The sequence below is a fragment of the Flavobacterium flavipallidum genome (genome assembly GCF_038289905.1).
Classification (GTDB): domain Bacteria; phylum Bacteroidota; class Bacteroidia; order Flavobacteriales; family Flavobacteriaceae; genus Flavobacterium; species Flavobacterium flavipallidum.
The window spans coordinates 57,672-115,342 of record NZ_JBBYHU010000007.1 but is presented as its reverse complement, the minus strand read 5'-3'; the positions used below and the strand labels follow the sequence as shown (position 1 = coordinate 115,342).

General features: G+C 34.4%; 49 protein-coding genes (2 of these 49 cut by a window edge). 24 read left to right on the top strand and 25 right to left on the bottom strand.

Going from position 1 to position 57,671, the window contains the following annotated elements:
• Together AAEO59_RS05690 and AAEO59_RS05685 are read left to right on the top strand one after the other, a co-directional pair.
• A protein-coding gene (locus AAEO59_RS05690; protein ID WP_341699771.1) for a hypothetical protein crosses the window boundary here: on the top strand, positions 1-3,466 show its 3' portion. Its footprint begins 2,888 nt before the window's first position; 3,466 of the gene's 6,354 nt are visible here — the last part of the coding sequence; the start codon falls outside the window, past its left edge; the stop codon is at positions 3,464-3,466.
• Between the two features lie 163 nt (positions 3,467-3,629).
• Positions 3,630-4,151 (top strand): hypothetical protein, encoded by a 522-nt coding sequence (locus tag AAEO59_RS05685; protein WP_341699770.1) that lies wholly within the window; start codon positions 3,630-3,632, stop codon positions 4,149-4,151.
• Positions 4,152-4,206: 55 nt separating this feature from the next.
• On the opposite strand, the gene AAEO59_RS05680 is transcribed toward AAEO59_RS05685, so the two are convergent.
• Entirely contained in the window at positions 4,207-5,154 is a 948-nt protein-coding gene (locus AAEO59_RS05680) for a TerC family protein (protein ID WP_341699769.1), read from the bottom strand.
• 114 nt (positions 5,155-5,268) lie between these two features.
• Positions 5,269-6,288 carry a glutamine synthetase beta-grasp domain-containing protein gene (locus AAEO59_RS05675; RefSeq protein WP_341699768.1) on the bottom strand — a complete coding sequence of 340 codons (1,020 nt, stop codon included), beginning with the start codon at positions 6,286-6,288 and terminating at the stop codon, positions 5,269-5,271.
• 274 nt (positions 6,289-6,562) lie between these two features.
• Between AAEO59_RS05675 and AAEO59_RS05670 the strand changes: the two genes are divergently transcribed.
• From AAEO59_RS05670 to AAEO59_RS05660, 3 genes are all read left to right on the top strand, one after another.
• Positions 6,563-8,752: a glutamine synthetase III family protein gene (locus AAEO59_RS05670; RefSeq protein WP_341699767.1), complete on the top strand. Its 2,190-nt coding sequence runs from the start codon at positions 6,563-6,565 to the stop codon at positions 8,750-8,752.
• 195 nt (positions 8,753-8,947) lie between these two features.
• Positions 8,948-10,126: an AIR synthase related protein gene (locus AAEO59_RS05665; protein ID WP_341699766.1), complete on the top strand. Its 1,179-nt coding sequence runs from the start codon at positions 8,948-8,950 to the stop codon at positions 10,124-10,126.
• Between the two features lie 61 nt (positions 10,127-10,187).
• The gene (locus tag AAEO59_RS05660; RefSeq protein ID WP_341699765.1) at positions 10,188-10,550 is read left to right on the top strand and encodes a hypothetical protein; all 363 of its coding nucleotides are present in this window, start codon (positions 10,188-10,190) and stop codon (positions 10,548-10,550) included.
• A 43-nt stretch (positions 10,551-10,593) separates the two neighbouring features.
• Here AAEO59_RS05660 and AAEO59_RS05655 read toward each other — a convergent pair whose 3' ends face one another.
• On the bottom strand, positions 10,594-12,072 hold the full coding sequence (locus AAEO59_RS05655) for a PAS domain-containing protein (protein ID WP_341699764.1): 1,479 nt from the start codon (positions 12,070-12,072) through the stop codon (positions 10,594-10,596).
• A gap of 81 nt (positions 12,073-12,153) precedes the next feature.
• Positions 12,154-14,052, bottom strand: a complete 1,899-nt coding sequence (locus tag AAEO59_RS05650; protein ID WP_341699763.1) for a heavy metal translocating P-type ATPase — start codon at positions 14,050-14,052, stop codon at positions 12,154-12,156.
• Between the two features lie 308 nt (positions 14,053-14,360).
• Between AAEO59_RS05650 and AAEO59_RS05645 the strand changes: the two genes are divergently transcribed.
• The gene (locus tag AAEO59_RS05645) at positions 14,361-14,801 is read left to right on the top strand and encodes a hypothetical protein (protein WP_341699762.1); all 441 of its coding nucleotides are present in this window, start codon (positions 14,361-14,363) and stop codon (positions 14,799-14,801) included.
• Positions 14,802-14,872: 71 nt separating this feature from the next.
• On the opposite strand, the gene AAEO59_RS05640 is transcribed toward AAEO59_RS05645, so the two are convergent.
• From AAEO59_RS05640 to AAEO59_RS05600, 9 genes are all read right to left on the bottom strand, one after another.
• A complete protein-coding gene (locus tag AAEO59_RS05640) occupies positions 14,873-15,163 on the bottom strand; it encodes a hypothetical protein (protein WP_341699761.1) in 291 nt (96 codons plus the stop codon).
• Positions 15,160-15,492, bottom strand: a complete 333-nt coding sequence (locus AAEO59_RS05635; protein ID WP_341699760.1) for a hypothetical protein — start codon at positions 15,490-15,492, stop codon at positions 15,160-15,162. The genes AAEO59_RS05640 and AAEO59_RS05635 overlap by 4 nt, the downstream gene beginning before the upstream one ends.
• A gap of 288 nt (positions 15,493-15,780) precedes the next feature.
• Entirely contained in the window at positions 15,781-16,944 is a 1,164-nt protein-coding gene (locus tag AAEO59_RS05630; protein ID WP_341699759.1) for a peptidylprolyl isomerase, read from the bottom strand.
• Positions 16,945-16,973: 29 nt separating this feature from the next.
• The gene (locus tag AAEO59_RS05625) at positions 16,974-18,089 is read right to left on the bottom strand and encodes a peptidylprolyl isomerase (RefSeq protein WP_341699758.1); all 1,116 of its coding nucleotides are present in this window, start codon (positions 18,087-18,089) and stop codon (positions 16,974-16,976) included.
• An 11-nt stretch (positions 18,090-18,100) separates the two neighbouring features.
• Positions 18,101-18,775 (bottom strand): gliding motility-associated peptidyl-prolyl isomerase GldI, encoded by a 675-nt coding sequence (gldI, locus tag AAEO59_RS05620; protein WP_341699757.1) that lies wholly within the window; start codon positions 18,773-18,775, stop codon positions 18,101-18,103.
• 4 nt (positions 18,776-18,779) lie between these two features.
• Entirely contained in the window at positions 18,780-19,784 is a 1,005-nt protein-coding gene (locus tag AAEO59_RS05615) for a DHH family phosphoesterase (protein ID WP_341699756.1), read from the bottom strand.
• Between the two features lie 53 nt (positions 19,785-19,837).
• Positions 19,838-21,319 (bottom strand): rhomboid family intramembrane serine protease, encoded by a 1,482-nt coding sequence (locus tag AAEO59_RS05610; RefSeq protein ID WP_341699755.1) that lies wholly within the window; start codon positions 21,317-21,319, stop codon positions 19,838-19,840.
• 60 nt (positions 21,320-21,379) lie between these two features.
• On the bottom strand, positions 21,380-22,627 hold the full coding sequence (locus AAEO59_RS05605) for a voltage-gated chloride channel family protein (RefSeq protein WP_341699754.1): 1,248 nt from the start codon (positions 22,625-22,627) through the stop codon (positions 21,380-21,382).
• A 101-nt stretch (positions 22,628-22,728) separates the two neighbouring features.
• Positions 22,729-23,115 (bottom strand): RidA family protein, encoded by a 387-nt coding sequence (locus tag AAEO59_RS05600; RefSeq protein WP_066325292.1) that lies wholly within the window; start codon positions 23,113-23,115, stop codon positions 22,729-22,731.
• A gap of 227 nt (positions 23,116-23,342) precedes the next feature.
• Here AAEO59_RS05600 and AAEO59_RS05595 point away from each other — a divergent pair, with 227 nt between their 5' ends.
• From AAEO59_RS05595 to AAEO59_RS05580, 4 genes are all read left to right on the top strand, one after another.
• Positions 23,343-23,945, top strand: coding sequence for a hypothetical protein (locus tag AAEO59_RS05595; RefSeq protein ID WP_341699753.1), 603 nt, complete (start codon positions 23,343-23,345; stop codon positions 23,943-23,945).
• A gap of 125 nt (positions 23,946-24,070) precedes the next feature.
• Positions 24,071-24,766, top strand: coding sequence for a hypothetical protein (locus AAEO59_RS05590; protein ID WP_341699752.1), 696 nt, complete (start codon positions 24,071-24,073; stop codon positions 24,764-24,766).
• Between the two features lie 123 nt (positions 24,767-24,889).
• Positions 24,890-26,419 (top strand): glutamine-hydrolyzing GMP synthase, encoded by a 1,530-nt coding sequence (guaA, locus tag AAEO59_RS05585; protein WP_341699751.1) that lies wholly within the window; start codon positions 24,890-24,892, stop codon positions 26,417-26,419.
• Between the two features lie 114 nt (positions 26,420-26,533).
• The gene (locus AAEO59_RS05580) at positions 26,534-28,447 is read left to right on the top strand and encodes a LysM peptidoglycan-binding domain-containing protein (RefSeq protein WP_341699750.1); all 1,914 of its coding nucleotides are present in this window, start codon (positions 26,534-26,536) and stop codon (positions 28,445-28,447) included.
• Between the two features lie 151 nt (positions 28,448-28,598).
• On the opposite strand, the gene AAEO59_RS05575 is transcribed toward AAEO59_RS05580, so the two are convergent.
• Complete coding sequence (locus tag AAEO59_RS05575; protein ID WP_341699749.1) at positions 28,599-29,549, bottom strand: WG repeat-containing protein; 951 nt, start codon at positions 29,547-29,549, stop codon at positions 28,599-28,601.
• 240 nt (positions 29,550-29,789) lie between these two features.
• Here AAEO59_RS05575 and AAEO59_RS05570 point away from each other — a divergent pair, with 240 nt between their 5' ends.
• The 8 genes from AAEO59_RS05570 (at position 29,790) to AAEO59_RS05535 (ending at position 38,916) form a co-directional block, all read left to right on the top strand.
• A complete protein-coding gene (locus tag AAEO59_RS05570; RefSeq protein ID WP_341699748.1) occupies positions 29,790-30,023 on the top strand; it encodes a DUF3820 family protein in 234 nt (77 codons plus the stop codon).
• A gap of 143 nt (positions 30,024-30,166) precedes the next feature.
• Positions 30,167-31,780, top strand: a complete 1,614-nt coding sequence (locus tag AAEO59_RS05565; RefSeq protein ID WP_341699747.1) for a CTP synthase — start codon at positions 30,167-30,169, stop codon at positions 31,778-31,780.
• A gap of 65 nt (positions 31,781-31,845) precedes the next feature.
• Positions 31,846-33,738: a membrane protein insertase YidC gene (yidC, locus tag AAEO59_RS05560; RefSeq protein WP_341699746.1), complete on the top strand. Its 1,893-nt coding sequence runs from the start codon at positions 31,846-31,848 to the stop codon at positions 33,736-33,738.
• A 108-nt stretch (positions 33,739-33,846) separates the two neighbouring features.
• A complete protein-coding gene (locus AAEO59_RS05555; RefSeq protein WP_341699745.1) occupies positions 33,847-34,560 on the top strand; it encodes a toxin-antitoxin system YwqK family antitoxin in 714 nt (237 codons plus the stop codon).
• A 93-nt stretch (positions 34,561-34,653) separates the two neighbouring features.
• Positions 34,654-35,841: a tRNA 2-thiouridine(34) synthase MnmA gene (gene mnmA / locus AAEO59_RS05550; protein WP_341699744.1), complete on the top strand. Its 1,188-nt coding sequence runs from the start codon at positions 34,654-34,656 to the stop codon at positions 35,839-35,841.
• Between the two features lie 79 nt (positions 35,842-35,920).
• Entirely contained in the window at positions 35,921-37,540 is a 1,620-nt protein-coding gene (locus AAEO59_RS05545) for a S8 family peptidase (protein ID WP_341699743.1), read from the top strand.
• A gap of 6 nt (positions 37,541-37,546) precedes the next feature.
• On the top strand, positions 37,547-38,488 hold the full coding sequence (locus AAEO59_RS05540) for an NAD(P)H-dependent flavin oxidoreductase (protein ID WP_341699742.1): 942 nt from the start codon (positions 37,547-37,549) through the stop codon (positions 38,486-38,488).
• Between the two features lie 14 nt (positions 38,489-38,502).
• Positions 38,503-38,916: a hypothetical protein gene (locus AAEO59_RS05535; RefSeq protein WP_341699741.1), complete on the top strand. Its 414-nt coding sequence runs from the start codon at positions 38,503-38,505 to the stop codon at positions 38,914-38,916.
• Positions 38,917-38,922: 6 nt separating this feature from the next.
• Here the strand turns inward: AAEO59_RS05535 and AAEO59_RS05530 are convergent, their stop codons facing one another.
• Positions 38,923-39,363 (bottom strand): DUF4268 domain-containing protein, encoded by a 441-nt coding sequence (locus tag AAEO59_RS05530; protein ID WP_341699740.1) that lies wholly within the window; start codon positions 39,361-39,363, stop codon positions 38,923-38,925.
• A gap of 86 nt (positions 39,364-39,449) precedes the next feature.
• On the opposite strand from AAEO59_RS05530, the gene AAEO59_RS05525 reads away from it, so the two are divergent.
• Positions 39,450-40,100 carry an NUDIX hydrolase gene (locus tag AAEO59_RS05525; protein ID WP_341699739.1) on the top strand — a complete coding sequence of 217 codons (651 nt, stop codon included), beginning with the start codon at positions 39,450-39,452 and terminating at the stop codon, positions 40,098-40,100.
• Positions 40,101-40,188: 88 nt separating this feature from the next.
• Positions 40,189-41,001, top strand: a complete 813-nt coding sequence (locus AAEO59_RS05520) for a lysophospholipid acyltransferase family protein (RefSeq protein WP_341699738.1) — start codon at positions 40,189-40,191, stop codon at positions 40,999-41,001.
• Between the two features lies 1 nt (position 41,002).
• Here AAEO59_RS05520 and AAEO59_RS05515 read toward each other — a convergent pair whose 3' ends face one another.
• Positions 41,003-42,130: a DUF3810 domain-containing protein gene (locus AAEO59_RS05515; RefSeq protein WP_341699737.1), complete on the bottom strand. Its 1,128-nt coding sequence runs from the start codon at positions 42,128-42,130 to the stop codon at positions 41,003-41,005.
• A gap of 41 nt (positions 42,131-42,171) precedes the next feature.
• Between AAEO59_RS05515 and AAEO59_RS05510 the strand changes: the two genes are divergently transcribed.
• Positions 42,172-43,632 (top strand): aminoacyl-histidine dipeptidase, encoded by a 1,461-nt coding sequence (locus AAEO59_RS05510; RefSeq protein WP_341699736.1) that lies wholly within the window; start codon positions 42,172-42,174, stop codon positions 43,630-43,632.
• 80 nt (positions 43,633-43,712) lie between these two features.
• Here AAEO59_RS05510 and AAEO59_RS05505 read toward each other — a convergent pair whose 3' ends face one another.
• The 3 genes from AAEO59_RS05505 to AAEO59_RS05495 all read right to left on the bottom strand — a co-directional run bounded on the left by AAEO59_RS05505 (position 43,713) and on the right by AAEO59_RS05495 (position 47,216).
• The gene (locus tag AAEO59_RS05505) at positions 43,713-44,480 is read right to left on the bottom strand and encodes a carboxypeptidase-like regulatory domain-containing protein (protein ID WP_341699735.1); all 768 of its coding nucleotides are present in this window, start codon (positions 44,478-44,480) and stop codon (positions 43,713-43,715) included.
• A gap of 89 nt (positions 44,481-44,569) precedes the next feature.
• A complete protein-coding gene (locus AAEO59_RS05500) occupies positions 44,570-46,432 on the bottom strand; it encodes a DEAD/DEAH box helicase (protein ID WP_341699734.1) in 1,863 nt (620 codons plus the stop codon).
• A gap of 205 nt (positions 46,433-46,637) precedes the next feature.
• Complete coding sequence (locus AAEO59_RS05495; protein ID WP_341699733.1) at positions 46,638-47,216, bottom strand: non-canonical purine NTP diphosphatase; 579 nt, start codon at positions 47,214-47,216, stop codon at positions 46,638-46,640.
• A 201-nt stretch (positions 47,217-47,417) separates the two neighbouring features.
• On the opposite strand from AAEO59_RS05495, the gene AAEO59_RS05490 reads away from it, so the two are divergent.
• Both AAEO59_RS05490 and tnpA read left to right on the top strand, forming a co-directional pair.
• A complete protein-coding gene (locus AAEO59_RS05490; protein ID WP_341699732.1) occupies positions 47,418-47,858 on the top strand; it encodes a lipocalin family protein in 441 nt (146 codons plus the stop codon).
• 300 nt (positions 47,859-48,158) lie between these two features.
• On the top strand, positions 48,159-48,596 hold the full coding sequence (gene tnpA / locus AAEO59_RS05485) for an IS200/IS605 family transposase (RefSeq protein WP_341699731.1): 438 nt from the start codon (positions 48,159-48,161) through the stop codon (positions 48,594-48,596).
• Between the two features lie 415 nt (positions 48,597-49,011).
• Here the strand turns inward: tnpA and AAEO59_RS05480 are convergent, their stop codons facing one another.
• Positions 49,012-50,520: an FMN-binding glutamate synthase family protein gene (locus tag AAEO59_RS05480; RefSeq protein ID WP_341699730.1), complete on the bottom strand. Its 1,509-nt coding sequence runs from the start codon at positions 50,518-50,520 to the stop codon at positions 49,012-49,014.
• A 153-nt stretch (positions 50,521-50,673) separates the two neighbouring features.
• Between AAEO59_RS05480 and AAEO59_RS05475 the strand changes: the two genes are divergently transcribed.
• Positions 50,674-53,058, top strand: a complete 2,385-nt coding sequence (locus AAEO59_RS05475; protein WP_341699729.1) for a hybrid sensor histidine kinase/response regulator — start codon at positions 50,674-50,676, stop codon at positions 53,056-53,058.
• Here the strand turns inward: AAEO59_RS05475 and AAEO59_RS05470 are convergent.
• From AAEO59_RS05470 to AAEO59_RS05450, 5 genes are all read right to left on the bottom strand, one after another.
• A complete protein-coding gene (locus tag AAEO59_RS05470) occupies positions 53,055-53,858 on the bottom strand; it encodes an NYN domain-containing protein (protein ID WP_341699728.1) in 804 nt (267 codons plus the stop codon). The two genes, AAEO59_RS05475 and AAEO59_RS05470, sit on opposite strands and share 4 nt — an antisense overlap.
• Before the next feature lie 228 nt (positions 53,859-54,086).
• Positions 54,087-55,079 carry a bile acid:sodium symporter family protein gene (locus AAEO59_RS05465; protein ID WP_341699727.1) on the bottom strand — a complete coding sequence of 331 codons (993 nt, stop codon included), beginning with the start codon at positions 55,077-55,079 and terminating at the stop codon, positions 54,087-54,089.
• 93 nt (positions 55,080-55,172) lie between these two features.
• On the bottom strand, positions 55,173-56,255 hold the full coding sequence (locus tag AAEO59_RS05460; RefSeq protein WP_341699726.1) for an alkene reductase: 1,083 nt from the start codon (positions 56,253-56,255) through the stop codon (positions 55,173-55,175).
• A gap of 106 nt (positions 56,256-56,361) precedes the next feature.
• Positions 56,362-57,393, bottom strand: coding sequence for a methionine synthase (locus AAEO59_RS05455; protein WP_341699725.1), 1,032 nt, complete (start codon positions 57,391-57,393; stop codon positions 56,362-56,364).
• Between the two features lie 29 nt (positions 57,394-57,422).
• Positions 57,423-57,671, bottom strand: partial view of a DUF1852 domain-containing protein gene (locus tag AAEO59_RS05450; protein ID WP_341699724.1) — the 3' portion only. It continues 771 nt past the right edge of the window; the window shows 249 of its 1,020 coding nt (coding positions 772-1,020); its start codon lies beyond the right edge, outside the window; its stop codon occupies positions 57,423-57,425.

Genomic DNA, 57,671 nt, shown 5'->3' with positions numbered 1-57,671 from the left:
TCAACCAACAGCATTAATAGCTTCCGATGCTCATACTAATGTAAGTTGTAATGGAGGAACAAATGGAACTGTAACGGTTACTTTTAGTGGAGGAACAGCACCGTATTCTGTTAATTTCAACGGAGGAGGTTTTGTAGCGCAAACATCACCAAAAGCTTATACCGGTCTTGCGGCAGGAACTTATTCATGGGTTGTTAGAGATGCAAATGGTTGTGAGCAATCCGGTTCAGAAACAGTAACTCAGCCAACAGCATTACTAGCTTCAGATGCTCATGCTGATGCGAGTTGTAATGGAGGAACAGATGGTTCTGTGACAATTACTTTCAGTGGAGGAACTGCACCTTATATGGTTAACTTCAATGGAGGTGGATTTGTTAGTCAAACTTCTCCAAAAGTTTACTCAGGTTTAACAACAGGAACTTATTCATGGGTAGTTAGAGATGCAAATGGCTGTGAGCAATCCGGTTCAGAAACTGTTGGACAGCCTTCTACAATAACAGCCTCTGATGCGCATACCAATGTAAGTTGTAATGGAGGAACAAACGGAACTGTAACAATTACTTTTAGTGGAGGTACTGCACCATATTCTGTTAATTTCAATGGAGGTGGTTTTGTTGCACAAACATCACCAAAAGCTTATACTGGTCTTGCGGCTGGAACTTATTCATGGGTTGTTAGAGATGCAAATGGCTGTGAGCAATCCGGTTCAGAAACAGTGACTCAGCCAACAGCATTAATAGCTTCAGATGCTCATGCCAATGTAAGTTGTAATGGAGGAACTGATGGATCTGTAACGGTTACTTTTAGTGGAGGAACAGCACCGTATTCTGTTAATTTCAACGGAGGTGGTTTTGTAGCACAAACTTCACCAAAAGCTTATACCGGTCTTGCGGCAGGAACCTATTCATGGGTTGTTAGAGATGCAAATGGTTGTGAGCAATCCGGTTCAGAAACAGTGACTCAACCAACAGCATTAATAGCTTCCGATGCTCATGCCAATGTGACTTGTAATGGAGGAACAGATGGTTCTGTAACGGTTACTTTTAGTGGAGGTACAGCGCCATATACTGTTAATTTCAACGGAGGTGGTTTTGTAGCACAAACTTCACCAAAAGCTTATACTGGTCTTGCGGCTGGAACCTATTCATGGGTTGTTAGAGATGCTAATGGATGTGAGCAATCTGGTTCAGAGACAGTGACTCAACCAACAGCATTAATAGCTTCAGATGCTCATACCAATGTAACTTGTAATGGAGGAACAGACGGATCTGTAACAGTTACTTTTAGTGGAGGAACAGCGCCATATACTGTTAATTTCAACGGAGGCGGTTTTGTAGCGCAAACATCACCAAAAGCTTATACCGGTCTTGCGGCAGGAACCTATTCATGGGTTGTTAGAGATGCAAATGGTTGTGAGCAATCCGGTTCAGAAACAGTAACTCAACCAACAGCATTAATAGCTTCCGATGCTCATACTAATGTAAGTTGTAACGGTGGAACAGATGGATCAGTAACAGTTACTTTTAGTGGAGGTACTGCACCATATACTGTTAACTTTAACGGAGGCGGTTTTGTAGCACAAACTTCACCAAAAGCTTATACAGGTCTTGCTGCTGGAACCTATTCATGGGTTGTTAGAGATGCAAATGGCTGTGAACAATCGGGTTCAGAAACTGTAACTCAACCAACAGCTTTAATGGCTTCAGATGCACATACTAATGTAAGTTGTAACGGAGGAACCGATGGATCAGTAACAGTTACTTTTAGTGGAGGTACTGCACCATATACTGTTAACTTCAACGGTGGTGGTTTTGTAGCACAAACTTCACCAAAAGCTTATACTGGTCTTGGTGCTGGAACCTATTCATGGGTTGTTAGAGATGCAAATGGCTGTGAACAATCGGGTTCAGAAACCGTAGCTCAACCAACAGCATTAATCGCTTCAGATGCACATACCAATGTTAGTTGTAATGGAGGAACAGACGGATCTGTAACAGTTACTTTTAGTGGTGGTACCGCGCCATATACTGTTAACTTTAACGGAGGTGGTTTTGTTGCACAAACATCACCAAAAGCTTATACTGGTCTTGCAGCAGGAACCTATTCATGGGTTGTTAGAGATGCAAATGGTTGTGAACAATCCGGTTCAGAAACAGTGACTCAGCCAACAGCGTTAATTGCTTCTGATGCTCATACTGAAGTAACTTGTTTAGGATTCTCGGATGGTTCACTAACAATAACTTTTAGCGGAGGAACAGCGCCTTATATGGTTAACTTTAATGGAAGTGGTTTTATGGCAGAAACATCGCCGAAAGTTTATACTGGTTTGGGAGCAGGAACCTATTCATGGGTTGTTAAAGATGCTAACGGTTGTGAACAATCAGGTTCTGAGACTTTATCGGATGGACCATCTTGTGGTGGTGAATTGTGTACTTATACACAAGGTGCTTATGGGAATTCTGGAGGATTGTATTGTGATGGAACTACCGGAGGTATTTCTACAGCTAATTTGATTACTCAAGCAATTGCTAATGCCGGAGGAACAATTACAGTAGGTAAAGCAGGTGTTAGTTCGGTGTATATGAATTCTGGTGATGCAAGTTGTGTAATTACTCAAATGCCCGGTGGAGGTAAAGCTACAGAAATTGTACCTGCTGGAGATTATCCTATTTGTCCATCTTTGCCTAATAGTTTCTTGAAAAATGGTAAAATTAATAATGTATTACTTTCTCAAACTATAGCATTGTCATTGAATGTTAATATAACTAAACCTTCTCAGTTAGGAAGTTTTATTTTACAAGCTGGAACTTTGGCAACAGCCAAACCTGAAGGAGGATGTGGTTCTTCAGTTGCAAAACAAAGAATTTGTGGACATCTTGAAAATAATATTTGGATTCCTACTGTAAATGAATATACTTATAGAACATTTAGTGCAGCAGTAATTAATGCTATTATTCCAGATGGAAATGGTAACCGAACTGTAGCTGGTTTATTGGATTTGGCAAACCGTGCTTTAGCTAATGTAGATAATATTAAAAATAGCGAGAATGGTGCGTCATTAACTGATATTGCAGGAGCTGCTGCTGCTGTTAATGAAGTGTTTGACGAATGCGCAATTGCAGTAGGCTGGGAAGTTGAAAAATGTCCATCGGCTCCAACCTTGGATTTGGCAATAGTTACAGCTTCTAAAATTAGTAGTACTGAAACAGCAGGCTTTGATGCTTATCCTGTGCCATTTAAAGATCAGTTGACAATTAAATATAATTTTGATTATGTTTCTGATGTGACAATTGAAGTGTTTAATTCTAAAGGCGTTTTGGTTTATTCAATGATTGATATAGCTAGTTATTTGGGTAAAGAAGTGACTATTTTTATTAATACTCCATTAGAACAACAACAAGTATATTATGTTAGATTAACCACTAGTCAAGGAAGTACTGTTAAAAGTGTAATGTCTTCGTATTAAATAGTGTTATTAATTTAGTTAAAAACACCCGTTAATTCGGGTGTTTTTTGTTTTTAGTAAATAGGCAGATTTGTTTTCTTTTAGAAAAAATTATAATTCAAATTAATTTTGGCACAGTTCATGAATAACAGATTATAACCTTAACCTTTTAAAATTTTTTGCCATGAAAAAAATAATGACACTTTTTGCCTTTGTAAGTTTTTTGACTTTTTCCAGTTGTACGACAACCGATGATTTTGAAGAAGATAACGATACTATTAGTTATGTTTTTGAAGTTTCAGGTGTTTCATTTACCGCTAATAATGATTATAGTAAATCCATTAATAATCCGTCTAATTATAGTTCAGACGTTGTGTTAGTCTATAGATGGGCTGGGACTGAATCAAATGGAAATAGAATTTGGAAGTTGCTTCCTGAAACTTACTATGCTGAAGATAGAACTTTGGATTTTACTTATACTTTTCAATTCTCAGCGGATTATATTGATATATTTATGGATGGATATGATTTGGAAGGTGTAAATAGTAGTTATAGACTAAATCAGTTGTTTAGAGTAGTTATAGTACCGGCTTCTTCTTCAGGAACAGCAAAATTAGCTAATAAAGAAAAAGAGGATTATTCAGATTATAATGCTGTAATAGAGAAATATAATATTGATGATAGTAATGTAAAAGTATTGAAATAGTATTTTAGTAGATAGATAAAAAAAGGAAATCTCGCGATTTCCTTTTTTTTATGCTCTATTTTTTTATACGTTTTTCTTTCTGGATGGAGGCAATAATTCCAGATAGCAATGCAAATGCAATAAATCCTAAAGAAACCCATTCCGGTAATTTTATATAGCTATGTAGAATCATTTTTAAACCTACAAAGCATAAGATTGCAATCAGACTGTATTCTAAATAACTGAATTTTTCAAGCATATTGGCTAAGAAAAAATACATAGATCGTAATCCCAGAATGGCAAAAATATTGGAGCTAAATACTAAAAATGGATCTGAAGTAATCGCTAAAATAGCAGGAACACTGTCTAGTGCAAAAACGATGTCCATTAATTCAATAAGAAATAAAGTGACAAATAAAGGAGTGGCAGTGTTGATGTTGTTTATTTTGACAAAAAAATGTTCGCTCTCAATTTTTGTGGTTATAGGGGTGAGTTTTTTTAGGTATCTGTAAAAAACAGAATTATGAGGATCGTATTCGTGATCTTCTTTTTTGAAAAACATTTTAATTGCTGTGTAAATTAAAAAAGCTCCGAAAAGATAAGTTGTCCAGGCGAATTTCTTGATGATTAATACCCCAAAATAAATCATGATTCCTCTGAAAACAATAGCCCCAATAATTCCCCAAAACAAGACGCGGTGCTGGTATTTTTTTGGAATTTTAAAAGAAGAAAAGATAATTGCTATTACAAATATATTGTCGATGCTCAGGGAAAGTTCGATCAAATATCCGGTAATGTATTTCATTGATGCAACCATTGGTTTTAGTTGGTCCGGATTTTCAATGTAATTGTTTTGGTAAAGCCAGTACACAATTATAGAAAACAGAAAGGATAAAGTAATCCAGATTGCAGTCCATTTACCGGCTTCTTTAGAGCTGATTTCATGTGGGGTTTTGTTGAAAATTCCTAAATCTAATGCTAGGAATAAAAAAATCGTAGCTATAAAACAGATCCAAACTATCATAAAAAATGTTTTGCGTTTTTACAAAGATAGTTTTTGTAAATGATGGATTTAAATTTATTGTATAAAAAAATGCCTCCATTTCTGAAGGCATTTTTTAGTTTTACTATTGTGAGATTACAAAGCAGATTTAACTGTTTTGATAATTCTAGCAGCAATTTTGTATGGGTCACCGTTTGAAGCAGGTCTTCTGTCTTCTAACCATCCTTTCCATCCTTTTTGAACAGTGATTAAAGGAATACGGATAGAACATCCTCTGTCAGAGATTCCGTAAGAGAAATCGTTGATAGAAGCAGTTTCGTGCTTACCAGTTAAACGTTGGTCGTTATAAGCTCCGTAAACAGCGATGTGCTCAGCAACAACTGGACGGAAAGCCTCACAGATTTTTTCGTAAGTAGCTCTGTCTCCACATGTTCTCAATACTGAGTTAGAGAAGTTAGCATGCATACCTGAACCATTCCAGTCCATGTCTTTTCCTAGAGGTTTTGGGTGGTACTCAATATAGTAACCATATTTCTCAGTCAAACGATCTAATAAGTATCTTGCAACCCAGATTTCGTCTCCAGCTTTCTTAGCACCTTTAGCGAATAATTGGAATTCCCATTGTCCGCAAGCAACCTCTTGGTTGATTCCTTCAAAGTTGATTCCAGCAGCGATACATAAATCAGCGTGCTCTTCAACTAAGTTTCTTCCGTGAGTGTTTTTTCCACCTACTGAACAGTAGTACATACCTTGTGGAGCTGGGTAACCTCCTACAGGGAATCCTAATGGCAATTGAGTTTTAGTATCCATGATAAAGTACTCTTGCTCAAAACCAAACCAGAAGTCATCATCCTCGTCATCGATAGTAGCTCTTCCGTTAGACTCGTGTGGAGTACCATCAGCATTCATAACTTCGCACATTACTAAGTATCCGTCTTTACGGTCTGGATCTGGGTAAATAGCTACAGGTACTAAAGAACAGTCAGAAGATCCTCCTTCAGCTTGTCTTGTAGACGAACCGTCGAATGACCATTTTCCTAATTCTTCTAAAGTTCCTTGAAAGTTTTCGTGCTCTTCAACTTTAGTTTTGCTTCTAAGATTTTGAGTTGGCTCATATCCATCTAGCCAAATGTACTCTAACTTTATTTTTGCCATAATAATATAAATTAATTTTCTTGATTTAATTTTGAAATGCAAATATAATATATTTTTTTCTAGTCCTAAATATGTTGGGGGGCTTTTGTTTTGAATAGCTGTTATTTTTCACATAACTATATTTTGGTAGGGGGTATATTTAAAAAAAAACAATTTTTAAGGGTAATAAAAAGCAATTTAGCAATCCAAGGTTCGGCTGTTTTTAGCTAAGGATTCTTTATCTTTGTGTTTTTTAATTACCAATTGTTATTAATTATTTAAAATACAGCTAACAATGTCAACAATACGTTTTCAAGCATTAAGAGAAGCTTCTAATCGAAAAGTAATATTTTTTGAAGAGGCTAATAGAAAATCAAATATTTTTGGATCAAATGTGTTTAATGAAAAAGCAATGAAGCAATATTTGACTTCGGATGCTTTTAAAGCGGTCCAGGGGGCTATTGAAAGTGGAACTAAAATTGATAGAAAATTAGCCGATTATATTGCTATGGGTATGAAGGAGTGGGCCTTATCTAAAGGGGTTACTCATTACACTCACTGGTTTCAGCCATTAACCGGGACTACAGCCGAAAAGCATGATGCTTTTTTTGAAACTTCTTTTGACGGAAGTGATCCCGTAGAGAAGTTTGGCGGAGCACAATTAGTGCAGCAGGAACCGGATGCTTCCAGTTTTCCAAACGGAGGTATCAGAAATACTTTTGAAGCGAGAGGATATACGGCCTGGGATCCTACATCACCGGCATTTATTTACGGAACGACACTATGTATACCTACGGTGTTTATTTCCTATACTGGAGAAGCATTAGATAATAAAATTCCTTTATTGAGAGCATTGGCAGCTATGGATGAGGCAGCTACCGAAGTTTGTCGCTATTTTGATAAAAACGTAAAAAAAGTAACGGCTACCTTAGGTTGGGAACAGGAATATTTTTTGATTGATAAAGCATTGGCACATTCCCGTCCTGATTTGATGATGACCGGAAGAACTTTGTTAGGGCATACTTCTGCTAAGGGACAGCAGTTAGATGATCATTATTTTGGTTCGATTCCTACCCGTGCATTGACTTATATGCGTGATTTGGAACAAGAATGTATGTTGCTGGGTATTCCGGTGAAAACCCGTCATAATGAGGTGGCGCCTAATCAATTTGAGTTGGCACCGATTTTTGAAGAGACTAATTTAGCCGTGGATCACAACAGTCTTTTGATGGATATCATGCAAAAGGTGGCCGAGCGTCATGACTTTAAAGTACTTTTACATGAAAAGCCATTTAAAGGCGTGAATGGTTCCGGAAAACATAATAACTGGTCATTGGCAACAGATACGGGTGTGAATTTGTTGAGTCCGAGTAAAACACCAATGAGCAATTTGCAATTCCTGACTTTCTTTATCAATACTATTAAGGCAGTAAATGATTATGAAGAGTTATTGCGAGCATCGATTGCTACTGCTAGTAATGATCACCGTTTAGGAGCTAATGAAGCACCGCCGGCAATTATTTCAGTGTTTATTGGGGAACAATTAACAAAAGTATTGGCGGAGTTAGAAAGTGTGACCCGAGGGAAGTTATCTCCAGAGGAAAAAACCGATTTGAAATTGAATGTTGTCGGGAAGATTCCAGAAGTTATTTTGGATAATACCGATAGAAACCGAACTTCTCCTTTCGCATTTACAGGTAATAAATTTGAGTTCAGAGCGGTAGGTTCTTCAGCGAACTGTTCGAATGCGATGACCACTTTAAATACGATTGTTGCCAAACAATTAAGAGATTTTAAAGTAGAAGTTGATGCTTTGATTGAATCCAAAGCCATGAAAAAAGATGATGCTATTTTTAATGTTTTGAGAGAATATATTAAAGTGTCAAAAAATATTCTTTTTGAAGGGGATGGTTACAGTGAAGCTTGGGAGAAAGAAGCTAAAAAACGAGGTTTAAGTAATTTTAAAACTACTCCGGAAGCTTTAAAAGCTAAGGCTTCCAAACGTGCTTTGGATTTGTTTTCCGAATTAGGGATTATGAATCATAAGGAAATGGAAGCCCGTTACGAAATTGAATTGGAAGAATACACTAAGAAAATTCAAATTGAAAGTAGAGTTTTAGGAGATATTTCTAAAAATCATGTGATTCCTACTGCGATTCGTTATCAAAATACTTTGATTGAAAATGTAAAAGGTTTGAAAGATATTTTTGGAAACGAATTTGAATCAATTGCTAAAGAGCAAATTGGTTTGATTAAAGAAATTTCGTTTCATATTGAAGGGATTAATGCTAAAGTGGAGGAGATGCGAAATGAAAGAAAGAAGGCTAATGCTTTGACCGATGCTCATAAAATGGCCGAAGCTTATTGCAATAAAGTGAAGCCTTATTTTGAAATTATCCGAAATCATTGTGACAAACTGGAGTTGTTAGTAGATAACGAATTGTGGACATTAACGAAGTATAGAGAGTTACTGTTTACGAAATAATTTGAAGTTAGAGGTTAGAGGTTAGAAGTTAGAATATAGAAGTTTAAGTTTTAAAGATTAGGTTCAATGTTTGTAGTGTTGGATTACTGTCTTCCGCTTTTTGCCTTCTAATTTCTGCCTTCTAACCTCTAACTTCTAAAAAATAATTATCTTTGCCGCAAAATCAAGTTGCTTTTGCAATTACACAAATAGAATATGAGTTCAGATACTTCAAAAAGATACGCACAACGTGGTGTTTCGGCATCCAAAGAAGATGTTCACAATGCAATAAAAAATATTGACAAAGGATTGTTTCCTCAGGCATTTTGCAAAATTGTTCCTGATTATCTAACACAAGACGAAGATTATTGTCTTATTATGCATGCTGATGGTGCAGGTACAAAATCCTCATTGGCGTATATGTATTGGAAAGAAACTGGAGATCTTTCGGTTTGGAAAGGAATAGCACAAGATGCTTTAATCATGAATATTGATGATTTATTATGTGTAGGAGCAACTGATAATATTTTACTTTCTTCAACTATTGGAAGAAATAAAAATTTAATTCCTGCAGAAGTGATTTCAGCAATTATCAATGGAACAGAAGAATTAATTCAGGAGTTGGCTTCTTTTGGAGTGAGTATTCATTCAACAGGTGGAGAAACTGCTGATGTGGGAGATATCGTTCGTACGATTATTGTTGATTCTACTGTTACTGCCAGAATGAAACGTTCTAAGGTAATTGATAATGCAAATATCAAAGCAGGAGATGTAATCGTTGGATTAGAGTCTTTCGGTCAGGCTTCTTATGAAAAAAGCTATAACGGAGGAATGGGAAGTAATGGATTGACTTCGGCTCGTCATGATGTTTTTGCTAAATATTTGGCAACCAAATACCCTGAAAGTTATGATGCTGCAGTTCCTGAGGAATTGATTTATTCCGGTCAGGTGCAATTGACCGATGCTGTTGCAAATTCTCCAATTGATGCCGGACAATTAGTGCTTTCACCAACGCGAACTTATGCCCCAATTATCAAACAAATTTTAGATAAATATTCGGCAAATGAGATTCACGGTATGGTTCACTGTAGTGGTGGAGCACAAACTAAGATTTTGCATTTTGTAGATAATTTACATATTATAAAAGACAATTTATTCCCTGTTCCGCCATTGTTCCAGTTAATTCAGGAGCAGTCTAAAACAGATTGGAAAGAAATGTATCAGGTTTTCAACTGTGGTCACCGTATGGAATTGTATGTTCCTGCTGCAATCGCTGAGGATATTATTGCCATTTCAAAATCATTCAATGTAAATGCACAAATTGTGGGTAGAGTCGAAGCTTCAGAAAGCAAAAAACTAACGATCAATAGCGAGTACGGAACTTTTGAATACTAATCTAAATGCAAGTATTGATAGATTTTAATCTTTCAATTTTTTAATCTTTCAATTTTTACAGATGTACGAATTAGTTTTTTGGAAATATTTAGAAGAGGTTTATTTAAACCATCAATTAGTTTATGAAGCTATTGATGAGCAAGAAAATATTGAAGGTTTGGAAGTATTGCCTGTAGAATTAATTTTGAATAGAATTGCTTCTGTATTTTCAAAATGGGAACGCGTAGATGAAAACAGTTGGAAGAATAAAGAGGGTGTTGGAGCTTTTCAGGTAAAAACAACTCCGCAGGTTATTCAGATTGACTGTTACGGTACACAGGGTAAAACCATGGATAAATTGGTAGATATTATGGAAGAGTTCAAATGTCCACTTTTTGACCCACAGATTCCAGCCCGATACGATGAGATGTACGAAGAAGAATAAAATATAAAAGCGTTAAGAACCAACTTAACGCTTTTTTTGTGTTCTATTTTGAGGGTTTTCTGCCGTCTTTTTTATCATCTTCTTTTTCGTCTTTGTTTTTAAAACCAATGAGTTTACGGTATTTGTTTTCGGTTTCTTCGAGTTCTTCTTCCATTTTTTTGTATTGGCTAATGTCTTTGATAGTGACTACCGCTGCTACAATTTTGTTGTCCTGATCAATTAAAGGACGGCCGCTAATTAGTACACGTCTTTTTTCTTGGGAAACCGGATTCCAAAGTACTATGTCTATATCATCTGTTACTTCTCCGTTGAAAGCACGTTCCATCGGTAAGTTTTGAGCCGGAAAAACGGTTTTTTCATCCGGATAATACAATTCGAAATGGGCTGTTAATTCGGTGGAAATTTTATCATCTTCTTCAATGCCAAAAATGTCATTCGCCATATCATTTGCCAGAATTACTTTTTTGTCAGCATTGGCTACAATAACCCCTTCACCAATGTTTTCAACAATAACACGTAGTTTTTCTTCGTTTTCATACAATTCATCAACCGTTTTTTGTTGTTCAATACTCAGTTCAATGGTTTCAGTAATGTCTCGTGCCGCCGAATAAATGATTCCTTCTTTTACATCAATATTACTGTTCCAGTCCAGCCAGCGGTAGGAACCATCTTTGTGACGTACTCGGTTTTTAAAGCTAATCACGGTTTTTCCTTTCAGGATTTCGGCTAATACTTCATCAGAAGTTGCACGGTCATCAGGATGGGTTAAATCCATGAATTTGATTTTATCTAAGTCTTCTTGCGTATATCCTAAAGTGTTGGTAAAAGCGGCATTGATTTTGATAAAATGGTCGTTTTTGGCCACAGTAAAAATGTCAAAAGACATATTGAAAAAAGCATCGGTAGCTTTAAGAGATTCTTCCAGTTTTTTTCTTTCGGTTATATCCGTGGAGATACCGCCAATAGCATAAATTCTTCCGTTGGTGTCATACAATGGGAATTTGACCGCAATGTAGGTATGTGTACCGTCTTTTTGTTCAATGGTTTCCTCAGATTTTAATTCGCTGAGTTTTTTAGCAACTTCCAAATCAGAGTTACGATACATTTCGGCAATATCTCTGGGTAAAAAATCATAGTCAGTTTTGCCGATAATATTTTCGTTTGTTGTGCCAAATAATTCTCCAAAATTTTTGTTAATTAAAAGGTATTCCCCGTTTAGTTTTTTTAGAGAAATAGGATTCGAGGTATTGTCTATAATGGATTGTAGTAATTGTTTGTTTTCTTCTAATTGTTTTTGTGCTTTTTCTTTGGCTCTGAATTGAGTGCGGATAATAAAATACACCACAATTAATAAAATGAGGGAAAGTCCAAATAAAGATATTTCAATTGTATCGAGTTTGTCGTCCATTGCATTATCGCGTGTGCTGTCTAATCGAATTATAAAAATCCAGGCGGCAGCAATAACCACAATAATATTGATTATAAATCCCAGAAATATTTTTTTTTCAAAAGAGATATTCATGGTTATTGGTTTTGGTAATAAATTTTATAAGTTCTTATATTCAATAGGTAAGTAAGTTAAGAAATTATAACTTGACACATCTTATTTGCTTTGTTGTTTTTCAAATCGCATAAGATTCAAGCTAAATATAATTACAATTAATGTCACACCTACATCGGCAGCGATGGCTAGAGCCAAATTACTGTACCCAAATACAGCCAATAAGATGAAAACTATTTTAGTAAGGATGGCGCCATACGTATTGACTTTGATTTGTTTCATGGTTTTTTTACTCAATCGGATGAGGAAAGGGATTAATGAAAGTTGGTCGTTCATTAAAGCAATGTTGGCGGTTTCTATGGCTGTGTCACTTCCGGCTGCGCCCATTGCGATTCCCACAGTGCTTAATGCCAAAGCCGGTGCGTCATTAATTCCATCGCCTACCATGGCTACTTTATCATATTGTTGTAAAAGTGCTTTTAGTTCTTCTGCTTTTTGTTCAGGTAGTAATCCCCCAAAAACTTTAGTTATTCCTACTTGTCGCGCCACAAAGTGTGCAGTTTTTTCGGTGTCACCTGTTAGCATAATTACGTCAATGTTCTGTTCCTGGAGTTGTTGAATTGCTGAACGACTATCAGCTTTTATTTTGTCTGTAAGTCCAATAATACCAGCGACACCTTCTCCAAAACTTACTACAACACTGGTTTTACCTTCGCTGGATAATTGTGCAACGATAGATTCGACTTCATCAGAAATATCATGATATTCACGGATGAATTCCAGTTTGCCTACTAAGACAGTGTCAATTTGACAAACCGTGCATTTTGCTGTAGCACCTTTACCCATAATACTTTTAAAATCTTTAGCAAGATGAGGTTCGAATCCTTCTTTTTTACTGGCGTTAATAATGGCTTGCGCTAAAGGATGTTCTGAAAACATTTCGGCTCCGGCAGTGCAGGAAAGCAATTCTTCACGACTCGTTCCGATTAATGGATATACATCAGAAACAATAGGGGTTCCATGAGTAATGGTACGTGTTTTGTCCAATGCTATAGCTTGAATATCGGCCACGGCTTCAATATATTTTCCGCCTTTTACCAGAGCGCCTTTTGCGGAAGCATTACCAATAGCGGCATAAATAGCCACCGGAGTTGAAATAACTAAGGCGCATGGACAGGCAATAACCAGTAAGGTTACGGCTTGTTTTAGCCAATGGTTAAAGTCTAAATCAAAAATGAAAACCGGAATGGTGAATATCAAAATAGCTATTACTATAATGATAGGGGTGTAGAGTTTTGAAAATCGCTGAATAAATTTTTGAGTTTCACTTTTTTCTGCACTGGCTTCAAAGGTAAGTTGAATAATTTTTGCAAAAGTTGTGTCTGTGGATAGTTTCGTTGTTTTAACTTCGATGTAACCATTTCTGTTGAGTGTTCCTGCAAAAACGGTGTTCCCAACTTGTTTTTCCTTAGCAATAGGTTCTCCGGTAATGGCTGATTCATCAACAAGGCTTTCTCCTAAGGTTATTTTTCCGTCCAAAGGAATGATTTCACCTGGTTTAATTTGAATTATGGTGCCAATTTCGATTTGGTCAATAGGAATTTCACTATTTGATTTTTTTACAAAAGCGGTTTTTGGTGAACTTCTAATTAATTCGTCTAAGGCCGATTTAGAGTTTTCGATTCCAATATCTTCTAATCTTTCACCTAAAACATATAGAACAATAACAACTGCTGCTTCCGGATATTCCCCCAGATACAGTGCTGCAATTACGGCAATAGTCATTAGTAAATTAATGCTGCTAAAATTGAACTTAACTAGTGATTGTAGTCCTTTTAGAATTACTTCATGACCTATTAAAATGATGAAACTACAAAATACAAAAGGGGCATAAGGCATTGGAAGGTGAATACCTAACAGCGAAAGTATTTCTAAAATAATGACAGTACTAACCGAGAGCAGTAAAAAAACAAATTTTCTATCTTTAAATGGTAGGTTCATAAGAATGGGTTTTGTTTGAACTAAAAACAGTTAAATAGTTAAATTATTTCGATTTATGAGATGCAGTGCTTTATGAGTAGGAAATAATTATTACATATTAAATTTACTCAAAAAATACCGTAACTAATTTGGCTTTAATAAAATCTTAAGATTATACCTGATTTAAATCTTCTAGTTCTAAAAAAGTTTTCGACCTTTGTATCCAAATTATTTAAAAATGAAGTATCGTTTAAAAGTCAAGCCCTTATTGATCTAATGGTGTATAAAACGATCTTGATTTACTCTAACAAAAAATAAATTATATAGATATGAAAATTGACCTTAAAAATGGTATTGATAAACTTGTTTTCGGAATGAAACAAAAAGATGTTTCGGCTATTTATGGTAAACCAGACAGAAATTACAAGGATGAAGACGATAATGTGATTTTTACCTACAATAAACTTAAAATGCGTTTGACTTTTTACAAAGACGAAGATTTTAAAATGGGTTATATTGTGGCTTCCAGTCCTGAATTAGAATTGTTTGGTAACAAAGTTATTGGGAAAAATATTCAGGATGTTAAAAATGAGTTGGCTAAGAAAAACATAACTAAGTTCACTCAGGAAGAGTTTGATACTTTTGAAAATTATTTTAATGAAGATAATTGGTTGTTGTTTCAAACAGAATTTGAAGAAGTAGTAAAGTTAGAGGTAGGGGCCATTATCAATACTAAGGATGAATTTGAGTGGAAATTTGGTAAGAAATAAAAAAAATCATTTTTTAAAACACAAAGCCTTTTCGTTTTAGGATGAAAAGGCTTTTGTGTTAAAAGTGGTTGCTATATTTCTATTTCTGATAAGTCTACTAGGTTTAGAAATGATTTAGCGTATTTATTAGCAATGGGTTCTAAAATAGCTTCAATATTAGTGTTTGGATTTTTCTTTATCAGTTTGGTTAGGCTGATGCTAAGCTGTTTCTGGAAACGCTTAAATTCCCTATTGAATTTCGGGTAATCTTCCTGGCTTATGAGTTTTTTTCTCTCATTGAAGGAAGTTTTATTTATTAAGTCGGCTTTATGTAGTAAGAAAAGTTTTTCGCATTCGTTAGAAAAAAAATCTTCAATTGTCATATTTTCTTTTTTTTGATTACCTTTTTTAAATGATGAGTTAATAAAGAAAAGGATTTTTTGGCGATAAATAAAGATTTATTTTTCTTTTTTTTAGATGGCTTAACTTGTTTTGTTAGTTCAGAATTGTTTTTTTTGATGTCTTCTTTTTTTTGCTTTTCTTCTAAATGTTTAAACCAACCACCGTTTTCAACAATTTTTTTCCCAAATTCAGTTAAAATACATTTATTATGGTCTATAATGACGAGTTTTTCCCTTTCCATTAGTTGGAAAAATTCCATAATTCGACCAAGTTTTTTTCCTTCTTTATTTTTAAACTCTGAGAATTTCAAAGTGTGACTTTTTGATAGAAAAAGAAGTTCCAAATTGATGTCGATTATTTCATTAATTTGATAAAACATAAGTTTATGCAATTGTCTCTACGAAATTCTTAAGTGATGTTTTTTAAAATTATGAGTAAACTAGGGTACTGTGATTTTATTTACTCAGAATTTATTTTCAAAAGTAGAAAAAAAATATTTTATACGGTAAGAAAAATTGTGTTTTTTTTTATTGCATTTCGTCGAAAAAAAACCGATTGGTGAAAGCCAATCGGTTTTTAAAATCATAAACTATTGAAGTTATTTGGTTTGAGCTTGTTTGTCGAAAATTTCCAGCTCGAAAATTAAAGTTGCATTTGGAGGAATAACGCCGCCTGCACCACTTTCACCATATGCTAATTTAGCAGGTATAAAAGCAATCATTTTGTCTCCAAAGGATAGTAAGTTGATTGCTTCAATGAATCCTGGAATCATGCCGTCTTTTTTACCTATTTCAAAAGGGAATGGGTTGTAACCGCCTTGAGTAGCTCGCATTTCATTGTATACGTTATAGGTTTTTGCTATTTCTTCACGGCTACTGTCAAATAATTTTCCGTCTTCAAAAAATCCTGAATAATGAAAATAAACCGTAGTTCCCGCAGCAGGTTTAGCACCGTTTCCTTTTTGTGTTATTTTATATGATAATCCAGAAGGCGTAGTTATTGCAGTTGTTTTTTGACTGTTTAAATAAGCTACTTTTTCAGTAGTTAATGCAGCCATTTTTTCTTTTTGAATTTTTTCGGCTGCAGCTTTAGCTTCAGCTTCTTTTTTTTCTTCTTCGGCTTTGTTGTTATAGTAATTAGCAAATACTTTTTCGGCTTTGAATTTTTTTGCTAAAGAACCCTTTTGCGTAATTATTATGTTTTTGATGATATCATCCTGCGCAATTTTATTAACGACATCCATTCCTTGTACGACATGTCCAAAAATGGTATGTTTTCCATTTAACCAAGGTGTTTCTTTATGAGTGATAAAAAATTGACTTCCGTTTGTTTTCAATCCAGCATTGGCCATTGCTAAAATTCCACCTTTTTCAAATTTCAATTCAGGAATAAATTCGTCTTTAAAGGCATAACCTGGTCCGCCAGCACCTGTTCCCTGCGGGTCTCCACCCTGAATCATAAAATCACTTATCACACGGTGGAATTTTAAACCATCAAAAAAAGGTTTTCCCTTAAGTTTGCTATCGGTAACAAATTCGTTTTTACCTTGTGCAAGACTAATGAAATTGGCAACAGTAATTGGCGTTTTTTCGAAATATAATTGTAAAATGATAGCGCCTTTATTTGTGTTGATGGTGGCAAAAATACCATCTGCTGTTACGGATTTTGCTTGCGGTGTATTTTTTACTGCTTTTTTTGATGTTTCCTGCGCTTGTAAGGTGAGCAGAGTGAAGAATGCTAAAAAGAAAATTTTAAATTTCATTTGTATTGTTTTCTAAAGGTTGTATTATTTTATTGTTCAATTAATTCAATTTCAAAAATTAGGTTGGTTTGTGGTGGAATAATATTTCCTGCACCTCCAGGTCCATAGGCTAAATAAGCTGGTATAAATAATACAGCTTTATCTCCAAAAGATAATTTTTCAAGTCCTTCGGTGAATCCGGGAATGATTCCGTCTTTCTTGCCAACTTGAAAAGCTACCGGTACATAACCATTATTGGTGGCACGATTAGGATCAATTCTTCCAAAAGCTACAGCAACGTTTTCTAGAGTAGTGTCGTAAAGTTCTCCATATTCTGAAAATACAGCATAATTAACTTTCACCACAGTTCCAATCGCTGGTTTTTTACCTCCTCCTTTATGAGTAATAATGTATTTTAATCCCGAGACTGTTTTTTTTGACTTTTCTTTTAATGCCCCGAAATAGTTGATTTTAGCAACAATAGTTTTCCCGTATTTTTTATCATACATTCTTTCTTTTTGGGCTTCAAGTGCTTTTTGTATTTTTTGATTTTTAGATTCGATTACAAAATAATCATCAAATGTTTTAACGGCATTGAATTTCTTAGCTGCTTCGCCTTTTCGGATAATGGTAATAGAATTTACGACATCATCCTGATTAATAGAATTGACAACTTCCATTCCAGCATTAATTACATGGCCAAAAATAGTATGTTTTCCGTTTAGCCACGGTGTTGGGTTTCTGGTAATAAAAAATTGGCTGCTATTTGTATTGGGGCCATTATTAGCCATAGCCAGATAGCCTTCTTTATCAAAAATTTCTCCAAAATATTCGTCTTTAAATCTATAACCGGCATTTCCGGTTCCGGTTCCTTCAGGATCACCGGTTTGAATTACAAATCCTTTGATAACACGGTAAAACTTCATGCCGTCATAAAAAGGACGTCCCTTTTTGTACTCCGTGCTAACAAAGCGATTTTTCCCTTCAACAAGTGTGATGAAATTAGCTACAGTTATTGGCGCGTTTTTGTAATCCAATTCTAAATAGATAACCCCTTTATTAGTGTCTATTTTAGCATATATACCATCTGCGAAATAATCACTTTCATTTTTGCAAGAATAGAAACTGCAGATAAGAAATAATACAAATAGAATGCTTTTTTTCATTTGGTAACAGTTTATTGTGCTAAGGTGTCTTTTGTTTTTGGTTTAGTTTTGATAGCAGTTTTTCTAGGTTTTTTTATGCTGTCTTGTGATGAAGATAAACGCTCAGTAATACCTTGTTCCAATTCTTTTTTATAAACGGCCTCTGGTTTAAAATCATTTAAAGTAATGGAACAAATAAGAGGTTGATTATGACCTATTTTTTTATTGTCACCATGATAACCATAGGCTATATGTGATGGAAATAAGAAAATAATTTTTTCATTTTTACGCATTAGTTTGATTCCTTCACGAATTCCAGTCATGATTTCCTGCTTGTCAATTCGATACACCTGAGGTCTTAGTTGTACTTCCGAATAAATTATAGCTCCGTTAAGATCTTTTAATTCGTAATTAAAGAAAGCAACATCTCCTTTTTTTGGAGTTAAAGAGTCTGTTTCATTTTTGGTTTCATAATAATACCAAAATCCTTTAGCTGAAGAAAAATAACTGATTTTAGGATTTTTTTTCATCAACGATTTGATTAAATCCTCTTCAGATGCAACCAGTTTTTTATTTCTTTCAATAGATCTTTTCATAAACACACCGGAAGCTCTGGAAATAGGTCGTCTGGCATCTTGTGGTTGTTTGCATCCGGTGAAAATAATACATAAGATGAAACTTATAGCGATGAATTGTTTTATTTTCATGGAACTATAGGGTTAGATTTTGGACTAATTTTTCAAATTTAGTAATAGTTTCCTCCATAGAAACTGTTGATTTTCCACCAGCAGCGTTGCGATGTCCTCCACCATTAAAATGAGCTCTTGCAAATTCATTAACATCAAATCCACCTTGAGAACGGAATGAAATTTTGATAATGTTTTCATCTTTATTTTCGATAAAAATAGCTGTAAACTGAATTCCTTTGATGCTTAAACCATAATTAACAATTCCTTCTGTATCGCCTTTTACATGATTAAAACTATTTAATTCGTCTTGCGTAAGTGTGATGTAGGAAGTTTTGTGTTCAGGAATAACTTTTAAATTTTGTAAAGCCTGACCTAATAATTGTAAGCGATTGTAAGAGCTGTTGTCAAAAAGTAAATTAGGAATAATAGTGTTCTCAACACCTAAATCAATTAATTCGGCTACAATTCGATGGGTGTTTCCGGTAGTATTTGGAAATCGGAACGAACCAGAATCTGTTAAAATTCCTGTGTAAATACAAGTTCCGATTGTTTTGTCGATTTGATCCTTTTGTTCTAAATAGAAAATGAAGTTGTATAGCATTTCGCAGGTAGAACCGAAGGATGTGTTAGAATACATATAGGTAGCGTATTCATCTGGTTTTTGATGATGGTCAATCATTATGAAAGTCGTATCTAAAACTTCCAGTGTTTTTTCCATTTCACCAGTTCTATGAAAAGCATTAAAGTCAAGTGTAAAAACAATCTCGGCTTCTTTTAAAATTTGAGTGCAGTTTTCTGTGTCTTTTTCAAATATTTGAACGGTTTCTGAGCCGGGAAGCCAGGCTAAGAAATCTGGAAATTCGTTTGGTGAAATTACAGTAGCTTCGTGATTGTTTTTCTTTAAAAAATGATAAAGTCCTAAAGTAGAACCCATAGCGTCTCCGTCAGGATTGCGGTGCGGAATAATTGCGATTTTTTTTGGCGTAGCCAATAAAGTCTGAATTGCTTGTATATCTTGTATTTTCATAGTTTGCGAATTTACATTTTTTTAATGTAAACTATGAATTCGTTAACAGGATTTTATTCTTTTTTATCTTTGTTTAATTTGTCTAAAATTGATGCGATTTTAAGGTTTAAATTATCTAGTTCTTCGTCATATCTGTTCGAATTGAATTTTATTTTTAGATAAGCTGTTCTATATAATTTAATTCTTAATTCGCAATATTTTATAATAGATTTAATTGTTTTGTGATTTTCTTCGGGTAAGTACAGTAAGTCGGCTTCTTTCATGAGTTTAATGTTTTCTTCCCAGTAATAAATACCTCTGGATTCAATCATGTACAACAACTCTTTTTTTGATTCTTCATCAGTTACATGTACGTTGTAAGCTTCCAAAGCCATTTTTTCCATGTCGATGAATTCTTGCATTTTGTTTTCGTATTCAAAAAACTGATAGACATAGATTTTTTTTGATATAATATTGTAGGAAAGTAGTGGAATGGTAATTAATGAAAATGCAAAAATGAATATTAAAGCAGCTTTTCTTTTTGAATTTAAAATGGTAAGAATAATTCCAAATAAAAGTCCGGATATAAGTCCTCCAATATGCGCTGCACTATCGATTCCCTCTTTGAAACTGTTAATGATGTTGAGTATTATAAAAACAATGGTAAGTGTTATCGTGTTTGAAGTTAGTTTTCTATTAATCGACTTAGTTAGAATGATGATTAATAGAATGCCATACATTCCAAAAATGGCTCCTGATGCACCTGCACTTATTATTTTATCATACCAATAAATAGTAGATAAACTGGCTAATAAGCCACAAGCAATGTAGCAAATCAGGAATCCTAGACGGCTTAAGTAAGATTCAATTAAAAGTCCTACGTAGCCTAGAGCGATGGAGTTAATAAGTAAATGAAAGAAACCCAAATGAATGAATAAGCAGCTAAATAATCTCCACCATTGATTTTCCACTGTTAAAAGATTGTAATTGGCTCCCCAATTGATAATATCGGATAGCTGAGGTTTGAAAAAGTTAACCCCTGAAAACACCATCAAAAAGAAAATGATAAAGTTGATATAAATCAATATCGGAGTAATGAAATAGCCTTTTGTAGGTGTGAAAATAGACAGAAAAGAATAAAAATTATTGACCGAACACTCTTTTTCTGTTGCATTCAGAATGCTTTCTTTTGTGCTGTTTATTGTTTCGGTTATGTTATTTTGATCCAGAGTAGTTGTAGGTTGTTCCTTTTTTATGTCGTTAAAAGCATCAAAAAAAGAATCCGTGTTTTTTAAGTTTCTGCCCTTGTCATAAATTTGGTTTCCATTACTGGAACTAAGAATGAAGCCATCTTCGTTTTCATAACTAATTGTTATTTTTTCGTTCCAAGTTTCTTGTTTAGGATTTGTTTCTGCAATCAATTCCTTTTCATTTATTGCTAAAATTTTCCAATTTAGGTTTTGGCAGGATTTAATAGAATAATATAGGAATTCTATTTTTGATAGATGATTGTATGGGATATATTGAATATGTGAAGCAGGAAATCCAAAAGCCATAAGAATAAATTTTACATACGATATGTATTACAATGATATAAAATTTATTTGAGAATTTACTTAAAAATCATCAAGTTTATTCCTTCTGAATTTTTCATACAATTGGTGTTTGATTCCTCCTACTGTTTGCGAGTGATAAATGCCAATAGAACCAGAAGAGATGTAAGCTATAAAACAGGCAAGGGCTATGAAAACAGCACTTTCTAAACCAAAGAGTTCAATTCCCATAACAGTGCAGGCAATAGGGGTGTGGGTGGCACCCGAAAAAACTGCTACAAATCCCATTCCGGCTAAAAGGGCAATTGGTAGCGGAACGTATCCGGATAAAGCACTCCCTAATGTTGCGCCTACAAAAAACAAAGGGGTTACCTCACCTCCTTTAAAACCTGCTCCTAAAGTGAATCCGGTGAACAAGATTTTGAGTAAGAAATCATAATTATCACTGCGAATACTGAATGCTTCTACAATTGCAGGAACTCCTAAGCCTACAAATTTAGTTACGTTAAAATAATAAACCACCACGGCAAAAATAATTCCGCCTACATAAGGACGCATAGGAGGATAAGATATTGTTTTTGAAAATAAGCGACTCCAAAAATGAGTACTTCTTGAAAATAACATAGCTGCTAAACCATAAATTGCACCAACTGGAATTATCCAAAGTAAATTTTCTAAATTTAATTCAGGTGTAAATGGAATGGAATAATGCGTATGATGAACCGGCCAAAGGCTAACCGTGTAGTGAGCAAAATAAGCAGCAACAAAAGATAAAATGCTACTTTTTAAGTTGATTTTACAAAAATAAACTACTTCTAAGGCAAAAATGGCGCCGGCAAGTGGTGTTCCAAAAACAGCGGAAAAACCAGAGCTAATCCCTAAAATGATAAGTGTTTTTCGGTCAGAAGCATCGAGTTTAAAAATTCGGCTAAATTGATCTGCTATTGCGCCTCCCATTTGCACGGCTGTGCCTTCACGACCTGCCGAACCTCCAAAAAGATGTGTGATAATGGTTCCTAAAAGTACAAAAGGAGCCATTTTGAGCGGAATTGTTTTTTGAGGGTTTTCATATTCTTCCAGTAAAAGATTGTTGCCTTTTACTACCTCTTTTCCGTAATAATGATACAGTAAGCCTATTAATAATCCTCCAACGGGTAAAAACCAAATTAACCAAAAGTTTTGATTCCTAGTTTGAGTAGCCCATTCCAGACTCATTAAAAAAAACGCAGAAGCTGAACCTGAAAGCATGCCAATTAAAGCACAGATTAAAATCCATTTAAAAGAAAGGAGGATGTTTTTTTTAAAATTCATTTTTAATAGGCTTCAGATTCTTTGGTATAGATTTCGAGCGCAGCAAAAGCAATTTGAATAGTGGTTGCTTTTGTGCGCTCGAAGTATTTTTAGGATTGAAATTATTCTGCAATAACAGCAGTAAGTTCAATTTCTACAAGATATTCAGGAGCTACTAATTGGTTGATTCCGTAAAAACCAGTTGTAGGCTTGATGTCTTTGAAAAATTTTGCGTGAGCCGTAGCTACAGCTTCAAATGTTGTTACATCAGTAGTGAAAATACGAGTACGAATAACATCTTTCATGCTGGCGTTTAAGTCTTCCAATACTTTTTCAACTCTTTCTAAAATGTTCAAGGTTTGAGCGTGTGCGTCATCAGCTTTTACTTTATCGCCGTCAACAATTGCTACAGTTCCTGAAACTTCAATGATGTTTCCAATACGAACTGCGCGACAATATCCCATTTTGTCTTCCCATGGAGATCCTGTCAAAATGTTTTCTCTTTTCATTTGGTGTAATTGTTTGATTTTTAGAGAGATGATTCTCTGATTAAGAATTAATTATTTTTTGCAATTTATAAAAAATACTAAAATAAAAAACAAGGTTTTTGGGTTTATCAAATAGCATTGTTTTTGTTTGATTTATAATAAAATGAAAAGTTTATGGTTATCTATTTGGAATAACTTCTGAAAAGTCGTTTTTTTGAGTACAGTTTTTTAATTTAATAGGTAAAAAGATGAAACAATATTTTAGTTTTAAGGGTCAATTTTTTGTTTTGGCTTTTGTTTTTGGGATGTTCACAACAGCATTCTCTCAGGAAGAATTTGGAAGTGAGTTTAAGGTTAAAGCTACTCCGGTAAAAAAGAAAAAAGAAGCACCAATTAAGGATGTGAAGTTTAATACTAAGGATTTCGAAAAAATAAAAGCTTACGAAATAACCGGTTTAGAAAAGAATACTTTTGTGGTGCCACAAAAAGAGGAGAAAGATGCTGAGAAATTAGCTAAAAGAGATCAGGATTTTGGTGTTGTTAAAACGGCTTCTGGGACAGCAAAGGTGAGATATCGTGATGCAGCTTATGTTGATGGTGATAAAGTACGTGTTTTTTTAAATTATGTGATTGTTCAGCCAGAAGTGCTTTTGGACGGAGAAGTTCAGGGGTTTGATGTTGAATTAGTAAAAGGAGTGAACCGTATAGATATCGAAGCGTTGAACGAAGGCTATGCAGCGCCTAATACTGCCGAATTTAAAATCTATAATGATAAAGGTGAAGTAATTTCATCTAACCAATGGAATATTGCTCAGGGGTATAAGGCGACCATTATTGTAGAAAAGGAATAAATTTCAAAATTCCTTTTTTGGTTAAAATTTCTTTAATGTTCAGGATGGGTTTTGTTTTATAAAATTAAAGCTTGGTATATTTGTTGATACTTAGGATAGTTAACTAAAACAAAATTTAAATTATTATGAAGCAGTTTCTGTTAGTTGTAATGATGTGTTTTGCAATGAACAGCTTTGCTCAAACTGAGTTTGGTAAGAAGTTCAAGCCTATCGCACCATTAAATAATAAAGTTGCTCCTAAGAAAGTAACGCCATCTGTGAGTGCGCAAGCTCCCGTAATTAAAGCTCCTGATTTATTAAAAAAACCAGAGCAAACATTACCTTCTTTCTCTAAATACGAAATAGGTCAAACCAAATCTTTTTCGATGGAACAAACCAATGAGTTTGCAAATCCCGGAGACAGAGTAATGGAAAAGATGACAAAAGATTTGAATAAAACTTTGGTTCGCGAAGGTTTGAAAGAAGATGATCGTTTTTTGGTTAAGATTGATAAAAATTTTGGAGAAATCCGAACAAAGTCCAAATATTTTGTTGTACAGTATCGGGATTACATAAGTATAGATGGTGATTTAATTAAAGCTACCATTAATAATCAAATGATAGGAGGTATTATGGAGTTGTATTCAAGTTATGGGCAATTTGTTTTTAATTTGAATGAAGGATTTAATGTTTTTGAGATGGAGGCTTTTAGTAAAGGAAGTTCAGGAGGGAATACTTGTGAATTTAAAATTTATGATGATCATGGGGTTTTAGTTCGTTCGGAATATTGGGATAACTGGGATAAAGGTGTTAAAGGGAAATTTGTTATTATAAAAGAGTAGGAAAGAAATGTGTTATTAGCGTGTTATTATAAGATTGTAAGGGAAGGAAATAGAAAAGAAAAAAAATAAAAAATTTCAAAAATCCACTTTTGCAATCCAAATTTAAAAAGTAATTTTGCGCCCATGCAACACAACGTACTTATTTTAGATTTCGGTTCGCAATACACTCAGTTGATTGCGCGTAGAGTTCGCGAATTAAATATATTCTGCGAAATTTTTCCATACAATAATATCCCTTCGGATTTATCAAGTTATAAAGCTGTAATTTTAGGAGGAAGTCCATTTTCTGTTCGTTCAGAAGATGCACCGCATCCTGATTTATCTCAAATCAGAGGGAAAATGCCTTTGCTTGCGGTATGTTACGGAGCGCAATATTTATCACACTTTAGCGGTGGAGAAGTAGCGGCTTCTAATACCAGAGAATACGGAAGAGCTAATTTGTCTTATATTAAGGAAGACGAAGTTTTCTTTGAAGGTGTTTCTGCAAACAGTCAGGTTTGGATGAGTCATAGTGATAGTATTAAGGCTTTGCCAACAAATGGTGTGAAATTAGCAAGTACACATGATGTGGAATTTGCGGCTTACAAAATTGAAGGCGAAACTACTTATGCAATTCAATACCACCCTGAGGTATATCACTCAACGGATGGGAAACAAATGTTAGAGAACTTCTTAGTGAAGATCGCACAAGTTCCACAAAACTTTACGCCAAATGCTTTTGTTGAGGAAATTGTTGCTGAAATGAAAGCAAAAATCGGAAACGATAAAGTAGTTCTTGGACTTTCTGGAGGTGTTGATTCAACGGTAGCTGCGGTTTTATTGAATAAAGCAATTGGTGAAAACCTATATTGTATTTTTGTTAATAATGGTTTACTTCGTAAAAATGAGTTCCAAAATGTATTGAATCAATACAAAGGAATGGGACTTAATGTTAAAGGAGTAGATGCAGGAGAGCGTTTCTTGTCAGAATTGGCAGGAGTAAGTGATCCGGAAACAAAACGTAAAATTATCGGAAGAGTATTTATCGAAGTTTTCGACGATGAATCTCATTTGTTAGAAGATGTTAAATGGTTAGCTCAGGGAACTATTTATCCTGATGTAATTGAGTCAGTTTCTGTAAAAGGACCATCTGCAACAATCAAATCGCATCATAATGTGGGTGGTTTGCCTGATTTTATGAAATTACAAGTTGTGGAACCTTTGCGTATGCTTTTTAAAGATGAGGTACGTAGAGTAGGAGCGAGTTTAGGTATTGATCCTGAATTGTTAGGAAGACATCCTTTCCCTGGTCCTGGATTATCTATCCGTATTTTGGGAGATATTACACCAGAGAAAGTTAGAATCTTACAAGAAGTTGATTCGGTATTTATCGAAGGATTAAAATCTTGGGGATTATATGATAAAGTTTGGCAGGCAGGAGCGATTTTGCTTCCTGTAAATAGTGTTGGTGTTATGGGTGACGAGCGTACTTATGAAAAAGTAGTAGCGCTTCGTGCTGTAGAATCTACCGATGGTATGACTGCTGACTGGGTTCACTTGCCTTATGATTTCTTAATGAAAGTGTCAAATGACATTATCAACAAGGTAAGAGGTGTGAACAGAGTAGTATATGATATTAGTTCAAAACCACCAGCAACAATTGAGTGGGAATAATAGAAAAGGCTAGTTGGCTTTTCGTAGTTATTATAAAAACGGTATCAGATTTTGAAATATAAATTTGGTGCCGTTTTCTTTTAAGTGCATATAAAATTTAAATAAAAATATAGAATGAAGTATTTTTTTGCAATTTGGATTCCGGTTTTAATGTTTGTAAATGTTGTTCTTGCGCAAGGGACTATAACACATAAAGTTGAAACGGGAGAAACTATAAATGATATTGCCAAGAAATATCAGGTTACGCCTTATGATATTTATAAATTGAATCCTGATGCACAAAGGAAATTAAGTTCTAAAATGGTGTTGTTGATTCCTTCAAAGTCGGCAGGCTTGCCTAAAACGTCAGTTTCGTCAAAAATGGAATCGAAAACTTCGAATAGTTCGGCAGAAGTAAAACATAAAGTGATGCCAAAAGAGACTTTGTTTGGGATTGAGAAAAAATACAATATATCGGATGCTGATTTAAAGAAAGCCAATCCCTTTTTGGAAACGGATGGTTTGCAAATTGATCAGATTTTGGTTATTCCTTCAAAAAAAATGCTGAATTCTTTAAACGCCCCTATTTATCATGATGTGCTTCCTAAGGAAACTAAGTTTTCTATTGCTAAAAAATACGGAATAACAGTTGCCGAATTAGAAAAGAAAAATCCTGAAATTGTTTCTAATTTAACTGTGGGTTATCATTTGTTGATAAAAGGAAATCCGGTTAAGAAGACTGAGGTTGTTCCAGCAAAAGTTATTAATGCGCCAAAGTATATTTCTTATGAAGTAAAACCTAAAGAAACTTTGTATAGTTTGTCAAAGATGTCTGGTATGTCACAGGAAGAATTAGTGGCTTTGAATCCGGAACTAAAAAATGGAGTTGAAACAGGAATGGTGATAAAATTGCCTGCTGGTACTTCATTAGCAACAGGATTTGAAAGTAAAGAAGTTGTTGATTTGGCCCCAAAAAATAAATCAGGGGAACGAAAAAAACTGGCTTTACTATTGCCGTTTAATGTAGCTAAGGTTCAGGGAGATACTTTAAATACTGTTGCTTCAAGGTTGAAAAAAGATAAGTTTTTAAATATGACTTTGGATTTTTATGCAGGTGCTTTAATGGCTATTGACTCTGCGAAAACATTAGGCTTGCCAATTGATGTTAGTATTTATGATTCAGAAGAAACTAAAAACAGTTCGAATGTTGCTGCGATTATAAATACTAATAATTTGCAAAGTGCTGATGCGGTTATTGGGCCTTTTTATCAGAATAATGCAGAAGCTGCTGCCCGTTTATTGAGCGCAAATAATGTTCCTGTGATTTCGCCATTGTCTAAAGATTTGGGAAATCCAATTTCTAATTTGTATCAAACAGTTCCAACCAATGAGATGTTGAAAACAAGAATGTTTGATTTTATGCGTGCTAAAAAAGGGAATATTGTTGCGGTTGTAGATAAGAAAAAGATTTCGGTAATTCAGTATTTACAGCAAAATCAAAAAGATGTTCGATTAGTTCCGTTGAATACAAATGGAACGGTTTCGGCAGAAGGTTTAAAGGCAATGTTGCTTCCTAATGTGGTGAATTATGTCTTATTAGAAACGGCTAATACCTGGATGGTTAAAACGACAATTACTGCATTGGTGAGTGCAATGCCTCATTATCAGGTTCAGTTAGTAATTTTGGAACCTAATGATACTTTGGATTCTGATGAGATTAGTTTTTTAAATTTAGTTAAGTTGAAATTAATGTATCCTTCTGTTACCAGAGATAATTTAACGCCTGAGGGAATTGCTTTTGATGCAAAATTTAAAAAGTTGAATTCAATCACTCCAAGTGATTATGCAACTCGAGGATTTGATGTGACTTTTGATGCAATGATTCGTTTGATGCAAAATAAATCATTTGAAGAAACAGTCGATTCATCGGTGACGGAACAATTCGAGAATAAGTTTGAATATAGTAAAAAAGAAGGCGGAGGGTATATTAACAAGGGTATTTATATCATGTATTATGATAGTGATCTGACTTTAAAAGTAGCTAATTAATGTAAGGGAAATTATCGTTCGATGCTTATCAAAAAAAAAACACAATACAAAGTCAGCTGTCTTTGTGTTGTGTTTTTTGATTTTAAATTGTTTCTAGTTTAAAGCTTTTTTTAAGATAATTTCAGTAGATCGTTTAAATGGTTAATCAGTTCTATTTTATCTGTTTATCTGTTTTGTCAATTGCTAAATATTGACCATTTAATCGGACTTTAGAAACTCCTTTACGGAAACCTGAAACGTTCTCATAAATTATAGGTATAACTTCTGTGCCAGACATATCTAAAAAACCCCATTTTCCATTTGTCCTGACTGCAATGAGTCCTTCTGAAAAAGAGCTTACTTGGTCATATTTAATAGGGATGATTTCTTTTCCCAAATTGTTTACTATCCCCCTTTTTTTATTCAGTTTAACTTCAGCAAACCCTTTTGAAAATCTTTCTACGGCTTCGTATTTTGGTGGGATAATTAAATTTCCTGATTTATCAGTAAAACCGTATTTTCCATTCGACTTAATTGATGCAAGTCCTTCATAAAAGCTATCTGCACTCTCGTATTCTATCGGAATGATTAGTTTGTCAGTATAATCTATAAAGCCCCATTTTTTATTTAGTTTGACTGCTGCGAGTTTTTCAGAAAAATTAGTCACTCTGTCATATTTTAATGGTATAATAATTTTTCCAAATTTATTTATAAAACCATATTTGTTGTTTAGTTTAACAGGTGCAAGTTCGTCTGAAAATTCATTTACTGAATCGTATTCTGGTGGGATAATTTCTTTTCCTAGATTATCAATAAAGCCCCATTTTCCATTAAGTTTAAAGGCTGCTCTTCCGTAATTGAAATTATATGTTTCTTCGTATTTAAGTGGAATGATTAGTTTTCCTGCAGTATTTATAAAGCCACATTTAGAATTTAATTCAACGGCTGAGAATCCTTCTTTGAATTCGCCAGCATAATCATATTTTGCAGGAATAATTGTTTTTCCATTAGGGTCTTTAAAACCAAATTTATGAGTGTTTTGATCCATGTAAAGTTTTAAATTTTGCGAATGTCCTGTTAGAAAAGTAATGTACAATGTTAACGCTGTAATTATTTTATTCATTTCTTTTGTGTTTAAATTTGAAATACCTTTCCAAAGATATAATAATTGTATTATTTGTAGTTGATATTGTGTTAAAAAATCAGTTGATTTAGTTTTTTAAATGCAATTTTTAATGGCTGGTCTCGTGATAAATGGTTTTACTTGAGGAAACAAAAACAGACTCTTAAAAAAAATAAATTTGTATACATTAATTTTTAACTAAAAATGTACCTTGTGCCAATATAAAGTACATTTTTTTTAATGGATTCCTATCAAAAACAACTAGTAAAATTAGCGTATACGCAAATGCCTTTTGGTAAATACGAAGGGCGTTTTTTAATAGATTTACCAGAGCATTATGTGGTGTGGTATCACAATAAAGGCTTTCCTAAAGGAGAATTAGGGGAGCAGTTAAAATTGGTTTATGAATTAAAATTGAATGGCTTAGAAGAATTGATACGAAATATCAAAAAAAGATACCCAAAACCTCATTGATTTAATAAATTAATGAGGTTTTTATTTTTGAGTTGGCAAAAGTCATTTTTGCAAATTATCTCATTTCCAAATTAGCATAATCTAAATTTATAATCGTATTTTTGCCACGTTTTTTACACAACGACAATACAAACTAGAACAACATGAATCAAACAAAATATATTTTTGTTACTGGAGGGGTTACTTCTTCTTTGGGAAAAGGAATTATAGCAGCATCTTTAGCAAAATTATTACAGGCAAGAGGGTATAGAACTACTATTCAAAAATTTGATCCTTATATTAATGTTGATCCAGGAACATTAAATCCTTATGAGCATGGAGAATGTTATGTGACTGATGATGGAGCAGAAACAGACTTAGATTTAGGGCACTATGAGCGTTTCTTGAACGTTCCTACTTCTCAGGCAAACAATGTAACTACCGGAAGAATCTATCTTTCCGTTATTGAAAAAGAAAGAAGAGGAGAATTTTTAGGGAAAACAGTTCAGGTTGTTCCTCATATCACTAACGAAATTAAAGATAGAATTCAGTTACTGGGTAAAACAGGTGACTATGATATCGTAATTACTGAGATTGGTGGTACTGTAGGTGATATTGAATCATTGCCATATATTGAATCGGTTCGTCAATTAGTTTGGGAATTAGGGGAAAATAACGGAATTGTAATTCACCTTACTTTAGTTCCTTATTTGGCTGCTGCAGGTGAATTGAAAACAAAACCTACACAACACTCGGTTAAAACTTTGATGGAAAGCGGAATTAAAGCAGATATCTTAGTTTGTAGAACAGAGCATGAACTTTCTAATGAATTAAGAGGTAAGTTGGCTTTATTCTGTAACGTAAAAAGAGAAGCGGTTATTCAATCTATCGATGCATCAACAATATATGAAGTACCTAATTTAATGTTAGAAGAAGGTCTTGATGTAGTTGCATTGAAAAAATTAGATTTACCTAAGAAAGCGGCTCCGGATTTGAAAAATTGGAACACTTTCTTAAAAAGATTAAAAAGCCCAAAACATACTGTAAACATTGGTTTGATTGGGAAATATGTAGAAATGCAGGACTGTTACAAGTCTATTTTAGAAGCTTTTATTCATGCTGGTGCAGCAAATGAAACTAAAGTAAATGTTGTTTCTATTCACTCTGAGTATATTGATAGTGAAAATATTGAAGAGAAATTTAAAGATATCGATGCTATTCTAGTAGCTCCGGGATTTGGAGAAAGAGGTATTGAAGGAAAAATTACTGCTGTACGTTATGCACGTGAAAACAAAATGCCATTCTTCGGAATTTGTTTAGGAATGCAAATGTCGGTTATTGAATATTCAAGAAATGTATTAGGTTATGCTGAGGCAAATTCTACTGAGATGAACGATCAAACACCTCATCCGGTAGTGAACTTAATGGAAGAGCAAAAAAATGTAACCGATAAAGGAGGTACAATGCGTCTTGGTGCTTGGAAATGTGAAATTAAGCCAGGTACTTTAGCGTATCAAATTTATGGTCAAACATTAATTCAAGAACGTCACCGTCATCGTTATGAGTTTAACAGTGCTTATGCAGAAGAATTAAATAATGCTGGCTTAAAAGCTTCAGGAGTAAATCCGGATACAGGATTAGTAGAGATTGTTGAGATTGAAGATCATCCATTCTTTATTGGAGTTCAGTACCATCCTGAATATAAGAGTACGGTAGCTAATCCGCACCCACTTTTTGTGAACTTTGTGGCTGCTGCTGTAAAAGCAAAAAAGAAATAAGTCAATTTCTGCAATTAGAATTAAATAATTTGACATAAAAGTCGGGATAATAATTTGTAATAAAAATGGAAGAAAAAAAGTTTGACCCCAATTCGCTGATTGGTTTTGTATTGATTTTCGGTATACTACTTTGGATAATGTACCAAAACAAACCTTCTGAGGCAGAACTTGCAGCAGAGAAAACTAAAAATGAATTGGTTGTTAAAGGCTCAAAAACTCAAGATAATGTAGCTAAAATTAATACTGCTGCTGGTCTAAATGATACTTTAAAATTGGCTCAGTTGCAAAAAACCTTAGGAAGTTTTGCTTATTCAGCTACTTTACCTTCTGCAAAAGATGCGTTTACTACTATTGAAAATAAATTAGTAAAACTTACAATTGCAAATAAAGGAGGGTATATTGTTAGTGCTACTTTAAAAGATTTTGAACAGAATCAAAAGGATTCTGGTAAATTAGTAGAATTGATTAAAAACAATAATGCTCAGTTTAATTTACAATTACCAACTGTTGATAATCATACTTTAAACTCTAAAGACCTTTATTTTGAGCCTACCTTGACAAAAAATGGTGAAGACCAAATTTTGACAATGAAATTGAAAGCTTCTGAAACTTCTTATTTAGCTTATAAGTATGTGTTGAAAGCTAACGATTATATGTTAGATTTTGATATTCAATCGCAAGGATTAAATACCATTTTAAAGAATAATAAACCTTTGCAATTAGAATGGGCTTTAAAAACCTATGCTAATGAAAAAAGTGTTTCTTATGAAAACCGTTATACTGAATTGTATTATGAGTATGAAGGTGATAAAAAAGATTATTTAGGACAAGGACATGATAAAACCGAAACAGTAGAAGAGGTTTCTTATGTAGCTTACAAACAACATTTTTTCTCTTCAATTTTATTGACAGAACAGCCGTTTAAAACAGTTGAATTGTATTCTAATAATTTAGTAAATGATGATGATAAGGATACAATATTTACCAAACAATTTAAAACTGTAGTTCCATTAGCTTTCAAAAATGGAGAGATAGACCAAAAAATGAATTGGTACTACGGTCCTACTGATTACAAATTATTAAAGTCATACGACAGAAACTTAGAGGATATCGTTGCTTTAGGATGGGGGATTTTCGGATGGATTAACCGTTTTCTTTTTATTCCGGCTTATACTTTCTTAAGTATGTTCATTTCTCAAGGATGGGCTATTGTGTTGTTTACGATTTTAGTAAAATTAGTTATGTCACCGGTAACTTATAAATCATTCCTGTCTCAGGCTAAGATGAAGGTTTTACGTCCTGAAATCACTGAAATTGGTGAAAAATACAAAGATGAGCCAATGAAGAAACAACAGGAAACAATGAAGCTTTACAACAAAGCTGGAGTAAATCCTATGGCAGGTTGCGTACCTGGTTTGCTGCAAATGCCTGTTTTCTATGCTTTATTCCAATTGTTCCCGGCTTTGATTCAATTAAGACATAAAGGTTTCTTATGGGCAGATGATTTATCATCATTTGATTCGGTTTATAAATTGCCTTTCCATATTCCGGCTTATGGAGATCATATTAGTTTGTTCCCAATTTTAGCTTCTATTGCAATTTTCTTCTATATGAAAATGACAACTGGAGACCAACAAATGGCAACACCACAGCAGGAAGGTATGCCGGATATGGCTAAAATGATGAAAGTAATGGTGTATATTTCGCCATTGATGATGTTGTTTTTCTTTAATAGTTATGCTTCAGGATTGAGTTTGTATTATTTTATTTCTAACACTATTACAATCGGAATTATGTTAGTGATTAAAAATTACATTATCGACAGTGATAAAATTCACGCCGAAATCCAGGAGAACAAAAAGAAAGAGCCTAAGAAACAAAGTAAGTTTCAGCAAAAGCTTCAAGAAGCGATGGCGCAACAAGAAGCAATGAAAGCGCAACAAAATAAAAAGAAATAATTTTATTTGAAAAAGTAATCCCGTCCCGATAGCTATCGGGACGGGATTTTTTGGTTTTATAGATAATTTATTATTCGATAAATTCGTTTTAGTAACAAAAATAGTTTCATGAAGATAATAGAAAAAATCAGTTTGATTGTCTTTTTATGCATTTGTGTTTGTAGTCTTCAGGCGCAAAATGATTTTAACAAAGTAGATGCAGGCGGTAAAAAAGATGGTTTGTGGAGAGGTTTTTATCCGGAGTCAAAAAGAGTTCGTTATGAAGGCACTTTTTCGCATGGTAAGGAAGTAGGTGAGTTTAAATTTTTTGATGATACCAAGGCCGGAACTGTTATTGCAACCCGAACTTTTAATACTAATGATAATGTGGCTTACACTGTTTTTTATGATCAAAATAAAAACAAAGTTAGCGAAGGTAAAGTAGTCAATAAATTGTTTGAAGGCGAATGGAAATATTACCATCATGCGTCAACTGTTGTTATGACCATAGAGAATTATAAAAACGGAAAGTTAGAAGGTTTGCGTTCAGTATTTTTTCCAAGCGGGAAAATTGCTGAAGAAACTTATTATAAAAATAATTTGAAGAACGGTAGTTCTAAGAAGTATTCCGAAAAAGGATATGTGCTTGAAGAGGCTACTTTCAAAGACAATCAATACGATGGTTTGGCGATTTTTAGAGACGTAGATAATATGATTGTTTCTAAGGGTAAATTTGTGAACGGAAAAAAAACTGGAGTCTGGCAATTTTTCGAGAATGGAAAATTAACAGATGAGGTAAATGTAAATAATCCGCAGCCAAAGAAAACTTTGAAGTCCAAGTAGTTTAAAAAAGGATATATATTTAAACGAAATGTTATAATGAATCATATCGTTTAAAAACTTTGTACCTTTGCACCCAAAAAAACAGATTTTAGAATGAAACGTGTAATAGTTGGACTTTCTGGTGGAGTAGATTCGAGTGTTGCAGCTTATTTGTTGCAACAACAAGGCTATGAGGTTATAGGTCTTTTTATGAAAAACTGGCATGATGATTCGGTGACGATTTCAAATGAATGCCCGTGGTTAGAAGATAGTAACGATGCTTTGTTAGTCGCTGAAAAGTTGGGGATTCCGTTTCAAACAGTTGATTTAAGTGAGCAATACAAAGAAAAAATCGTTGATTATATGTTCAACGAATATGAAAAAGGTCGTACTCCTAATCCGGACGTACTTTGTAATCGCGAAATCAAATTTGATGTTTTCATGAAAATTGCTTTAAGTTTGGGTGCCGATTATGTGGCTACCGGACATTATTGTCGAAAAAGTGAAACAGAGGTCAATGGAAAAACAGTTTATCAATTGCTTTCGGGAGTAGACAACAATAAAGACCAGTCGTATTTTCTTTGCCAGTTATCGCAGGAACAATTAGAGAAAGCTTTATTCCCAATTGGCGAATTAACAAAACCTCAGGTGCGTGAAATTGCAGCCGAAATGGAATTAGTAACTGCCGAAAAGAAAGATTCTCAAGGATTGTGTTTTATTGGAAAAGTACGTCTTCCTGAATTTTTACAGCAAAAATTACAACCTAAAGACGGAATTATTGTCCAAATCGATAAAGATAATCCGGTTTACAATAATTCGGTTTCTGAAGATTTGACAACAGAAGACGCTTTGGCTTTAGCTGCAAAACCCATTAAGTACACAACTGAAATGGGTAAAGTAGTAGGAAAGCACCAGGGAGCACATTATTTTACAGTAGGGCAAAGAAAAGGATTAAATGTAGGAGGTACTGCTGAGGCTTTATTCGTAATTGCAACTGATGTAGAAACGAATACGATTTATACTGGGATGGGAAGTCATCATCCGGGATTGTTTAGAAAAGCTTTGTGTGTTGCGCCTTCTGAGGTACATTGGATTCGTACTGATATGGCTTTAACCAATGGTGAAACAATGAAAGTAAAAGCTAGAATTCGTTACCGTCAGGAATTACAGGACGCCACTTTACATCAATTTGAATCCGGATTGTATGTTTCGTTTAGTCAACAGCAATCTGCCATTACCGAAGGGCAATTTGTGGCCTGGCACATTGGTGACGAATTAATTGGTTCGGGAGTTATTTCCTAGTTGTACTTTTAAAAAATAATTCTATATTTAAGTGATTAATTTCTACAGAGATTAATCACTTTTTTTATTCACTGCTTTTATGAAAAAGTACATCATACTATTTTTTGTTTACTTTCCACTTTCTGTGCTTTCTCAGGAAGACGCTTGGGTATATTTTAAAGTCAAGGTAAACGAACAGTATTATTTTGATAATCCTTTGCAAATGCTGTCGCAGCGAGCAATAGACAGAAGAACGAATCAAAATATAGCATTGGATTTTAAAGATATTCCCATCAATCAGGATTTTATTAATATTATAAAAGCAGTTTCCGGTATAAAAGTGATGGCTAAATCCAAATGGATGAATGCTATTCATGTGCGTGGTTCACAAAACGATATTAATGCTTTGAAGACCTATTCTTTTGTAGATCGGGTTGATTTTGCGGATAAAATTTTAAATGTTACGAATAAAATTGTTTCAAAATCTAAAGTTGTTCTTTCTGAGGGGAATAAGCAAAAGAAAGAAAAGATGACTACAGCAACAACTGGTTTTGCTTCGCAAATAGAGATGTTAAACGGGCAATATTTGCATCAGCAAAATTATAAAGGTGCAGGGAAAATAATTGCAGTTTTGGATGCCGGTTTTGTAGGAGTAGATCAATCAGTTGCTTTTAAACGTTTAAGAGATAATCATCAAATTTTGGGAGGCTATAATTTTGTATCAGGAAACAATAGTTTGTATACGCTCGACTCTCATGGAACGAATGTGTTATCTACAATGGCTGCTTATGGCGACAATGCTTTGGTAGGAACTGCTATTGATGCGTCTTATTATTTGTTTGTTACTGAAGATGTTAGTTCTGAAAATCCTGTAGAGGAATCTTTATGGGTCGAAGCTGCTGAAAAGGCCGATAGTTTGGGTGTAGATATTATTAATAGCTCTTTGGGCTACACGGATTTTGATAATCCTGCTTATAATCATAAATACAGTGATCGAAACGGGAATACTGCTTTTGTTTCCAAGGGAGCCGATATTGCTTTTAGTCGTGGAATGTTAGTGGTTGTTTCGGCAGGAAACGAAGGAGCTACATCTGATCCTTATGTAGGCGCTCCGGCCGATGCCTTATCGGTTATTACTGTGGGAGCAGTAAATTTGAACCAACAAAAAGCTACTTTTAGTTCGCTAGGCCCTACAGCAGATGGAAGAATTAAACCTGAAGTTATGGCTTTAGGGCAAAATGTAATTGTATCTGATGCACAGGGAAATTCGGTTTATTCAAACGGAACTTCTTTTTCGGCCCCAATTATTTCGGGAATGTTAGCTTGTTTATGGCAGGCTTATCCAGATGCAAGTAATCAGGAAATAAGGGATTTGTTGTTGCAGTCTTCAAGTAGATATAATGTTCCAAATAATAATTACGGTTATGGAATTCCTGATTTTAATTTGGCTTTAAATAATGGAACTATTTTAAAGAAAAATGATTTTCAATATTTCGCTGCTTTCCCAAATCCCACATCCGATTCGGTTTCCATTCATTTTCCGCCCAACTTTAATTCGGGAATGATTTGGTTTTATAGTGCTTATGGTCAAAAAGTTATAGAGAAACAAGTAATTACTCCAAAGGATTCCTTTTCATTAGAAGCACTGAGCAAAGGAGTTTATTTTTATAAAATCAAATCGGATTTATTTTCAAAGGAAGGTAAGGTTATTAAAAATTAATTACTCATGAATCGTATTACATCTCTATTTAATATTCAATATCCCATTATTCAAGCTGGAATGGTTTGGGTAAGTGGATATAAATTGGCTAGTGTAGTGAGTAATGCCGGCGGTTTAGGTTTGATAGGAGCAGGTTCTATGTATCCGGAAATTTTGCGGGAGCATATTCAAAAATGTAAAAAAGCGACATCAAAACCTTTTGGGGTTAACGTTCCAATGCTGTATCCTGATATTGAAACGCTCATGCAAATTATTGTCGAAGAAAAAGTGAAAATCGTTTTTACTTCGGCAGGAAATCCTATGACCTGGACGGCTTATTTAAAAGAGCATGGCATTACGGTAGTTCATGTTGTGAGCAGCACTAAATTTGCCCTGAAAGCGCAGCAAGCGGGAGTTGATGCTATTGTTGCTGAAGGTTTTGAAGCAGGAGGGCATAACGGGCGTGAAGAAACGACTACTTTTACTTTGATTCCAATGGTGAAAGAACAAATAAAAATTCCTATTATTGCAGCCGGTGGAATAGCCACAGGTAACGGAATGCTGGCCGCTATGATTTTAGGTGCCGATGGCGTTCAGATAGGTAGTCGATTTGCTGCTTCGGTTGAATCATCAGCTCATGATAATTTCAAACAAATTATTGTGAACACTCCCGAAGGAGGAACGCAATTAACTTTAAAAGAGCTGACACCGGTGCGTTTGATAAAGAATAAATTTTTTGATGATGTTCAGGAATTGTATTCTAAATGTCCAACAAAGGATGATTTAGCCACTTTATTAGGAAGAGCGCGTGCCAAAAGAGGAATATTTGAAGGTGATTTGACAGAAGGAGAATTGGAAATAGGACAAATTGCCGGATTAATACATGAAATAAAATCAGCAGGGTCAATTGTAGCAGACATGATGCAGGAATATCAGTTAGCTAAAAATTCAGTTGCCCATTTTTTATGATAAAAAGATTGAAAATGACAAAATTAAAATGCTTTTATATTTGCCTGTTTTTTTTAGGAATTGCTGTCCAGCAATCTTACGGTCAAACGTATCAATTTCGAACTTCCGGTTATAGTGTTTTAGAGAGAAATGAAAAAGGCAAATGGGGTAAATGGTCTGATTTGAGTTTGGTAAATATTACGGTAACATTAGATACTAATAAAAACAGAATCCTAGTTTATTCCAGAAATATTCAGTTGTATGAAATTCAAACCTATCAGCCTGAATCGGAATCAGAGAGTGATTTGGTTTATTCTTTTCTTTGCAAGGATAACGATGGCGTAGATTGTACGTTGGCAATTATTACCCGAAAAAAACAAGACAACCGAAAGCAATTATATATTACTTATCCTGATCACGTGATTGTATACAATATCTTTACGATGTAAATGATTTTATTCAACTTCAATATCCTTAATAAATTCATCGTATTCCAGATAAAAACGCTCCAAAGCATCCATTTTCTCGTAGTAAAAGTCAAAAATAAGATCCCAGTTGTTGCGGTTACTGAAGCCAACGCCTGATTTTTCTACCCAAATGCGGCTGATGGTTTTTCCGCTTTCTAAAACATAGTCTTTTTCAAAAACTAAATCACTGATAAATTCTTCTTCAAGAATGCTTTTTAAAGCTTCTAATTTTTCAAAATAAGCGATTCTTTTTTCCTTATTACGAGGCTCAATGTCAATAAGAACCTGAGCTTTTTTGTTGTCTACAAAAAATTTAAAAGAGAAATCCTTAATCTTGGTGTCGTATAACATCCATTTTCTAGGGTATTTTTCGGCAAAAGTTACCCAAAATTCTCTTTTTAATCGTTGTGTTTCTTCTTTACTGTACATTTTTAGTGCTTTGGTTTTAGAAAACTTGTGCAAACTTGTTTTCTAAAGTATATTTATATAATTATTTGCAAAAATAGCTTTTGATTATGGATTTTCAATGTTTTTTACAATTTATCCCTGCTATAGTTCAGGCTCCGCTAACAGCTTTAGTTTCGCACGAAAAGATGATGCCATTTGAGCGCAAAGAACTTTTGGCTAAAATAAATTTAAAAGAAACGAAACCTAAGGAAGCCGCGGTAACTATGTTATTTTATCCTAAGGATAATGAAACGCATTTGGTTTTAATTGTTCGTAATTCTTATAAAGGGGTGCATTCGGCTCAAATTGCTTTTCCGGGAGGTAAATTTGAATCAGAAGATTTTGAATTAAAAAAAACAGCTCTCAGAGAAACTGAGGAAGAAATTGGTATTGATCGAAATAAAATTGAGATTGTAAAAGCTTTTACTTCGCTGTATATTCCGCCTAGTAATTTTATGGTCTATCCGTTTTTAGGAATTTGTAAAGAAGAGATTCAATTTGTTCCTGATCCTGTGGAAGTGGCTGCTGTAATCGAATTGCCTTTGTCGGTTTTTAGAGATGATGCCATTGTTACAGTTGAAAATTTATCCACATCCTATGCTTCGTTTATAGATGTTCCGGCGTTTAAAATTCAGGGTTATGTAGTGTGGGGAGCAACGGCAATGATGTTAAGTGAATTAAGAGATGTGTTGAATACGGTTTTTAAATCTGCTAATTAATACATAACTTTAAGCGTATTAGAAGTATATAATCAATATTTTTTATATTTTCGCAAACTTAAATTTTAAAAAGATACCTAAACAGTTTATGGGACTATTGAAAAGAAATCCTTTTGGACATATTTTATTTCTGAAAAAATGGCTCATCCGTTTTTTTGGGAGTTGTACTCATAGACGTTATCGTGGGTTTAACGAATTGCAAATTGAAGGTTCAGAAATTATTCGAAATTTACCTGATACCAATGTACTTTTTATATCCAATCATCAGACTTATTTTGCTGATGTAGTGGCCATGTTTCATGTTTTTAATGCAAGTTTAAGCGGAAGGATTGATTCGATTAAAAATATTGGTTATTTGTGGCAACCTAAGATGAATATTTATTATGTAGCGGCCAAGGAAACGATGCAGTCAGGCTGGTTACCTAAAATATTGTCCTATGCCGGAGCTATTCCGGTGGAAAGAACCTGGCGTTGTGAAGGTGTTGATGTCAAAGAAAAAAAGGCAGTAAATCCAAATGATACTGAGAATATCAAAATTGCACTTAATGATGGCTGGGTGATTACTTTTCCGCAGGGTACAACCCGTTCTTTTAAGCCTGTTCGAAAAGGTACTGCACATATTATTAAACAACACCGCCCAGTGGTAGTCCCTATTGTGATTGATGGTTTTCGTCGTTCTTTTGACCGTAAAGGAATTCGAATGAAAAAGAAAGGAATCTTACAATCTTTTATCATTAAAGAACCTTTGGAAATTGATTATGATAATGATTCTATTGATGAAATTGTAGAGAAAATAGAATATGCCATTGAGCAACATCCTTCTTTTTTAAAGGTAATTTCAACTGAGGAATTAGAAGAGCAGGAGCAATTGAATAAGTTGCGTCAATGGGAAGTGGAGTAATTTATAAAGTTCTTGTTTTATAATAATTCACTAATAGATTGATAAATTTGCTGTAGCTTTCAATCCCTTCGTGCTGCTGATTCAATTTTAAATAGCGGTCGTAGAAAGCGTGAAAACCTTTTTCAATAGGTGTTTCATATTGCTGCCAAAAATCTTCACTTTCCTGAAAATTTTTCAAAATACCCGGATGAACCGATTGTAAGAGTTGCTTATAAATCTTTTCATCCCGAATATACCAATTGTTTAAACAATAACGCAGGGCAAAACTATAACCCGAATATTTAAAGTAGCTATCATTATTATTTACCGAAGCCAGAAAGCCTATGAAATTACATTCGCTTTCACTGGCATAACCCATTTGATGCGCCATTTCGTGACAACTCGTTGTTGGTAAGTTATATTTAGGCATTAACTCATTTACTTGGGCTTCATTGGTAAACGGATTCAAATAACCGCCAAATCCCATATAGGTGAGTGGTAAACTAAAAAGAGATTTTTTGATGCTTAGATTTTGGTAGTTAAAAAAAGGATAATGAACAGCAAGCTTTTGATAGCCGTTTAAGTTTTTAGAAAATGTAATTTCTTCCGAATAAGGATAGCTGACTTTTAAGCTGTCATTTTTGGTAATTTGAAAGTGAACTTCATTGGTTCTTGCGATGATTTTTTGTGTAAACAAATATAAATCAGCATCTGAATAGTTACGTTCAATTTTTATTTTTTCAAAAAGAGGCAAGCGATAATAATTTAGTGCCCATAAAAAGTGAAAGAAAAAATAAAAAACAGATAGCACACTTAGAATCGATAAAATTTGGTCTTTCCAATTGGTTTTCCAATTTTTTCTATTGGTCCAAAACCATTTTGCAATCAGTAAAATCAAAGAGAAATACAAAACATCACCTATCGAAAAGGGTATCCATCCCAGAATAATTCTGAAAAAATTAGCAAGTAAAGGATACAATCCATTGCTGTAAAAAGTTTCGATCGTTTCTGAGAAAAACGGAAGAATTTTAAGAATTAAAATCTGAAAAACTAATAAAAAAGCTAGGATGTATTTGCGTTTCAAAATCACATTTTTAATAATGGTAAATATATCATAATAATCGTTTAGATGCCATAAAATGGATTTCAAAGTTTGTAACTTTGAGTTGTTAAAAATCGCAAAAACAAGATATGAGTCAGGAAATACTAAATTTAGAACCTAAGGCATTGTGGAATAATTTTGCCAAATTGAATGCAGTACCACGTCCGTCAAAAAAGGAGGAACGTGTTGTTGCTTTTATTAAAGATTTTGGTAAAAATCTTGGTTTGGAAGTTATTGAGGATGAAGTACAAAATGTCATTATTCGTAAGCCGGCCACAGCAGGAATGGAAAACCGAAAACCAATTGTTTTACAAGGACATTTGGATATGGTGCATCAAAAAAATGCCGATACGGTTTTTGATTTTGAAAATCAAGGAATTGAAATGTATGTTGATGGTGACTGGGTAAGGGCAAAAGGAACGACACTGGGTGCTGACAATGGTTTAGGTGTTGCAGCAATTATGGCTGTTTTAGAAAGTACAACAATTGCGCATCCTGCTATCGAGGCTTTGTTTACAATCGATGAAGAAACCGGGATGACAGGAGCTATGAATCTGCAAGGAGGGGTTTTACAAGGGCGAATTTTGTTGAATCTGGATACTGAAGAAGATGATGAAATCGATATTGGTTGCGCAGGAGGTGTTGATGTAACTGCCGAAGCCGAATATGATGAAGAAGAAACGCCGGAACATTCGGTAGCTTATTCCATTACAGTGAAAGGTTTGAAAGGTGGGCATTCAGGGATGGATATCCATAAAGGATTAGGGAATGCCAATAAAATCATGAACCGCTTATTGTTTGATGGTTTTGATAATTTTGGTTTGCAAATTTCAGAAATTCAAGGGGGAAGTTTGCGTAATGCCATCCCTCGTGAAAGTGTGGCTAAAGTGATTATTGCTTCGGTTTATGATGTGGCTTTTGTTTTTGATATGCAGCAAATTGTAAACGAAATCAAAGCAGAGTTAAAAACTACAGAACCGAATTTAGAAATAGTTTTCGAAAAACTGAAAAAAGCACCAGCTAAAGTAATGCCTCCTATGGCACAATATTATTTTGTGCGTTCAATGGCTACAGCTACAAATGGTGTGCATAGAATGAGTGCCGATTTTGAAAATCTGGTAGAAACTTCTAATAATATTGCAAAGGTAAACGTTGGAAATGGAAAACTAACTGTTCAATGTTTGACTCGTTCTTCAGTAGAATCGGCTAAGTTTGATTTGGCAAACGATTTGCGTTCAGCTTTTGAGTTAATGGGATGTGAGGTGGAAATTTCAGGTTCTTATCCAGGGTGGACTCCTAATCCTGAATCGGCAATTTTAGATGTTTTGGTTTCTGTTTATGAAAAACAAAATGGTGATAAAGCAAAAGTAGTGGCTTGTCATGCCGGTTTAGAATGTGGAATTCTAGGTGCAAATTATCCAGATATGGATATGATTTCTTTTGGTCCTACGATTCACGGAGCTCATTCTCCTGATGAGAGAGCCAGTATTTCTTCTTCTCAAAAGTTCTGGAAGTTTTTAGTAGAAGTTTTGGCCAATATTCCGGTTTAGTAATAGAGTTCAGTATTCAGTTTTTAGTGTTCAGTTTGTATTTTTGCTGATTACTAAAAACTGAATACTGAACACTTAAATTATTTCTTTTTCAAGACTTTGTATTGTTCGTAGCAGCCACTAATAGCATCCATAATTTGCAAATCATTGGCTGTTTGAATAAAAGCTTCGGAATAATTACATCTTTGTAAAATTTCAGGAATTTCTTTTTTGTCAATACCGAGTAATACTGCTAACGTTTCGCGATCAAATTTAGATTCCAAAAGTGTTCTTACAGTGTCATCTTTCTTCATTTCTTTGAGCTTTTTAAGTTCAGTTGACTTTTTACCAAAGAAATTATACAGCATATCTGCAGGATTAAAGATGGAACCTAATACTTTTCCAAAAGCACCGGGAGAATATTCTCCAGCCTCGTAACCTGTATTTAGGCCGGAAATATTGTAACGGTAGTTTTGATTTACCGGAATAGTTTTAGAGTCTACTTCTAAATAACCGGTTAAATTAAATGGTTTGATAACAACTTCTTCTAAAGCAATTGCTTTTTCTGTTAGGAAAATTTTAGCCACTTTATTTTTTATCCAGTCATTGGTAACTTTGACTCTTAAGGATTGGAAGCCTAAAAAAGTAAAATGTAAAGTGTCTGTAGGTTGAACATCAATTTCAAAATAGCCGTTTGCATCGGTTTTAGATCCTCTTACTTTGTTGATATTGATGATATTGACTCCTGTTAATGGGGTTTTGGTGTTGTCATTATAGACGTAACCTGTCACTTTTTGAGAAGTAGGTACAGCCTGCGCAAAAGTAGGTGCGGCTAGTAGTAGAAAAAAGAAAACTACAAAATATTTCATAAACTGGATTAAGACTTTAAAAGTAATAAAACGGCTTTAAATATTTTGTAGTTTCTATTTATAATTATAAGAAAATTAACAGTGGGCTGTTAGTCTCTTCTTGGTCTTCTTGGTCTTGGAGAATCTCCAAAGCTTTCAGAGCGTCTAGGTGCTCTTTCTGAAGAACTTTCTCTTCTTGAAGAATTGTTTCTGTCGCTTCTAAAACCGCCTTCTCTTGGAGCTCTTTCACTTCTAAAACCACCTTCTCTTCTTGGAGCAAAACTTCCTTCTCTTCTTCCTCCATCACGTCTTCCTCCTGAATTTCTTCCGTTATGATCACGTCTTCCGCCACCATCATTTTTAGAGATTTCAACATTAATACGACGTCCCTCTAATTGTACGTTGTTTAATACTTCCATCACTCTGTCGGTGTGTTCCGGATCAGTGTTAAAGAAAGAGAAACCTTCTTTTACATCTACTTTAAAGACATCGTCACGACCTAATTCTAAAGTTTCTTTTAGATAATCTTTTAATGTCATCCAGTCGAAGTTATCTCTGGCACCAATGTTTACAAAATATCTGGTAGCACCACCATTGTTGTTTTCTCTTGGAGCACGATCGTCACCACCACGGTCACGTCTGTCAGAACCTGAAGCCGAAATGTCTCTTGTTTTCTTATAGTAATTGATGAAACGGTTGAATTCTACAGAAACCATTTTCTTAATCAATTCTTCTTTAGATAAACCTTCAAGTACGTCATTAATAGCTGGCAAGTAGTTGTCAATTTCGTGATCTACTTCAGTATCTTTTATTTTGTTAGCTAAGTGCAACAATTGAATTTCGCAGATTTCTATTCCAGAAGGAATTGTTTTTTCTTCAAATTTTTGTTTGATGATTCTTTCGATAGAAGAAATTTTACGCAATTCACTTTTAGTAACAATCACGATAGAAGTTCCTAATTTACCGGCACGACCTGTACGACCTGAACGGTGATTGTAAGTTTCGATTTCGTCAGGTAATTGGTAGTTTACAACGTGAGTTACATTGTCAACATCAATTCCACGAGCAGCAACGTCAGTAGCAACAAGCATTTGGATTTGACGACCACGGAAAGATTTCATTACTCCGTCACGTTGCGCCTGAGATAAATCTCCGTGTAATGCTGCAGCGCTATAACCATCTTCGATTAATTTTTCAGCAATTGCCTGTGTATCACGTTTGGTTCTACAAAAAACAACCGAGAAAATGTCTGGGTTAGCATCAGCTAAACGTTTTAAAGCTTCGTAACGGTCACGAGCATTTACTAAGTAAAATTCGTGTGATACTGTTGCTGAACCTGAGTTTTTAGTTCCAACAGTAATTTCTTCTGGATTGCTCATGAATTGTTTTCCAATTCGGGCAACTTCTGCCGGCATAGTTGCTGAGAATAACCAAGTGTTTTTCTCGTCTGGGGTAGTTGAAAGGATATTTACGATATCATCATAGAATCCCATGTTCAACATTTCGTCTGCCTCGTCAAGAATACAGTAATTAATTTGAGTGATGTTTACTAATCCTCTGTTAATCATGTCCTGCATTCTACCTGGAGTAGCCACAATAATTTGTGCTCCTCTTTTAATTTCTCTAGCTTGTTCTGTAATACTAGCCCCTCCGTAAACTGCTACCACGTTAATACCTCTTTCGTATTTTGAGTAGTTTTTAAGTTCGTTGGCAATCTGTAAGCAAAGCTCGCGCGTTGGAGATAAAATTAACGCCTGTGTATTTCTGTTGTCAGCATCAATTTTTTGGATAACTGGAAAACCAAAAGCTGCTGTTTTCCCGGTCCCCGTTTGAGCCAACGCAACTAAATCTGTATCTTTTTCCAATAATAGGGGAATCGCTTTCTCCTGTACTTCCGACGGATTCTCAAATCCTAGATCTTTAATCGCCTTCAGTAACGATTCACTCAATCCTAATTGTTCAAATTTATTCATATGTATTTTTAAAATAGGGTGCAAAATTACTGCTAATAATCGATATAAACTAATGCAATTTTAAGTTTTACTGAATTTAATTATTTTGATTATCAGAAAGTTATGTTTGTGGTGCACAAAATCAGTTTTGGATTTTTAATTTTTTATAGCTACAAAGCGGAGTTTTTTATAATAAAAATGAATAAAAAAGTTAGATTTTAAACAATTATTTTGCATCAGTTAAATGAGAAATAAGCATTTGGGTTGCTTTTCCTCTGTGGCTAATTTGGTTTTTAGTAGCTAAATCTAATTCGGCAAAAGTTTCCTTGTAACCTTCAGGTTTGAATATTGGATCATAGCCAAATCCTTGGTTTCCTGATTTTTTAGTTGTGATTTCACCTTTGGCAATTCCGGTAAATAAATGTTGCTCACCATTAATATTAAGTGCAATTACTGTTTTGAATTGGGCTGTTCGATTATTGGTATCAGCTAATGCGTTCAGGACTTTGTCCATATTGTCATTGGCATTTTTTTGTTCACCTGCATATCGGGCAGAATAAACACCTGGTTCACCATTAAGTGCTTCAATTTCTAATCCGGTATCATCGGCAAAACAATTGTAACCGTATTTTTCAGTGACATAATTTGCTTTTAATATGGCGTTTCCTTCAATAGTTTCTGCAGTTTCAGGAATTTCTTCGTGACAACCGATAGATTCTAAACTTAAAATTTCAATAGAATTAGGGAGTAATTGCTGGATTTCTTTGATTTTATTTTTGTTGTTTGAAGCAAATACGAGTTGCATAGTCTTTTTATTGGTTATTTAGAGCAAAAGTAGTGAATTATTAAATTTGAATAAAGTGTTTCTACATTGAGTAGTGTATGGTAGTTTTTTTTAAGGTTTATGGTTGTGTTTGATTTTTAAATGATTGATTTTTAATATTTTAATTTGTAAATTAGTAGGAGGGAGCTAAATGCTTATTGTTTGATATAAAATGAGAATACTATGAAAAAGGTGAATTTTTTATACGTTTTGGTTTTGACTTTTATGATGGTTTTTAATCTTTCTTGTAGCGATGATAATGAAGATTTAAGTCCTGCTACAGCTTCGATAGAAGGAAAATGGGAGTATAGTAAAATTATTGAAGGAGTTGATGGTATAAAATATCCTGAAGAAAATTATGAAAATACCACTGGTTGTCCTAAGGATTATGTGGAATTAAAACCGGGAGGTGCTTTTTTTGAAGGCTATTATGGTGATGGATGTGTTTTAGAACTTGATGAAGCAACATGGGTAAGAGATGGAGCAATAGTAACTGTTGTTTATGAAGGAGAAGCTGAATCCTATGAAATAGTAAAGGTTATAAATGCTACTTTAAAAGTAAAATATTCATATAATTCAGATAGTGGTCATTATGTTTATTGGGTTACTTTTACAAAAGCTTGATTTTGTAATTGCAACATAAGTTGTTGTAGTCAAATAATAAAGAGTTTCTGGTTGCTTAATCAAATTTTTTTGTAATTTTAATGAGTGGTTTTGATTGTTCATTTTGAACAGTTTAATCGTTAGATGAGCTTGGAGTTCAATAGTTGGCTATGCTGAAAGATGTATAAGTTGATAATGATGAATCAAAACATACGCAGGGGGCTTTAATAGCCCCTTTTTTTATTGGTCACAGTTCAGGGTCAAAAACCCTGCAATTTATTGCAGTACTTTAGTAATGCGAAAAATCTATATCTTTAGGTTATGAGTACAGATTTAAGAAAAGGTTCGTACACGGTAAGCAGATTAACATGTCATGTTGTTTGGGTTACGAAATATCGTTTTAAAGTTTTGAAAGGAGATGTCCAAAAGCGCTGTCGTGAACTTTTGATACAGATATGTGAAGCAGAAGGGATTGAAATTTTGAAAGGAGTTGTCAGTTCAGATCATGTTCATATGCATATAGAATATGCTCCAAATCAGAATATTAGCACTATTTTGAAAAATTTAAAAGGACGAACTTCAAGAAAGCTTCAGATGGAATTTCCAGAACTTCGAGCAAAATATTGGGGGCAACATTTTTGGGCAAGCGGTTATGGAGTTTGGAGTACAGGAAATATTACAGATGAGATGGTAAATGAATATTTAGAACATCATAGAAAAAAAGATAGTGACGATAATTCAAATTTCATTCTCGAATGAAATAAAACGAGGGACTTTCAGTCCCTCGTAAAGCAAACCTCTGCACTTTCAGTGCAGAGTGGTTTAGTTCGAAAATTTGAAGTCTTTTGAACAGTGAATAATTTCGTATTTTTTAAAGATTTTTTTTGAAAAATGTTGCTGAAAAAAAAGTAAATAACAAAAATCGTTGCGAATCCCGTATGTGTTTTTAACTTACTGGTATTCAATTAATTATGTGTAAAAATGTTTGAATTTTATATGATTAATTAAAATAATAGTTGTAAATTTACTATGTGGTTTTGATTCATTACTTGTGTATGTTAATTTGGGTAGAAAAATGAAAACACAAAAATCATCAGCAGCATTTAGTTAATTATAAGTTGAGAATAGTAAATCAAAACCAAATAAGGAGGGCGAAAAGCCCTCCTTTACTTTTTTAATGTTTAGTCACGTTGGATAAATTGTCAGGAAAATACAAATCCGATAGATGAGTAAATTCATCACCACGCATGAAAATAGAAACATCTACATCTTCATAAGAAGTTTTTCCGGCTGCAGCTAATAATTCGTTGGCAGCATAGAGGGTGTTTTTATGAAAGTGATACACTCTTTCAAATTTATCGCTAACAGACAATCCTTTAATAAGCATTTTATCCTGAGTTGCAACTCCTACTGGACAATTATTAGTATTACAGCGTAACGCCTGAATGCAACCTAAAGAAAACATAAAACCACGAGCACTGTTACATAAATCAGCACCAAGGGCAATTGCTTTTAAGATAGCATGTCCTGAAATGATTTTGCCACTGCAAATGATACGAACTTTTTCTCTTATATTTAATCGAATGAGTGTTTTGTTGACAAAGATTAGAGCAGGTTCAAGAGGCATTCCCACACCATCTGCAAATTCCAGTGGAGCAGCTCCGGTACCACCTTCGGCGCCATCAACAGTTATAAAATCGGGAAAGCAATTTTGATCAATCATTTCCTGACAAATGGCTTCAAATTCATTGGTTTGACCAATACATAATTTAAAACCTATTGGTTTTCCATTGGCTAGTTTACGCAATTGAGCAATAAATTCAACTAGACCTTTAGGGGAATTAAATGCGGTGTGGCAAGGTGGGGAAAGAATTGCGATATGAGGTTTTACGCCACGTATTTTTGCAATTTCTTCGGTGTTTTTTGAGGCAGGCAAAACACCCCCATGGCCGGGTTTAGCACCTTGTGATAATTTGATTTCAATTAGTTTTACAGACGGAAGATTCGCTTTTTCTTTGAATTTTTCGGCGTCAAAATTCCCTTCGTCATTACGACAACCAAAATAACCTGTTCCTATTTGCCAACAAATATCGCCACCTTGTAAATGGTATGCTGTCAATCCACCTTCACCGGTATTGTGGTAGAAATTCCCTTTTTGAGCGCCTTTGTTGAGTGCCATAATCGCATTTACACTTAAAGATCCAAAACTCATTGCTGAAATATTCAATAAAGAAGCGGAGTAGGGTTGTGAGCAATCTGGTCCGCCTATAATAATACGAGGTAATTCTTCATTAACATGAGCAGGAAAAATAGAATGTTTTAGTCCTTCATAAGAAGAGGTGTTTATGTCTAGTTGCGTTCCAAAGGGCGTTGTAGAACTTAAATTCTTAGCACGCTGGTAAGCTAGGGATCGTTCGTTTCGGGAGAATGGTTTTCCGTCTGTAGTTCTTTCAATAAAATACTGTTGAATTTCGGGAGCAATTTCTTCAAAAGCATATCTGAAATAACCTAAAACAGGAAAGTTTCTTAGGATTGCATGTTTGTGTTGTAAACTATTAAAAATCCCAATTATAAGTAATATGAAAATAAAAATGGCAATTAACAGACTGGTTTTGAATAAAAAATGTGCGAGAAGACTTAATATGAAAAGTCCCGCTCCAATGATAAAAAATTCTTTTCTCATGATTTTTGTAATAGTTTTTATCTAAAATAGAAAGAATAAATAATCCAGTGAAAATTTTTAGAAAACATTAATAAATAAAATTAGTTTATAAGCATAATAGTTACTTGCTTTGAACCAAGTTGTTATATTTAAAGTAGCCCTAAATTTTACAAAATGCCGAAAAGAAGCAATTTAATCTCAATAAAAAGAATCATAGTTTCGTTTTTTTTATTGATATCGACAATTAGTCATTCGCAATATATTTTTAAAGAAAATCATTTACCCGAAAAAAAATCTTTACAGGATTATACTTCTATAATTGATGCGGGACAAAGTCAATTAAATGTTAATTATGTTCTGAAAAATTTCGAAACATTAAAACCTATTTCACTCAAAAAAGAAGGCAATTATTTAGGTTTTACTGAAAATAATTTTTGGTCCATGACTACTTTAGTTAATGATACTAACAAGGATTTAAATTATTACTTTGAAGTCGCACGCCCTATTACTGATATTGTTGAATTGTATGTGGTAAATGAACGTACCGGAGCGATTAAAAAACAAATTAGCGGAGATTCTATTCGTTTTACGGAGCGAAGTTATCCGCACAGAAAATGTTTGTTTAAGTTAGAAATTCCTGCTCAAGCACATTTGAAGTTGTTGGTTCATGTAAAGAGTGATGGCGAAGTACTTAAGATTCCTCTTATTTTGTATTCTAACGAAGCATTTGTCAATGTAAATTCGGCTGAGCAATTCATATTTGGCCTTTTCTATGGTATTTTGTTTATTGTTGCGATTGTTTATTTTTTCTTTTTTATAGGGTTAAAAGAGCAAACCTTTCTTTATTATAGTTTATATGTGGTTTTTGTAGGTTTGTTGCAATTTGCTTTAGATGGTTATTTTTTCCAGTACATTACGCCAGATGCCGGTTGGTTTTCAAACCATGCGGTGTTACTTTTGGCTATTGTTGGTGCTTTTATTTCAGGGAGATATAGTGAACTTTTTTTACAAATAAAACAAAATAGTAAAGAGCTGTTTCTTGTTTATAAAGTGAGTTATATCCTGTTGGGGATTTTGTTCTTTTTTACCGTTTGTGTTCCTTCTGCTTTGTTTTATTCGTACCAAATTGTCAATTTATTGGCCATGATTTTTTTATTGGTTGTAGTTTTTTCAATTGCTTATTTGTTTTTTACTAATAAGAATGTCGATAAGCTTTATGTTGCGGGTATTTTCTTTTTAATAATAGGTTTTGGAGTTTTTATTCTTGATAATGTTGGTGTGATCCCTAATACATTTGTAACACAAAATAGTTCAAAGATTGGAACAGCTTTAGAAGTTATTTTTCTTTCGTTATCCATGTCTAATTTGATAAGGAAATTAAAAAACGATAAAGAAGAATATAACCGAATTGCTTTAGTGAAATCAGAAGAAATGAACGAACTAAAATCGTATTTTTTGTCTAATATCAGTCATGAGTTACGAACTCCATTAAATGCAATTACTAATTTGATTGAAGATATTGCCTCTAAAGCAGCAGATAAAAAAACAAAGAAAAACTGTGAAGTAATTAGTTATTCGGCTCAAAGTTTATTGGGGTCTGTAAATGATATATTGGATTTTTCTAAAATTGAAAAAAATGAATTAAAGCTAGAAGCAAAAGAGTTTGATTTGTTGTCGATTTTGAAAAATATAAAATATAATGCGAAAATTAAAGCAAAAGATAAAGGCTTGAAATTTAAATATGTAAAGCCTGAAATGACTTCTTTGTTAATAATTGGTGATGAAAACAGATTGTTTCAAATTTTAAATAACGTTTTAAATAATGCGATAAAGTTCACACCTAATGGTTTTGTAGAGCTAAAAGCTGAAGTTGAAAAGAAATCTGATAATAAGGCAACTGTGAAAATTATTGTTTCTGATTCGGGAGTGGGTATTGCTAAGGAGAAGAGAGATAGTTTGTTTGATTCTTTTACGCAACACAGTATTGACAATAAACGAAAATTTGGCGGACTGGGACTGGGACTTTACATTGTGAAAACCTTAGTTGATTTGCAGGGAGGTGATATAACTATTGAAAGTGAAATCAATATTGGGACAGTATGTACCATTGTTCTTGATTTTGAAATTCCTGAAAAAAAGATTATTCCTGTTGAGCCTGTTGTTGAAAATGCCATTTGCGATTTAGAGGGAAAAACTATTTTAGTTGTCGAAGACAATGCGATGAATCAAATGGTGATTAAAATGATTACTAAAAAGTGGCTGAATGCTTCGGTTATATATGCTAATAACGGGCAGGAGGGATTAAATGCTTTTGGAAATCATAATATTGATTTAGTATTGATGGATTTGCAAATGCCGGTAATGGATGGTTACGAAGCAACGATTGCAATTCGAAATGGCGAAGTTGGGGAGCATAATACAAACATTCCTATTATAGCTGTTACGGCTGATGTAATGGAAAGTACTAAATCGCGCGTAGCCGAAATAGGAATGAATCATTATTTAACTAAGCCTCTTAATAAAGATGTTTTATATCATACTGTAAAGCAATATGCTTAACTAAAAAAGAGGCGAACATATACATGTTTAATTCCTTTTTTGTCTGAATCTCTTTCGTCGATTTCCAGAATGTCTGTCAATGATTTAAGCATAGGAGTCAGTTTAGAAAAACCATAATTTCGGGGGTCAAATTCAGGTTTTTTCTTTACAATTAGGTTTCCTACATCACCCAGGAAAGCCCAGCCTGCATCATCGGCAAGATCTTCAATGGTAGATTCTATTAATTCGATAGTAGGTTCGTCAATTTTATTAAGTGGTTTTTGGGTTGGTTTTTCAGCAGCTTTAGTTGTTGTAGTTTTTTCAACCGGTTTTTTAGAATCAATGACTGATTTAGTTGCTTTTTTCTTTTTAATAGCACCGTCTAAAACTTCAAGGAAAATAAATCGGTCACAGGCGCTTATAAAAGGTTTTGGTGTTTTTTGTTCTCCAATTCCAATGACCTTCATGCCTGATTCCCGCAATCGGGTGGCTAAACGGGTAAAATCAGAATCGCTGGAAACAATGCAAAAACCATCCAATTTCCCCGAATACAACAAATCCATCGCATCGATAATTAGTGCCGAATCCGAAGAGTTCTTTCCGGTGGTATAACTGTATTGCTGAATAGGAGTAATGGCATGTTCCAATAGAACTGCTTTCCAGCCATTGGCATTAGGCTTGGTCCAATCGGCATAAATGCGTTTGGTGGTTGGTGTTCCGTATTTGGTGATTTCTTCCATCATTCCTTTTACATTGCTGTACGGAACATTATCAGCATCTATAAGAACAGCAAGTTTGAGTTCTTTGTTGTTTTGTGACATAGCATTTTCATTTGAAAGCTAAAGGTACTAATTCTTTAGCAAGAAAAATTTTTAAAATATCTTTAATGTTTTGTTAATATAGGGTTTGTTGTTTTATAACTGTTAATTTTTTGAGTGAGTTGGAATAGTAATGTAGCAGTTGTTGTTGATTTCATGACAAGCTTGAGTCTCGCTTGTAACTTTTTAAAAGCTTGTTACAAGCAAGACGTACAAACTGTAAATCATAAATTAGGCTTTTTTTCGTCTAGCCATATTCTGAGCAATAATACTGGCGGCAATCAATTGCAAAGCATGATAGAGCATGAGTGGCAACAATACGATACCGGTAATAGTACTTTGTTGAAAAAGTACTTTTGACATAACAGTGCCGTGTACCAATGATTTTTTGGATCCACAGAATAAGACTGTAATGCGGTCTTCATCTGAAAAGCCAAATAAACGACTGAAAACTCCCACACAAACAAATACGGCAAAAAACAAGACTATCATCCCTATAGTGAGTCCTGCAAGTTCAAGGGCAGTAAAGCCCTCAAAAAGATGTTCGGAGAATGACTTACAAAACGAGGTATAGATGATAGTAAGGATGGTTGCCTGATCGAAATATTTGAGCTGTTTCTTATATTTTTCAGCAATGGCACCAAAACGTGAATTGAGGCTTATACCAATTATGACAGGCAAGAGGACTTGAAGAATCAACTTTATAACAATGGTGGAGATGTCAAAATTGCCTGTTGCAGAAGCAATGAATAGTCCAACCCAAAGTGGGGTAACCACTACTCCGATTAAACTGGAAATGCTCGCATTGAAAATGGCTGCTGGAATGTTGCCTTTGGCGATGGAAACCATAACCACAGAAGAGGAGACTGTAGATGGTAATGCTGCTAGAAAAAACACTCCCAACCAGAGCAACTCGAAGCCGGCGTTGATAAACAAGGGGCGAAATGCCAAAACAATCAACGGAAAAAACAAAAATGTTGTTAACTGAACGATAATGTGCATTTTCCAATTGGCAAGCCCTGCTTTTAGTTTTTCAACACTCAGCCGCAAGCCATAAAATAAAAAAATAAAGGACACGCCTGTATTGGCAATTTCTTCTAATGAAACGGGTTCTTTGACCATTCCTGGCTGTGGCAAAAAATAAGCCAGTAGTATCATGGTGGCTATCATTAACAGGAAACCGTCTAAACCTACTTTACTTAATACTTCTAATAATTTCTTCAATGTGTTTTACTATTATTCCTCCGAGGAGGCAAGATTACAAAAATAATTCACGCAAATAAATGATGTACTTAATTGCCTTTAGCTGTACAGCATTTATTCCTTCCAAAACGGATAATCAATATACCCTTGTTTACCGCCACCATAAATTGTTGATTTGTCAGCTTCGCTTAACGTAGCATTTTTTTTAAATCGTTCTGTTAGGTCGGGGTTTGCTATGTATAATCTGCCAAAGGAAATTAGCTTTGCAATACCTTTTTCAAGTTCTGCTTCAGCGGAAGCTTTGTTATAGCCTGCATTCGCGATCACTATTTGGCGAATCTTTCTGCCAAATAATTCTATCTCATCGTGAGCATCGTTATTTTCAGCTAGAGTAGGATATGGACTGCGACGCATGAGCTCTACATAGGCAAAATCTAGCTTGTTCAATTCTTCGATGAGATAGTTATAGGTGCCCAAAGTATCATTCATTGCTATAGCTCCATAGGAATTGAATGGAGATAGTTTAATGCCTACTTTTTTACCCCCAACCGAACTGATTAATTCCTGCATCACCTCGAGTATGAAACGGGTATTGTTAGGAATGTTTCCTCCATAATCATCCGTTCTTTGATTAGCACTTTCAGCTAAGAACTGGCAGGGCAAGTAGCCATTAGCCGCATGAAGTTGAACCCCGTCAAACCCTGCTGCTATCGCATTTTTTGCAGCTTGACCAAAGTCCTTTATTGTCTGTTTGATTTGCGGGATAGTCATTTCCAAAGGAGTTTCGTAATCCTGCATTCCCTGAGAAGTAAAATGATGCATTCCCGTGATAGGGATAGGAGAAGGTGCAAGTGGGAGCTTGCCGTTTCTATCTACAGAATGTCCTATGCGTCCGGTGTGCCAAAGCTGAGCAATAATGATTCCTTCTTTAGCATGAACTGCGTCTGTAACCTTCTTCCAGGCTACTATTTGCTCACTCGTGAAAATACCCGGAGTGAGCGGGCTGCCGGTAGCTTCTTCACTGATTCGGATGGATTCGGTTAACAGCAACCCCGCGCCAGCTCGTTGAGCGTAATATTCTACTGTCATATCACCTACTAAGCCGTTTTCATCTGCCCTACCTCTGGTCATAGCTGCCATGGCCACTCTGTTTTTTAGGCTGACATCACCTAACTGTGTTTTTTCTAAAAGTTTCATACTGCTATTTTTTTAAATAAGCAATCCGTAATCGAGCAAGTAGTCTGTTGATTAGCTTTGCTAAACTCTATGGACATAAGGATCAATAAGGGATTTATATTTTGGACTAAACTCCAAATTCTTTGCGTATAATTTCCGCTCCTGCGCTTAAAGCATTTAATTTACCTCTGGCTACGTTTCGGGATAAAGGAGCCATACCACAGTTTGTACTAGGTAAAAGATTTTCTATATCCACAAACTCCAGAGCTTTACGTAGCGTATTAGCGACTTCCTCGGGTGTTTCTATAGTGATGGTTGCCACATCAATGGCGCCAACCATCACTTTTTTGCCACGAACAAGTTCCATTAAGTGCAAAGGTACATTGGAGTTATGACATTCTAATGATACCACATCAATTTTAGATTTTTGAATTTTAGGAAAAATTTCTTCATATTGACGCCACTCTGACCCCAATGTCTTTTTCCAATCATTATTAGCTTGTATTCCATAACCGTAGCAAATATGTACTGCTGTTTCACAATGCAAACCTTCTATAGCTCTCTCTAATGCTGCCATTCCCCAATCGTTTACTTCGTCAAAGAAAACATTAAAGGCAGGTTCGTCAAACTGAATAATATCTACTCCTGCGTCTTGCAGTTCTCTTGCTTCTTCATTGAGTGCTTTCGCAAATTCCCAAGCTAATTTTTCCCGACTTTTATAATGGTCATCGTACAAGGTGTCTACCATTGTAAGCGGGCCTGGTAATGCCCATTTTATGGGTTTCTTAGTTTGTTTACGTAAAAATTTAGCGTCTTCTACAAAAACTGATTTTTGACGTGTAATCTCGTCTACAACAATAGGGACACTCGCATCATAACGGTTTCGAATTTTTACTGTTTTACGATTTTCAAAATCGACACCGCCTAAATGCTCGATAAAAGTGGTTACAAAATGTTGACGTGTTTGTTCGCCGTCACTAATGATATCTATTCCGGCTAATTGTTGTTCTTGCAAAGAAATACGTAGAGCATCTTGTTTTCCTTCCAGTAATTGATTGCCTTCTAGTTTCCAAGGTGACCAAAGTTTTTCAGGTGGTGCAAGCCAGGCAGGTTTGGGTAAACTTCCAACAATTGAGGTTGGTAATACTATTTTTTTCATAATAAGATAATTATAATGTTTTGAATTAATTAAAGAGCGAAATTAGCAGCCCATTGCTCAAGAATATTTTGGTAAGGTTTAATAAAATGATTTTCAGCATATTTACCTTGTTCAACAGCCAGTCGGCTACGCTCTTCGCGGTCATATTCCACGCGAGTTAGTGAGTAATCTTCGTGTTTAAGACTAGGTTGATAGATTTGTCCGGCCGCCGAATTGGCATTGTAAATCTCAGGACGATAAATCTTCTGGAAAGTCTCCATTGTGCTGATTGAGCTGAT

What these genes read in the sequence shown, in the direction of transcription:
- AAEO59_RS05685 (WP_341699770.1), top strand. Translation starts at nt 3,630, where the DNA reads ATGAAAAAAATAATGACACTTTTTGCCTTTGTAAGTTTTTTGACTTTT.
- AAEO59_RS05680 (WP_341699769.1), bottom strand. Translation starts at nt 5,154, where the DNA reads ATGATAGTTTGGATCTGTTTTATAGCTACGATTTTTTTATTCCTAGCA.
- AAEO59_RS05675 (WP_341699768.1), bottom strand. Translation starts at nt 6,288, where the DNA reads ATGGCAAAAATAAAGTTAGAGTACATTTGGCTAGATGGATATGAGCCA.
- AAEO59_RS05670 (WP_341699767.1), top strand. Translation starts at nt 6,563, where the DNA reads ATGTCAACAATACGTTTTCAAGCATTAAGAGAAGCTTCTAATCGAAAA.
- AAEO59_RS05665 (WP_341699766.1), top strand. Translation starts at nt 8,948, where the DNA reads ATGAGTTCAGATACTTCAAAAAGATACGCACAACGTGGTGTTTCGGCA.
- AAEO59_RS05660 (WP_341699765.1), top strand. Translation starts at nt 10,188, where the DNA reads ATGTACGAATTAGTTTTTTGGAAATATTTAGAAGAGGTTTATTTAAAC.
- AAEO59_RS05655 (WP_341699764.1), bottom strand. Translation starts at nt 12,072, where the DNA reads ATGAATATCTCTTTTGAAAAAAAAATATTTCTGGGATTTATAATCAAT.
- AAEO59_RS05650 (WP_341699763.1), bottom strand. Translation starts at nt 14,052, where the DNA reads ATGAACCTACCATTTAAAGATAGAAAATTTGTTTTTTTACTGCTCTCG.
- AAEO59_RS05645 (WP_341699762.1), top strand. Translation starts at nt 14,361, where the DNA reads ATGAAAATTGACCTTAAAAATGGTATTGATAAACTTGTTTTCGGAATG.
- AAEO59_RS05640 (WP_341699761.1), bottom strand. Translation starts at nt 15,163, where the DNA reads ATGACAATTGAAGATTTTTTTTCTAACGAATGCGAAAAACTTTTCTTA.
- AAEO59_RS05630 (WP_341699759.1), bottom strand. Translation starts at nt 16,944, where the DNA reads ATGAAATTTAAAATTTTCTTTTTAGCATTCTTCACTCTGCTCACCTTA.
- AAEO59_RS05625 (WP_341699758.1), bottom strand. Translation starts at nt 18,089, where the DNA reads ATGAAAAAAAGCATTCTATTTGTATTATTTCTTATCTGCAGTTTCTAT.
- gldI (WP_341699757.1), bottom strand. Translation starts at nt 18,775, where the DNA reads ATGAAAATAAAACAATTCATCGCTATAAGTTTCATCTTATGTATTATT.
- AAEO59_RS05615 (WP_341699756.1), bottom strand. Translation starts at nt 19,784, where the DNA reads ATGAAAATACAAGATATACAAGCAATTCAGACTTTATTGGCTACGCCA.
- AAEO59_RS05610 (WP_341699755.1), bottom strand. Translation starts at nt 21,319, where the DNA reads ATGGCTTTTGGATTTCCTGCTTCACATATTCAATATATCCCATACAAT.
- AAEO59_RS05605 (WP_341699754.1), bottom strand. Translation starts at nt 22,627, where the DNA reads ATGAATTTTAAAAAAAACATCCTCCTTTCTTTTAAATGGATTTTAATC.
- AAEO59_RS05600 (WP_066325292.1), bottom strand. Translation starts at nt 23,115, where the DNA reads ATGAAAAGAGAAAACATTTTGACAGGATCTCCATGGGAAGACAAAATG.
- AAEO59_RS05595 (WP_341699753.1), top strand. Translation starts at nt 23,343, where the DNA reads ATGAAACAATATTTTAGTTTTAAGGGTCAATTTTTTGTTTTGGCTTTT.
- AAEO59_RS05590 (WP_341699752.1), top strand. Translation starts at nt 24,071, where the DNA reads ATGAAGCAGTTTCTGTTAGTTGTAATGATGTGTTTTGCAATGAACAGC.
- guaA (WP_341699751.1), top strand. Translation starts at nt 24,890, where the DNA reads ATGCAACACAACGTACTTATTTTAGATTTCGGTTCGCAATACACTCAG.
- AAEO59_RS05580 (WP_341699750.1), top strand. Translation starts at nt 26,534, where the DNA reads ATGAAGTATTTTTTTGCAATTTGGATTCCGGTTTTAATGTTTGTAAAT.
- AAEO59_RS05575 (WP_341699749.1), bottom strand. Translation starts at nt 29,549, where the DNA reads ATGAATAAAATAATTACAGCGTTAACATTGTACATTACTTTTCTAACA.
- AAEO59_RS05570 (WP_341699748.1), top strand. Translation starts at nt 29,790, where the DNA reads ATGGATTCCTATCAAAAACAACTAGTAAAATTAGCGTATACGCAAATG.
- AAEO59_RS05565 (WP_341699747.1), top strand. Translation starts at nt 30,167, where the DNA reads ATGAATCAAACAAAATATATTTTTGTTACTGGAGGGGTTACTTCTTCT.
- yidC (WP_341699746.1), top strand. Translation starts at nt 31,846, where the DNA reads ATGGAAGAAAAAAAGTTTGACCCCAATTCGCTGATTGGTTTTGTATTG.
- AAEO59_RS05555 (WP_341699745.1), top strand. Translation starts at nt 33,847, where the DNA reads ATGAAGATAATAGAAAAAATCAGTTTGATTGTCTTTTTATGCATTTGT.
- mnmA (WP_341699744.1), top strand. Translation starts at nt 34,654, where the DNA reads ATGAAACGTGTAATAGTTGGACTTTCTGGTGGAGTAGATTCGAGTGTT.
- AAEO59_RS05545 (WP_341699743.1), top strand. Translation starts at nt 35,921, where the DNA reads ATGAAAAAGTACATCATACTATTTTTTGTTTACTTTCCACTTTCTGTG.
- AAEO59_RS05540 (WP_341699742.1), top strand. Translation starts at nt 37,547, where the DNA reads ATGAATCGTATTACATCTCTATTTAATATTCAATATCCCATTATTCAA.
- AAEO59_RS05535 (WP_341699741.1), top strand. Translation starts at nt 38,503, where the DNA reads ATGACAAAATTAAAATGCTTTTATATTTGCCTGTTTTTTTTAGGAATT.
- AAEO59_RS05530 (WP_341699740.1), bottom strand. Translation starts at nt 39,363, where the DNA reads ATGTACAGTAAAGAAGAAACACAACGATTAAAAAGAGAATTTTGGGTA.
- AAEO59_RS05525 (WP_341699739.1), top strand. Translation starts at nt 39,450, where the DNA reads ATGGATTTTCAATGTTTTTTACAATTTATCCCTGCTATAGTTCAGGCT.
- AAEO59_RS05520 (WP_341699738.1), top strand. Translation starts at nt 40,189, where the DNA reads ATGGGACTATTGAAAAGAAATCCTTTTGGACATATTTTATTTCTGAAA.
- AAEO59_RS05510 (WP_341699736.1), top strand. Translation starts at nt 42,172, where the DNA reads ATGAGTCAGGAAATACTAAATTTAGAACCTAAGGCATTGTGGAATAAT.
- AAEO59_RS05505 (WP_341699735.1), bottom strand. Translation starts at nt 44,480, where the DNA reads ATGAAATATTTTGTAGTTTTCTTTTTTCTACTACTAGCCGCACCTACT.
- AAEO59_RS05500 (WP_341699734.1), bottom strand. Translation starts at nt 46,432, where the DNA reads ATGAATAAATTTGAACAATTAGGATTGAGTGAATCGTTACTGAAGGCG.
- AAEO59_RS05495 (WP_341699733.1), bottom strand. Translation starts at nt 47,216, where the DNA reads ATGCAACTCGTATTTGCTTCAAACAACAAAAATAAAATCAAAGAAATC.
- AAEO59_RS05490 (WP_341699732.1), top strand. Translation starts at nt 47,418, where the DNA reads ATGAAAAAGGTGAATTTTTTATACGTTTTGGTTTTGACTTTTATGATG.
- tnpA (WP_341699731.1), top strand. Translation starts at nt 48,159, where the DNA reads ATGAGTACAGATTTAAGAAAAGGTTCGTACACGGTAAGCAGATTAACA.
- AAEO59_RS05480 (WP_341699730.1), bottom strand. Translation starts at nt 50,520, where the DNA reads ATGAGAAAAGAATTTTTTATCATTGGAGCGGGACTTTTCATATTAAGT.
- AAEO59_RS05475 (WP_341699729.1), top strand. Translation starts at nt 50,674, where the DNA reads ATGCCGAAAAGAAGCAATTTAATCTCAATAAAAAGAATCATAGTTTCG.
- AAEO59_RS05470 (WP_341699728.1), bottom strand. Translation starts at nt 53,858, where the DNA reads ATGTCACAAAACAACAAAGAACTCAAACTTGCTGTTCTTATAGATGCT.
- AAEO59_RS05460 (WP_341699726.1), bottom strand. Translation starts at nt 56,255, where the DNA reads ATGAAACTTTTAGAAAAAACACAGTTAGGTGATGTCAGCCTAAAAAAC.
- AAEO59_RS05455 (WP_341699725.1), bottom strand. Translation starts at nt 57,393, where the DNA reads ATGAAAAAAATAGTATTACCAACCTCAATTGTTGGAAGTTTACCCAAA.